This window comes from Enterococcus sp. LJL99, from assembly GCF_054871725.1.
Genome location: NZ_JBTXLT010000015.1, coordinates 1 through 57,671, shown reverse-complemented (window position 1 = coordinate 57,671; position 57,671 = coordinate 1). Strand labels below are relative to the sequence as shown.

Here is a 57,671-nt window from a genome sequence, read left to right as displayed (position 1 = left end):
GTTCATTTGAATGAATTAAAAAGATGAAACTATTTTTTAGAAAAAAGATTTTTCGCTTTTCTAAAAGATAGTTTTTTTAGTGAACGATTTAAGTTGAGTAAGGCAATCTATTTAGGTATTCGTGTAGGATGAATAAATCGTAAAGAGCAATAATGGATTATTTTGTAAAGTCTTGTTAAAATGTTTTTTGAAGCATTGTATTGGCTTTAGAAAAGAGGGTTGAAAAAAATGAATAGTATTTTTAATTATCTATTTTACGGAGCCTATATCTCAATGATTGTCTTATTTGGTTCGTTGAATGGCCATCAATTAACGGATAAGGTGAAAAAAAGTTTTCATATTTTTGGATTAACTGTTTTGCTTGTTATTTCTTTGGACATTACAAGTTTGATTTTAGGTTCAAATCTTGTAGTTATTCGCAATATTTTATTATATGTTGAAATCATTTATATGTTTATTATCTTATTGCAATTACGAAAGGCTAACTTGAATAAAATAAGTGTTTGTAGTTATATTTTTACATTGATTTGTTTAAGTACGTATTGCATTTATTCTTTATCTCAGAATTTCTTGCATTTTTAAAGGTAAGAAAAAACATCTTGTAATCAGTCGGGAATTGCTATTTTTGGGGAAATGGGGAAGGAACGTATATGAAAAAAAGTAGCTGGATTTTAGATAGTTTTATTTCAATTAGTGGTTTTTTAGGTAGCTTTTTCGCTTTCTATACACCTATTCATGAAGCAGCTCATTTATCTGTTGATATCTTAAAAAATTCTCCGTTTCAGTCCTTCTTTTTCCCAGGGGTATATTTGTTTTTAGTGATTGGGGTAGGTAATCTTTTTTGTGTTTATCTACTGAAAAAAGAAAATACGGGAATCGGTTTTTATCTGCAGGCTCTTTTAGGAATTTTCTTATTGTTGTGGTTGATTGTACAAGGTTTATTTTTAAGAGGGATAGCTATACCCCATATTATTTACGCTGTTTTAGCTATGGGACAAATTCTATTTGCGATTCGAACAATAAAAAAAGAGCACTATTTTTTTCCTTTTTCCGCTAAACAAAATTGATTTCGAGTGAAAAAATTCCTTCGAATTATAACACTAGCAAGGTGTTTTATAAATTTGAAGGAATTTTCCCATTTATAAAGCGACTACTTTAGTTTTTTTGTCATAAGAATTGCTCGTTCTTCAAATGCAAAACTTTCGTAAAATTTTTTTGCTTGTTGATTTTCTTTTACAACGGTTAAATCAATATAATCGATCGATTTTGCTTGGATTAGGTTGATTGCTTCATTCATTAATTGTTTACCAATAGAATGGTTTCTGTATTCTATATCAACAAATAATCGATTGATTTTAGCCATATGCTCAAAAAATGCTATTTCAATAAAGCCAAGTAAATTTTTTTCTTTATAAGCAGTCAAAACAAGAATAGTGTTTTTTTCAATTCCATTTTTTATCTGTTCAATGGTTTCGTCAATGTCAATCACTGGATAAAATGTAGAAAATTGTTCATTTAATAAATTGTGGAAATTTGCTAGTTCTTCAATCATTGGTTTGAGATTATTAACATCAGATGTTTGTAGTGGCTGAATCAAAATATTCATTTTACTAGCTCCTTAAAGTAAGAATCGCTATGAATTTAGCGAAAAAATCAAATTTGCATTAACCATTCTTCAAATAAAAATTGAACTTGACTAGGTACATCGATAGGTAGATTATGTCCTGCATTCTCTGCAATAACTGTTTTAATGGTAGGAAAGTGACTGAATAAGTTTTTTTGATCTTGATAACCGACCATAGAATCATGCTTTCCTAATAATACAACACCGCTTAATTGATTAGATAAGCTAGTTAATTTATTTTCAAAGGAAAAAGCATAATTTGTTGTTTGTAAGTTATGCCAAAAAGAATGATTAAATTTCATTAAACCTGGTAAAATCATTTGTTGATACATCCGCCAAGTCGTTGGATTGATAATAGTATTCATGGAAAGAAACTCATCAAAAAAAGTTTGATTTTCATGAGGGACAAACTGTTCCTCAATGATGGAGTGAGCTATTTCTTTATTTCTGTTTTTGGTTTTCGCAATAGTGACTGGACAAGTTAAAAAAATTTTAGTAATTTTATTTTTTAAAAGATAAGCTAAACCTAGAGAAAGATAAGCACCATAAGAATGGCCAACAAGTGCAACTGCGTCATTTTTTGAATCTAACTCAATAAATTGCTTGATACAATTTACAACAGTATCTGATGAATTAAGAGATTGATCTGCTGGAGAATCCCCCATTCCTGGAAGATCAATATAAACGCGCCTGATTTCATGATTGGAATCAAAGAAAGGTTCATAAATAGTAACCATACTTTGATGGTCTAAGCCTAATCCATGAAGAAAATAAATTGTTTTTCCTTTACCATAGACATGATAGAAAATAGTAGTATCATTAATTGTTAGATTCATAGGAACTCCTTTACTAAACGCAAAATATTTTGAATGGGTAATTTCTAGCTAGAGTAGGTCGGAAATTCATAATAGCGTTTATTTTTACGATATATTCCAATATCTTTATTTCAAATCAAACTGTTTGATAATTATTTCTGCCGTACTTTCTGAAGATAAATCAGTCGTATCGATTTTTAATGTATGAATGTTGGGAAAACGTTTCTGAAGTTCACCTTCGTTGCTTGTTAAGCGATAATTATCATTACTAGTTCGTAATTCCTGTTCTGAAAAAACGACATTTCGTTTGGATGGTTTAGCTGCAAGTCGATCCTCATGAATATTTCTTTTCAGTCGTTCAGCTAAATCGGCAACTAGCTCAATAAAATAAACAGGTTCGTTCGCTTGTAAAAAAATATCGCTGATTTCGTTTAAAAAAGTAATATCATCTGGTTGATCAAAGCCAATTAGAACCGTAAAAATAATGGAAGACGTCGTATTATTTCCTTTATTTTTGACAAAAGCAGTAAAAAGATTTTTTCTCGTCTGGTCAGATAAATCAAACGTAAGTGAGTTATAACCGAGGAAGTTCGCGTATAAATCAATCGTTTGATGATTAAATAACAGTTTTCCGTCAATTTTTTTCTCTAATTCTTTTCCCACAGTCATTTTTCCCACAGCTTGAGCACCAATCAAGACAATCAAGGCCATTAAATTCCCCCCTTTTTATATTGTAACCATTTTGGTAAAGCTTTATTCTAAGTTACTCATTAATTGTAATTATATCAGTGAATGTTTAACGTGACAAAAAGAATTTATGCTTTATTAGTTTGTATGTTCAGATTTTTTAAGACATACAAAATTGAACATGATAAACTTAAGATAGTCAATAAAAGGACAAGGATGCTTTGTTATATAAGGGAAAGTAATTTGGATATTTTCTGATTAAAAAATAGATAGAAGGAAGTGTTTGTTTATGAGTAATCATCAATTGGCTTTAGTTGTTGCGTTAATACTATTGGCATATCCCGTTTTTTCTATTCCTAAACTGATCCATTCCAAAAGGGATACTGGGAGATTTTTTTCAAGTTCTAAAACGTTTATTCCTAAATATCAAGGAAATGGTAATAATTTTAATATGAGAAATGGAATCAGTTTTATTATTATTTTATTGGTTGGACTATTCGTGTTGTCTCTTTATTTTCATGATTAGTGAGTATTTAAGAAAAAAATACAGGAGGGAAAATAGCGATGAGTAGTTACATGCTAAATCAATATCGGCGCTTATTGGCGATTGCTGATGCGGGGCGTTATTATGGAAGAGATCAATTTGATCAAGAACGATATACCGAAATTCGTTCGATTGCATTGGAATTACTAAATGAGTTAAGTTCAGAACCACTTGAAAAGATAGTGGATATTGTGAATTCAAATGAAGGATACCCCACACCGAAAGTTGATGTTAGAGCGTTTATCAAGCAAGAGGGGAAAATACTATTAGTTGAAGATATCGTTAGCAAAGAATGGTCTTTACCAGGAGGCTATGCAGAAATAGGTATTTCACCAAAAGAAAATGTCATAAAAGAAGTGTTGGAAGAAACGGGCTTGGAAGTTATTGTAGATGAACTAAAAGCGGTATTTGATACCAATCTAAGGCAAGATATCCCGCAATTATTTCAGTATTATAAACTAGTTTTTAGCTGCACTATCATAGGTGGTCAGTTTGTAGAAAATAGTGAGACGTCAAATATGGCATTTTTTGAACTGGATCAGTTGCCTAAATTATCTGAAAAAAGAACTTCAAAGGAGCAATTGATACTATTGGAAAATAGTAAAAAGCCATTTTTTGAATAATTTCTAAACATAATAAAGAAAGGAGTGGTCAAAATACAAGAATTGAATGAAAAACAAAAAGGAAAAGTTTCAAAAAAAGTTGTGGTACTTTATGGTATTATATTTTACGGAATTTGGAGTGTTTTTGAATTATCGCTAAAGCCAATGATTGATTCCCAGTTGATAAAAACTGGGATGATTAAAAATCTAGTTTGGACAGTTCCAGCTCTTTATTTGATTTATCATTTTTCTTCGGAGTTGTTTATCCCGTTTAAAGAGATGTTTACTCGAAAAGTAAATTGGTTAAAATGGTTGCCGCTTTTTTTAGGATTTACAGTTTACTTACTCGCTGGATGCTATTTTAATAATGGGGGAATCGTTTTATCTCCTAGTTTCAATAGTGATTTATTCATTATTTTTTTATTTGTCGGTTTAACAGAAGAGCTTGTTTTTAGAGGTTGGTTGTTGAATGCTACAATAGATAATAAAAATAAATGGCTCGCTATCTTGATAAATGCTGTGTTATTTTTACTAGTTCATTTTCCGATTTGGATACACGAAGGGGTATTAGTTGAAAATATTTTAAATTTAGATTTTGTGGCAGTTCCAGTTTTGAGTATTATTTTTAGTCTTTCATTTATTAAAAGCAGAAGTATTTTTGTGCCGATTACTTTGCATATGTATTGGGATTTGTTGATGTTTTTATTTTGGTAAGAATCGCTTAATGAATATGAGGTGAAGAAATGTATAAAGAGATACTCACGCAGCAATTTTGTATAGATTTTAATTGCACTGAAGCCGATTTAGAAAAGAACTATTTCGGAACAGCTACTACGAATCAACGAGCTAGATATTGGGCGCGAAATAAAGCGGATATTGTTTGTTACAATAATTTGATTTACGTCCGAACCGAGGAAGAAGCGTTGACGAAAGAGCTGGAAACACATTTTAAAGAGTGTAAAGGAGAGTGGTTTTTAGAAACTAAAAATATAAAGTTGTTGAATCAAATACTGCAAAAATTCGGGTTAGAAATTGTTCGTTTCGCAGCATTTTTAATCCCGAAAGAAGAAATTCAAATGCAAAAAAACCAAGCGTTGAATTTTGTTTTGATTAATCAGGCTGAAATTATTACGTTTAAAAACGACGAAAGAATTCAAGAAGCCTTTTGTTATTCTGAAAATGATCCAGATCAATTTGGTTTAGCCTACTATGATCAAGAGGAACTGATTGCACTATGTGGTGCAAATAAAAATGGCGAGTATACATGGGAAATAGGGGTAGAAGTTTTTGTTCAAATTCATAGAAATAAAGGGCTTGCTACGAAATTAGTACGAGATGCGACACAAGTAATTCAGCAAGAATCGCTTGATATTTTACCCGTTTATGGAACGGCATTTTCTCATACTCGTTCAATAAATGTTGCAATCAATGCTGGGTTTAAGTATGGATGGACAGAAGTGATTATAGGAGCAGTAGAGGGGGAATAGCTAAAAAAGCGGATATAAATTGAAATTTTAAATAAAAACAGGTAAGGGAGAGAAAAATATGCCATTTATTCATGTAGAATTAATTGAAGGACGCAGTGAGGAACAATTAACTAAAATGGTGAAGGAGATTACGGAAGTTGTCGCTGTGAATACAGGTGCAGCTAAAGAAAATATTCATGTAATCGTTAATGAAATGAAAAAAGATCGTTATGCAAAAGGTGGTTCTTGGCAATAATTTTTTATTGCAAGGAGATATTTTGAAAGTTTTAAAACTTGATAATGTTTTTTTTATGATGATTTAAATAAAAATGTCTGAATATAAAAAGAAAGACTTGCTTTTTTTTAGCGAAAGTGTTTAAATGAAAACATAATTGATTGATAAGAAAGACACCTGAACTTGTAGGCAGTTGTTTAGAGAAGGAAATCTTGGCTGAAAATTTCCTGAACGAGCGCAAGGAATGACCACTTTTGAAACCTTTGTTGAAACAAAGGCGGTCGCACCGTTAAAACGTATGAGGAACATTAGGCTTTTTTGGTAATGTTTAAAAATAGGTGGAACCACGAATTTTTCGTCCTAGTATCTAGAGATAGATGCTAGGCTTTTTTTATTTATCAAACAATTAATCGAATAAAAGTCGAGTGAGCAACCACCCTACTCACGTGAGCCCTTGACCGATAGTCGACTAGTATAAATTTAGGAGGAATACAACTATGACAATCAAGATTACTTTTCCAGATGGCGCAGTCAAAGAATTCGAGTCTGGATCATCAACAGCGGACATTGCTAAAAGTATTAGTAACAGCTTAGCTAAAAAAGCGCTAGCTGGAAAATTTAATGGTGAATTAATTGATTTAGTGGCACCAATTGAAGAGGATGGTTCAATTGAAATTGTAACGCCAGATCATGAAGATGCCTTACAAATTTTACGTCATTCTAGTGCACATTTAATGGCGAATGCTTTACGCCGCCTTTTTCCCAAAATTCATTTTGGTGTAGGTCCAGCGATTGATTCAGGTTTTTATTATGATACTGATAATGGAGAAAATGCGGTAACTGCAGAAGATTTACCAGCGATTGAAGCTGAAATGATGAAAATCGTCAAAGAAAATAATCCTATCGTCCGTAAAGTAGTGACAAAAGAAGAAGCATTGGCATTATTTGCTGATGATCCATACAAGGTAGAATTGATTACAGATTTACCGGATGAAGAAACAATCACTGTTTATGATCAAGGTGATTTTGTCGATTTATGTCGTGGAGTACATGTCCCTTCAACTGGACGAATTCAAATATTTAAATTATTATCTGTTGCTGGAGCATATTGGCGTGGAAATTCAGACAACCAAATGATGCAACGTATTTATGGAACAGCCTTTTTTGACAAAAAAGATTTGAAAGAATTTATCCGATTACGAGAAGAAGCGAAAGAACGTGACCATCGTAAATTAGGAAAAGAATTAGAATTATTTATGTTGAATCCAGAAGTAGGTTCTGGTTTACCGTTTTGGTTACCAAAAGGGGCAACAATTCGTCGTACAATTGAACGCTATATTACCGATAAAGAAATCAGTTTAGGCTATCAACACGTTTATACGCCAATCATGGCAAATGTTGAATTTTATAAACGTTCTGGTCACTGGGATCATTACCATGAAGATATGTTCCCACCGATGGATATGGGCGATGGCGAAATGCTTGTTTTACGTCCGATGAACTGTCCGCATCATATGATGGTTTACAAAAATGATATTCACAGCTATCGTGAACTGCCAATTCGAATTGCTGAGTTAGGTATGATGCATCGCTATGAAAAATCTGGGGCTTTATCAGGGTTACAACGTGTTCGTGAAATGACGTTAAATGATGGACATACATTTGTTCGTCCAGATCAAATCAAAGATGAATTTTTACGTACGCTTCAATTGATGGTAGAGGTTTACGCTGATTTTAATATAACTGATTATCGTTTCCGTTTAAGCTTAAGAGATCCGAACAATAAAGAAAAATATTTTGATGATGATGAAATGTGGGAACGTTCGCAATCAATGATTAGAGAAGCGGCGGATGAAGCAGGAATTAATTATTATGAAGCAGAAGGTGAAGCAGCCTTTTATGGACCTAAGTTAGATGTCCAAGTGAAAACAGCTTTAGGGATGGAAGAAACATTGTCTACGATTCAAATTGATGCATTATTACCTGAACGTTTTGATTTAACTTATGTGGGTGAGGATGGTGAAAATACTCATCGTCCATTGGTAATCCATCGCGGAATCGTCTCTACAATGGAACGTTTTGTTGCATATCTAACAGAAGTTTACAAAGGAGCTTTCCCGACTTGGTTAGCACCGATTCAAGCATCTATTATTCCTGTTTCTGTTGAAGCTCATAGTGACTATGCTTATGAAATCAAAAAACGATTACAAGAAAATGGGTTACGAATCGAAGTGGATGATCGTAATGAGAAGATGGGTTATAAGATTCGTGCTTCTCAAACGCAAAAAATCCCGTATCAAATCGTTGTTGGAGATAAAGAAATGGAAGATGCAACTGTTAATATTCGTCGTTACGGTAGTAAAGAAACAGAAGTCATTGACTTAAATATCTTTATTGATAGTATGGTGGCAGAAATTAAAAACTATAGTCGTTAACCAATAAAAAAAGAAATTCGTAAAAAATCAACTGCTGATTTTTGCGGATTTCTTTTTATGATGGATCAACCAAAAAGTGAAAATGATTATTATTTGTTGCTGACTAATTTTGCTAAGATTCATAAAAAAAAGTAAATATTTTCTTAGTGTTGCATTTCTTACTATTTTTTTTACCATTTTTTCGTTACAATGAATGAGCAAGACTTTTCAAAGTGAGAGGACTAGAATAAAATGAAATTTTTAGATAAATTAAAAAAAGAAAATGTTGAATCGACAGCACAAACGAACAAAAAATCCCACATCCCATTTCGGTTGAATCTGCTATTTTTTGTTATTTTCGGTTTATTTGTAACCTTGATTGTCCGATTAGGGTACTTACAAATCGCAGAAGGGCAACAATTTGGTGAGCGTGCTGATGAAAATTCTAAATTAGAAATCAAAAGTGGGGCTCCTCGTGGAGAAATCTATGATGCTAGTGGAAAAGTTTTAGTAGGAAACAAATCGAATTTAGCAATCACTTATACGCGAGGAAAAGAAGTGAGTTCTAAAGATATTTTTACGATTGCTAATACAGTGAATGAGTTGGTTCAAGTACCAGCAGATGAATTGACTGAACGTGATAAAAAAGACTATTGGTTAGCCGATCCAGATCATTTAGCTGAGGCTCAAAAACGTTTGAAAGACAAAGATAAAAAAGATGAAAAAGGCAATGAGATTACGAATCAGGGAACTCTTTATTCAATAACTGTTGATAAAGTAACTCCAGAAGAAATCAATTTCGATGATCATACGATGCAAGCAGCAACGATTTTTAAACGGATGAATGCTGTTTCTGAATTAAATACTGCATTTATTAAAAGTACTGATGTGACCGAAGATGAAGTTGCTGTAATTGGTGAGCATGCTTCAGAAATCCCAGGAGTTTCAACGGGAATGGATTGGTCAAGAGAATATCCTAGTAATGATTCTCTATTAAGTATTTTAGGAACGGTTTCTACTGAAAAAGCTGGTTTACCCGCAGAGTCTGCTGAAGAATACCTTAAAAAAGGCTACGCGCCAAATGATCGTGTAGGAACTAGTTACCTTGAGGCTCAATATGAATCTGATCTTCAAGGGAAAAAGGCAACTTCTGAAGTCGAGTTAGATACCGATGGCAAAGTAGTTTCACAAAAAGTGATTTCTGAAGGTGAAAAAGGCGATAATCTTAAATTAACGATTGATCTTGAGTTTCAAAATAAAGTAGAACAAATTATGCAAGAACAGTACCAACAATTACTTAGTTCTGGTAAGGCTACTTATTCAGATGGAGCGTATGCAGTTGCTATGAATCCTAAAAATGGTGATATTTTGGCATTAGTTGGATTGAGAAGAGATGTTGCGACAAATCAAGTGACTTCATCACCGTTAAACGCGATTACTGATAATATTGTTCCAGGATCAATTGTTAAAGGGGCAACAATTACTGCTGGTTATGAAACAGGTGTGATTAGTGGGAACGATGTATTGGTTGATGAACCAATCTATCTGGCAGGAAGTAATGTAAAATCTTCGTATTTTAATCCAAGTAGTCAACTGAGAATTTCAACTGAACAAGCTTTGGAATACTCTTCTAACGCATATATGATGAAATTAGTATTTAAGATGATGAATGTAGATTATTCTTATAATATGATGTTTCCTTATCAAACAGGTGATTCCACCGTTTTTGATGAATTGAGACATTCATTTGGAGAGTATGGATTAGGGGTTCCAACAGGAATCGATTTACCTAATAATGAGCAAGCTGCAGGTTATGTGAATAATAATTTCGATGGTAGTCAGAAAGGTGTTTTAATCCCGTCAGGAGCTAATTTACTTGATTTATCTTATGGACAGTATGATAACTATACTCCGTTACAAATGGCTCAATATGCAGCTACTGTAGCAAATAACGGAACAAGAGTAGCGCCTAGACTTGTCCAAGGGATTTATGGTAATGATGACAGCGGTAATTTAGGAGAATTGAAAAAAGCAATTGAACCTAAAGAAATGAATAAAGTCGGCATTTCAGATGAACAAATGAAAATCATTCAAGATGGATTCTATAATGTTGTTCATGGTACCAGTGGTTATACAACAGGTCGAATGATGAATAGTTCAAAAATAGATATAGCTGCAAAAACCGGAACTGCTGAAACTAGCTATGTCGATCCCGAGACTAAAAAAGAATATAGTACGCTAAATAGTAACGTCGTTGCTTATGCTCCGTTTGATGATCCAGAAATCGCAGTTAGTGTTGTATTACCTCATATTGATAATGATGTAAGTGTTAAAACAAATCAAACAATGGTCTTAGCAATCATGGAAGCTTATTATGATATGAAGCATCCTCAATAGAAAACGTAAAGTAGTTTTCCTTTACAAATTTGCCTCAAGGGGTAGAAATTTTTAATTAAACATGGTATGATATCTGAGGCTAAGGAATATCTTAGAAAAGTGAATCAAGTATAGGAGGGAAACAAATGCGCGTAAACATTACTTTAGAGTGTACGTCTTGTAAAGAACGTAACTACTTAACAAGCAAAAATAAACGTAACAATCCTGATCGTTTAGAAAAGCAAAAATATTGCCCACGTGAAAGAAAAGTTACTTTACACCGTGAAACTAAATAATTAATTTATTTGTGAGCTAGAACCCTTGTACAGTAAGGATTCTAGCTTTTTTATTTTGTTTAGAGATAATTTAGAAAGTAGATTGGAATTAGAAGGAATGAATAGTAAAAAAAGTCAAGATAAAGAGAAAAATAGTCGTTAAAATCTTTAAATAGTAAATGAAAGACAATGTTTTGAAGTTAAAAAATTATTTTCAATCTAAGTATAGATAGAAAAAAATTCAAAAAACATAGCCTTCAGATTTTTTAATAGTTAAAAAGGAAAAGTTGATTTGATTTTTTTATAGTTCTTAAATGTATGAATAATTAAATTATTAGTCTTAAAAGATGAATAAATCATATTTATAATAGCTTTATCAGAATGTAAAACAAGTAAATTAAAAAAAAATAACATTTTTTTAATAACGTTTAGTAATAGTATTGAACTAACTTAATTTGACTATTGTATCTAATTTATATTAAGTAATGACTAACTATTCTTTCTATGTTAAAGTTTTACTTGGAGGAGTAATAAAATGAAAAAATTGACGATGGTAGCAATCATTGTTTTGGTTGCATTATTTTCTGTAGGTTGTTATGGAGAGGGAATCGATAGTTCATCAAAAAATAACAAAGAGGAAAAAAAGAGTCTGACTTTTGATCCAAATAGTAATTTAACCAGTCGATATGCTAGAGGCAAAATTTTGAGTGGTAAGTCTAAGAAAAGCAAAAAGAAGAAAAAGGTGATTGAACTTTCTTATCAAGGAGAGAAGGATCCCTTTATGTCATTTTCGACTTTTGTTTTGGGAGGACCAACCAATGAATATATTGGTTTTATTGAAACCATTTATTATAGAGAGGGAATTAGAATTAAGGATATTTATTATGATAGTGATGCGGTAAAGACGGATAAAGTCGGCATTTTTTTCACTAATCTAACTTTTACTTCTACCGATGGCGACCAGTACCTCTATAAGCATGTTCCATATATGGTTTTAAACGATAAACCAACCCTGTTTTTTAGTGGCATTGTGTTCAATGAAGAAGCAAAAATGATTACTGGAAGTATCAACATACCCGAAAAAAATAAAACATATTATATTGAATTATTTTATCTGGATGAAGAAGAAGAGTACTACTATCAAGAAGTAAAAGTAAAAAATAATGGGAATTTCGAGATAAAGATGAGTCGTGAAGGAAATGAAGAAAATATGTATCTCAGAGTGAATGACGGCTATGGGAATTATGGAGATGCTTGTAGTGTCGCTCAAAAGGAGTCATTTAAATATGAAAGCCTTGAAACTATCGACAAAAGTGTTGCAGAGACTGAAAGTGTAAAGGAGGTTATTTCTAAAAAGTTTTTATTTTTACTCGGACTACTTTTTGTCGCGGGCAGTTTTATTTTAGCAATATTAACTAAAATGATGATGAAGAAGCCAAAGACAGATGAGCGTAAAAAGTAGTAACTAACTGAATAAAAAACTGTTTTAGCTAGGGAGTATCTGAAAGCGATTGAGGAATTACGAAACTATTCGCCGTTATCGTTTTAAGATACTCCTTAACTACTTGCAAAAATAAAATAGGTTTTATTTATAAATAGTCTAAATAGGAGTAAATCACGAGGAATGTGTTTGCTATTTGGACTGTTTTTTTATAAACTACTAGGAGAAGAATGAATCATCAAAATTGAAAAAAACATGGTCAAAGGTATCTAACTCAATTATAAATAGTTCAAAAATTTCGTAATAGATTTTGTTTGATGTTGTAGTATTTGTTCTCATTGAATTTGTAGCTTGTTTAAAACTAATTACTGAGAGAATAAGTTAAGCTCTTCATCACTCTTTTGGGAGGTTGAAATGGAAAAAAGTAGTGTACGTAAAGAGGGGTTAAAGCGATTAAAAAAACTTCAACAAATGACGATTTTAAAACAACAAAAAGAAAATGAAATTAGTCAAGCGTTGTTTAATGATGTCTGGTGGCAGGAAAGTAACGTGATAGGCTTAACTAAATCGATGGATTTTGAGTTTGACACTTCGATTATTTTAAAAAAAGGCTGGTCACAAGGGAAAAAAATGGTGATGCCTAGAGTTATCAAGGGAAGACAAATGAGTTTTCATCAAATCTTACCAGAAACTATTTTTGAAAAAAGCTCTTTTGGTGTAGAAGAACCAATGGATGCTCAATTGGTGGCATTGGAGGAAATCGATTTATTAGTTGTACCTGGAGTTGTTTTTAAGCAACAAGGGTTTCGAGTTGGTTTTGGCGGCGGGTATTATGATCGTTTGTTAGCAAATTTTCAAGGCTATTCTTGTAGTCTTGTTTTTAAAGAACAAATACAAGAGGAATGGCAAGTCGATTCTTTTGATTTAGCCGTAAAAAAATTATTTATTCGATAGGAGAATGTCATGGATTATCAAACACAGATGAAGCTTAAAAGAATTCTAAAAAAACCATTTATTACTTATGCTTTATTAGGAATTACAACAATTGTATTTTTAGGGATGGAATTTACTGGCGGATCAGAAAATTTTAATGTACTAATCAAATGGGGAGCGATGTATCGATCTGCAATCGTCAATCAGCATGAATACTGGCGCTTCTTTACGCCTATGTTTTTACATATTGGTTGGATGCACTTTTTAGTTAATATGGTGACTTTATATTATGTCGGTTCACAAGTTGAAGCGATATATGGACATTGGCGCTATTTAGTGATTTACTTACTGAGTGGAATAGCAGGAAATATTCTTAGTTTTACTTTTGGTTCCGCAGGTAGTATTTCCGCTGGAGCAAGTACTTCGTTATTTGGATTGTTCGGAGCTTTTGTTATTTTGGGCAGACATTTTAAAAACAACCCAGCAATTTCTTTTGTAGTACAACGTTACGCAACGTTTATTGGAATCAATTTACTTTTTAATCTATTTAGTAGTTCAGTCGATATTATGGGGCATATAGGTGGCTTGCTAGGAGGCGTCTTAGTGGCTTCGTTCTTAGCTGTCCCAAATCGCTCAGAAGAATTTAATATTCATGAAAGAATTGTTACGGGGATCTTTTTTGTTTTTCTTGTTGTAATTTGCTTAATCTTGGGTTTTAAAAAATATGGTTTACTTGTATAATAAGGAAGTGTTTTAATTTGGAAAGCCTATACGATGTTCAACAGTTATTTAAACAATTTGGTATTTATATTTATGTTGGGGCGAGGATCTATGATATTGAATTAATGATGATTGAACTTAAGAACATTTATGATGGTCATTTAATTGATAAAGAGACCTACCTTTGTGCGCGGATGATACTACAAAGAGAACATCGATTGGAAGAAAATAGAGAAGCTGGGAAAGGAACCAAGTAAATGGATAAAAAAATTATCGGTATTGATTTAGGTGGTACAACTATCAAGTTTGCAATTTTAACATTAGCTGGTGAAGTTCAACAAAAATGGAGTATTGAAACTAATATACTAGATGAAGGAAGTCATATTGTTCCTGATATTATTGAATCAATCACTCATCGTTTAGCTCTTTATGGAATGTCTAAAGAGGACTTCATTGGGATTGGTATGGGGACACCTGGTAGTGTGGATCGAGAAAATGGAACCGTTATAGGAGCGTATAATCTAAATTGGACGAAAAAGCAATTAGTTAAAGATCAAATTGAAAAGGCAACAGGAATTCCTTTTACTTTAGATAATGATGCGAATGTTGCCGCTTTAGGAGAACGTTGGAAAGGCGCGGGAGAAAACAATCCTGATGTCATTTTTATTACTCTTGGGACTGGTGTCGGCGGTGGAATTATCGCTGAAGGAAACTTATTGCATGGCGTAAGTGGTTGTGCCGGTGAAATTGGACATATTACGGTAGATCCTGGTGGTTTTGAATGTACTTGTGGGAAAAAAGGGTGCTTGGAGACTGTTTCAAGTGCAACGGGTGTTGTTCGAGTAGCACGCCAGTTGTCTGAAGAGTATGCAGGTGAGTCTGAACTAAAACAAGCAATTGATGATGGTCAAGATGTTTCGAGTAAAGATGTATTTGATTTTGCTCAAGCTGAAGATCCATTTGCATTGCGAGTTGTTGACCGTGTTTGTTACTTTTTAGGTTTGGCAGCAGGGAACCTTGGAAATACATTGAACCCATCAAGCATTGTTATTGGTGGCGGTGTTTCGGCAGCCGGTGAATTTTTACGAATCAGAGTTCAGAATTATTTTGAGGAATTCACGTTCCCACAAGTGCGTGAAAGTACCTCAATTAAATTAGCTCAATTAGGAAATGAAGCGGGTGTTATCGGCGCGGCTTCTCTAGCACTACAATTTGAAGATCAATAAGAAGGGAATTTAACGATGATTTTTTGGATTATTAACGCTATTTTAATAGCCATTATTGCTGGTTTTGGAATAAACGAGTTATATTTACGAATTATGGCAAGAAGGGCAGCTACAACCTTATCTGAGGACGAATTTAAAGAAGGAATGCGGAAAGCACAAGTCATTGATGTCCGCGAAAAAGATACTTTTGATGCAGGGCATATTTTAGGTGCGCGAAATATGCCTTATCCAACGCTTAAAACAATGATTGCTTCAATTAGAAAAGATCAGCCAGTTTATCTTTACGATCAGAAAAAAGCGTTGAGTATTCGTGCGGCAAATCTGTTACGTAAAAATGGCTTTAAGAACCTTTATATTTTAAAAGGTGGCTATGAAGGTTGGACAGGTAAAACGAAGAAAAAAAATGCTTAATTTATAACTGTTTTTATGCAATAATAAAAAAGTAACTCTGAAAGAGGTTGGGACAATTGTCTCAGCCTCTGATTGATTTCTGATGAAGAATTAGTCATTAAGTCACGTATTTTGCTATTTTTTAAGGTCAAAATAGGTCATAAATCTGGACAAATTTCTTGATTACGGTATTATTAATATAGAAGCATAAGGAGGTCAATACTATGAATTATTTAGAAGAAAATGAAGAAATTGAAACACCAAGTCAACCAAACTTGTTTATGAAAAAATTATTTGAAGAACGTACAATTTTGATTTATGGTGAAATCAATCAAGACTTGGCAAGAGAAGTAACCTCACAATTATTGTTACTAGCCGCTATGGGCGACGAACCAATCAAAATTTTTATCAATAGCCAAGGAGGGCACGTTGAGGCCGGCGATACGATTCATGATATGATTCAATTTGTTAAGCCCGAAGTGATTGTTATCGGAACTGGTTGGGTAGCAAGTGCTGGAATCACGATTTATTTAGCTGCTGAGGCAGAAAACAGATATAGCTTACCAAATACACGCTATATGATTCATCAACCTGCTGGTGGAGTCAGAGGTCAAGGAACTGAAATTCAAATCGAAGCAAAAGAAATCGTAAGAATGCGTGAACGTGTGAATCGTTTGATTGCCGAAGCAACAGGTCAAACATACGAGAAAATCTCTCAAGATACAGACCGTAACTTCTGGATGTCTGCGAGTGAAGCAAAAGACTATGGAATGGTCGCAAACATCATTCAAACAAGCGATGAAATCAAAAAATAGGATAAAGATAAAAGAACAAGTTTAGGTCTTTTAGCTGAGGCAAAACGATGATTTAGTTTTGCTTCAGCTTTTTTACTATGCGACAATTCTAAATTGTTCTTGTCAGTATTAGCTGAATCAGTGTAGAATAAAGAAGATAAACAAAAGAAAGTAGGAACGAATGTGAAACCAAATTTAGGGTATTATGTACAAAAAATCAATGATATTGTGAAAGAAACAGAAGAAGTTGGCGAAAAAATGAATGTGTATTATGAAGAAATTCGTACAGCCATTAACGAAGATAAAACCAATGAGTTAGCACCAGAAAGAATTGCTGAAATCCGTACGATTTTTGAAGAAGGAACAAAAGAATATACAATATTATTAGAAAAAGCTTCTCAATTACGTCCACCAGCTCGAGTGATGGGGATTCATAAAAAATTCGAACGTTCTTATATTGAGTATTTAAATGGTTGTATCGAAATGGTTACCTCATTAGATGCTGAAAAAGGCGTAGATGTCGCTTTATTTGATGCTTCAGAAGAAAAACAAGATAAAGCAACGGATGATATTTCATTTGCAATTACAAGAATGAGTAATCTTTTGTTAAAAAAATAGAAAAAAGACAATAAAAAAAGTAAAAAATAGAATTAATTAATTAAAATATCATAATTTTTTTAATAGACAATTTCAATAAAATAAGGTAATATTAACTCATACCAACAACAACCTTTTTATTTTTCATTTTACTCTTATAGAGTAATACTCCTTTTCCGTCGACTCTCTCAGTCGGCGGTTTTTTGTCATATAAGTATTTTATTATTCGAAAATTCTGCTGAGAATTATCTAAGCCTATTGGGTATAAAAAGTTTAGAATTAAAAATATTTACTACAGATAAAAATAAATTAATTTTTGGATATTTTCGGGATTTTTCTGAATCTTATCATTTTTTTAGTTGATTTTCAAGCTATATCTATTTCGGATTGTTTTTACTGATTAGTACAGCCTCTAGTAAAAGTAATGGTAGGTATTAATCTGAGGGGAAGACGTTAACTCATTCCTTCTGAGAACCAAGTAGGAACTAGGAACAATACAACATCGAATTACTGCCTTCTTCGTGATTTATCGTAATAAAAACCACTTTCCAAGAAAGCAGCATTTGTTCTCACGATTATTTAGAAGAAAATAGAAAAACATCCCTCTATGATTTGTATCTAGGCTGTGTCTGGAATAGTGGGGAATCTTCTTGTAATTATAGTGGCATCCATCGTTAAAAAGTCCCGTTTATGAATGACATAAACGAGACTTTTTTTGATTTCTACCAAAATTTTTGCTTTTTTCAATCTATTTAACTGTATAAAAACTAATTTTCTACATTTCTTACATAATCATCAAAATATTGAATTAAATCAGTTTTGATTTTTTGATATTCTTCTTCTGTGTACTCTCGTTCATCAATTTTACCGTTAAAAAAAGGGATTTTTAATTCTTCTCGCAGTCGATCTAGCACTTCACGTTGATTCATCATTTGCACCTCTTTATAGTTTATCTACTTAATTATAGAACATTAATTAAATTCGTCAACTATTCCTTAAAAGGATAAGATTATTTAGTGAGCACATTTTATTAATATTCGATTTTTTCTAGTTATCTATTTTTTGTGAATAATTAATTGATTGTTTAAAATGAAAAAACATTGACAAATAAATGAGAATGTTTTAATATTATTTCCAATATAATAAACTCGTTGAAGAGAAGAGTACATTAGCTGATGTTTAAATAAGATATAGTTAGAGAGCCTTTGGTTGGTGAAAAAAGGTAATGGAAGCTAGTAGAAGATGGTCTTGGAGAGGAAAAATCATTTATGATTTTAACAGCCGCTACTGTTATCAAAGCAACCAATTCTGAACGAATAGAGAGTTGGAGAGAAGATGAGAAGGAATTCTCGAAAAAAGGTGGTACCGCGATTTTCGCCCTTTATTGACGTATAGATTTATACGTTAATAAGGTTTTTTTTTATTACTCAAACTAAAAGAGAAATGAGAGTAGAGAGTAGGCAACGTAATTTGGATAGATTTTGGTGTCATGGCTCAAGGCAATTAATTTTAGACGAAAGAGGGAGAAAAAATTATGACAGAAAAAGAGTATCAATTTGAGACGATTCAAGTACATGGCGGGCATACGCCTGATGGAGATACGAATTCTAGAGCGGTTCCAATCTACCAAACAACTTCGTATACCTTTGACGATACCCAAGATGCAGCCGATAAATTTTCATTGTCAAAAGCAGGGAATATTTATACTCGAATTACGAATCCTACGACCGCTGTTTTAGAAGAACGATTAAATGAATTAGAAGGCGGTGTTGGTGCCGTTGCGGTTGCTTCTGGTTCAGCTGCGATTACCTATGCGATTCAAAATATCGCTAGTGCAGGAGATCATATTGTTTCGGCGGCTAGCTTATATGGAGGAACCTTCAATTTATTTACGCATACCTTGCCTGAATTTGGAATCACAACGACGTTTGTTGATTCAGAAAATTTAGCGAATTTCGAAGCAGCGATTCAAGAAAATACGAAAGCGATATTTGTGGAAACCATTGGCAATCCGTTGACGAATGTAGCTGATTTAGAAGCATTATCAGAAATTGCCCATAAAAACGGACTACCATTAATTGTTGATAATACCTTTGCGACAGCTTATTTGAATCGACCGTTTGACTTTGGCGCTGACATTGTTGTTTATTCGGCAACAAAATTTATCGGTGGTCATGGTGTGGCTTTAGGTGGTGTCATTATTGATTCAGGTAAATTTGATTGGACGAATGGAAAATTCCCTAAATTAGTTAATCCAGATCCAAGCTATCATGGTTTATCTTATACAAAAGATGTAGGCGCAGCGGCTTTTATTACCCGCATTAGAGTATCGTTGTTAAGAGATACGGGAGCTGCGATTTCCCCTTTCAACAGCTTTTTATTGATTTTAGGATTAGAAACCTTATCGTTACGTTTAGAACGTCATGTAGAAAATGCTTTAAAAGTAGCTGAATTCTTAGCAAAACATCCAAAAGTTGAATGGGTCAGTTATCCAGGATTACCTACGGATCGTTATTATGAACTTGGACAAAAATATTTACCGAAAGGTGCAGGTTCGGTCTTTACTTTTGGTGTTAAAGGCGGTGCTGCTGCTGGTAAAGAATTGATTAATAATGTGAAACTTTTTTCTCTTTTAGCCAATGTCGGTGATGCGAAATCATTGATTATTCATCCAGCCTCTACGACGCATGCGCAATTGAACGAAGCAGAATTACTTGCAACAGGAACATCGCCAGAGTTGATTCGTTTATCCATCGGTTTGGAAAACATTTCTGATATTATTGAAGATTTGGATCAAGCACTAGCTATGATTTAATAGAAGAGTCAACGAGCAAGTGACTGATGAACAATTGATTCCTTGCTCGTTGCTTTTATAGACTATCTAAAGCAGATTATCTAGTTATTGTATCCTAATTGAATAACTGATTTTAAGATTCTTCAATTAGACAAAAAAATAAAATAAAACTGTTGACTTTCAAAAGATATTTCGGTATCTTTAATACTATAGTTTGAATTATTTAAAAATTCTGACAATAAAGGATGTTGATGACAATGAAAAATCAAAATTACAATACTACATTCTTATTATTATTACTGTAGGGACTCAGCTGGCTGATATTCAGTTTATGAGGAGTCCTGTTTTCGCATTGCATGAACGGGATCATACAACATCCCGCATCGTGGGATGTTTTTTTTATTAATAAAAATAGCAAGTTAAACCTGAAAATGAAGCATCAAAAAGGAAAAGAGAGGATGAAAAAAATGCAAAACGTACAATTTTTTGACACTACCCTAAGAGACGGCGAACAAACGCCTGGTGTTAATTTCAATACAAATGAAAAAATTCAAATCGCGAAACAACTAGAAAAATGGGGAATTGATACAATCGAAGCTGGCTTTCCAATTGCCTCTGTAGGTGATTTCGAGGCAGTTCAAGCGATTGCGCGTACGGCTAAAAAAATGACTGTAGCGGGTCTAGCTCGTTGTCAAAAACAAGATATCGATCGTGCCTATGAAGCATTGAAAGAGGCGGTTCATCCACAAATTCATGTGTTCTTAGCAACAAGTCCTGTTCATATGGAATTTAAACTAAAAATGACACCTGATGAAGTGCTTGCTTCTATTAAAGAACATGTGAGTTATGCGCGTTCAAAATTTGAAAAAGTTCAATTTTCACCTGAAGATGCGAGCCGTACAGAAAAAGACTTTTTACTAAAAGCTGTTCAAACAGCGATTGATGCTGGTGCAACAATCATCAATGTGCCTGATACAGTAGGCTATTCAAATCCGACTGAATATGGCGCGTTGTTCAAATTCTTGATTGAAAATATCCAAAGCGAGCAAGAAATTATTTTCTCTTCTCATTGTCATGATGATTTGGGAATGGCAACAGCGAATGCGTTAGCAGCGATTGAAAATGGCGCTAGAAGAGTTGAAGGAACGGTTAATGGAATCGGTGAACGGGCTGGAAATACGGCACTTGAAGAAGTGGCTTTGGCGCTTTACATTAGAAAAGACTTTTATCAATTGGAAAGTAACATTGTTTTAAATGAAACGAAACGTACGAGTGATCTAGTCAGTCGTCTATCAGGTGTGGCAGTTCCTCGGAACAAAGCAATTATTGGTGAAAATGCTTTTGCTCATGAATCTGGCATACATCAAGATGGTGTGTTGAAGAATCCTGATACTTATGAAATCATTACACCTTCATTAGTCGGTGTCAGCACTAATTCTTTACCGCTAGGCAAACTTTCTGGTCGCCACGCATTTGCGACAAGAATGGAAAGTCTAGGCTATCAATTGGATGAAGAAGAGCTAAAAACAGCATTCAAACAATTTAAAGCTTTGGCTGATAAGAAAAAACAAGTGACAGAAGACGATTTGATTGCCTTGATGGTCGGTCAAAAACAAGCGACGGAAGAAAATTATACATTGGATCGGGTACAGCTACAATACGTTTCAGATGGCAGTCAAGGAGCGATTGTCTCAATTAAGCATGAAGAACAAACGATAACTGAATCTGCGATTGGTTCTGGAAGTATCCAAGCTATCTACAATTCAATCGATAAACTATTAAAACAAAAACCACTATTAAAAGATTACTATATTAAAGCCATTACCGCTGGAGAAGATGCGCAAGCAGAAGTTCACGTAACGGTTCAAGATGAAACGAGCAAACACCAGTTTAACGGCATTGGGATTGATTTTGACGTGTTACAAGCGTCAGCTAAAGCATATATGAGTGCAAGTGAACAATTTAAAAAGGAAGTGGAGAAGTAAAATGAGTAAAATAATCGTTGCATTACCTGGAGACGGCATTGGATCAGAAATCATGAAAAGCGGACTAGATGTTCTAGCTGAAATCATGCTGCAAGATAATTTAGAAATGGATATTGAAACTTATCCATTTGGTGGAGCCGGAATTGATGAAAAAGGAGATCCGCTTCCCGAAGAAACCTTGACTGCTTGTAAAGAAGCAGATGCGATTTTATTAGGCGCAATTGGTGGTCCTAAATGGGATCAAGCCCCTAAACGACCAGAACAAGGACTGCTTGGGCTACGTAAAGCATTAGGTTTGTTTGCCAATATTCGTCCAATTACTGTGCCAGATGCAATTGTTCATTTGTCACCATTAAAAGAGGAAAATGTTCGCGGAGTTGATTTTGTCGTTGTTCGTGAATTAACAGGTGGGATTTACTTTGGCGAAAAACAATTAGGAGAAAATGAAGCCTCTGATTTGTGTTCTTATACGAAACCTGAAATTCAACGAATTATTCGTAAAGCCTTTGAAATCGCCCGTACAAGAAATAAAAAAGTGACGTCTGTTGATAAAGCAAATGTTCTTTCGACTAGTAAATTATGGCGCCAAACAGCGGAAGAAGTTGCACAAGAATTTCCAGATTGTACTTTAGAACATCAATTGGTCGATTCAGCGGCAATGGTCATGATTCAACGCCCAAAACAATTTGACGTGGTTGTGACAGAAAACTTATTTGGGGATATTTTAAGTGATGAAGCGTCTGTGATTCCTGGTTCATTGGGAATGATGCCAAGTGCTAGTCACAGTGAAACAGGACCATCATTGTATGAACCAATCCACGGTTCGGCACCAGATATTGCCAATCAAAATATTGCTAATCCAATGTCAATGATTTTATCAGTAGCAATGATGTTGAGACAATCATTTGGTTTAGAAAATTCGGCGAAAAAAATTGAAACAGCTTGTGATACTGTGATGAACCAAGGGATTTTAACAGGAGACTTGGGCGGAACGGCAACTACAACGGAGTTTACCGAAGCTGTAATCAATGAATTAAAAGCGTAATTACAACACATAGCAAAATAAAAGAAGAATAACTAGCTTTAACAGATTCATATAGCTGTAAAAATAAAAAATGGATGTGAAATTATGGGAAAGACTCTATTTGATAAACTTTGGGAAAAACATGTGGTTTCTGGAAACGAAGGCGAACCACAATTACTTTATGTAAATCTTCATTTAATCCATGAAGTAACTTCACCGCAAGCATTTGAAGGACTCAGAGAAGCTGGCAGAAAAGTAAGACGACCAGATCGCACCTTTGCAACGATGGATCACAATGTTCCAACAAAAGATATTTTCAATATTACGGATTTAGTAGCGAAAAAACAAATCGATGCCTTGAAACAAAACTGTGAAGAATTTGGTGTCACTTTGTGTGATAACGGAAGTGATCGTCAAGGAATCGTTCATATGGTCGGACCAGAAACAGGATTGACACAACCAGGAAAAGTGATTGTTTGTGGAGATTCTCATACCGCAACGCATGGCGCATTTGGGGCATTGGCTTTTGGGATTGGAACAAGTGAAGTAGAACATGTTTTTGCGACACAATGCTTGTGGCAAAGAAAGCCAAAATCAATGGGTGTTAAAATCTCTGGAAAACTAGCAAAAGGTGTGTATGCCAAAGATATCATTTTAGCATTGATCGCAAAATATGGCGTTGATTTTGGTGTAGGATATGCAGTAGAATTTTATGGCGAAACAATTGAAGGCTTGTCGATGGAAGAACGTATGACGATTTGTAATATGGCGATTGAAGGTGGCGCGAAAATGGGTATGATCGCACCAGATGAAAAAACGTTTGAGTATGTTCGTGGCAGAGAATACGCGCCAGAAGATATGGAAACAGCTATTGCCGACTGGAAAAAATTACCAAGTGATGCGGATGCGGCTTATGAAGCGAATTTAGAATTAAACGCAGATGAATTAGTGCCATTTATTACTTGGGGTACAAATCCAGAAATGGGGATTCCAGTGACTGGAACATTCCCAGAAATCAAAGATATGAACGATGAACGTGCGTATAAATATATGGATCTAAAACCAGGTCAACGTCCATCAGATATTGAAATCGGGTATGTATTTATCGGTTCTTGTACCAACGGTCGTTTGTCTGATCTAGAAGAAGCGGCACGAATCGTTAAAGGTAAAAAAGTTAAAGAAGGAATTACTGCAATCGTGGTTCCTGGATCAAGACCTGTTCGTAAAGCAGCTGAAAAAATTGGCTTAGATAAAATCTTTACTGAAGCAGGCTTTGAATGGCGTGAGCCAGGTTGCTCCATGTGTCTAGGGATGAATCCAGACCAAGTGCCAGCAGGTGTACATTGTGCGTCTACATCTAATCGTAACTTTGAAGGACGTCAAGGAAAAGGGGCTAGAACCCATCTTTGTAGTCCAGCGATGGCAGCGACAGCCGCAATTGAAGGAACATTTATTGATATTAGAGAGGGGTTCAGTGCATAATGGAGGCTTTTACACAACATAACGGAACAACCGTTCCATTGATGAATGATAATATTGATACCGATCAAATCATTCCAAAATCATTTCTAAAACGAATCGAAAAAACAGGTTTTGGCGAATTTCTATTTGACGAATGGCGCTACTTACCAGATAGAAGTCCTAATCCAGAATTTACATTGAATGAACCTCAATATCAAGGAGCTACCATTTTGATTTCAGGCGATAATTTTGGTTCAGGATCTTCTAGAGAACATGCCGCATGGGCATTGACTGACTATGGATTTAAAGCAATTATTGCAGGAAGTTTTAGTGATATTTTCTATATGAATGCAACGAAAAACGGCTTGTTGCCGATTGTCTTGCAGCCAGAAGAATTAGAAGCTTTAGCTGCCTTACCTGCTAAGCAAATAATCACAATCGACTTACCAGCTCAAGCAGTGATTACACCAGAAGCAACTTATAACTTTGAAATCGACAGTACGTGGAAACACAAACTGGTTAATGGTTTAGATGACATTGCAATTAGCTTAAGTCATGAAGACGAAATTGAAGCTTATGAAGCAAAAATTCCAGCTTACTGGCAATAAATAAACATTAATTAAATGAATGAAGAACGTTGCGAAGAAACTTTTTTCGCGCAGCGTTCTTTTTTATCCACAAAAGGAGTGAACTTATGGAATGGAATGCGCAAACCTATACAAATGAACATGATTTTGTTTTTAAATATGGCGAAAGTTTGTTGGAATCAATCCCGCAAAACCCAATGAAAATTTTAGATATTGGCTGTGGTACAGGTGAATTAACGAATCAACTCGCTCTACTTGGGCACCAAGTCACTGGAATTGATCAATCAGCGAATATGATTGAACAAGCGAAACATGCTTTTCCAGCGGTTAAATTTTTTACAAAAGATATTTTAACGATCGATTCATTTGATGAAAAATACGATGTTGTCTTTTCAAATGCGGCCTTTCATTGGATTTTAAATCATGAACGATTAGTCGAGAATATTAGTAAACTTTTACGTCCAAATGGGTTGCTAGTTTGTGAATTTGGTGCTGAAGGAAATATCAAAAGCATTGAAGAGGCTTATCGAAAAGAAATGAGGAATCTAGGAATTGAACCGAAACAAAAATTTTGCTTCCCTTCAAAAGAAACTTTCCAACAGTTGCTTGAAAACAATCAATTTAAAGTAGAACAGATCATTGATTTTGATCGCCCAACCACACTAAACAAGGGACAAGCTGGGTTGAGAATTTGGTTGGAGCAATTTTATGCAGGTGAATTAGCTGAGCTTGCAGAAGAACAACGAGCAATGGTTCTTGAGAATATGGAACAAACGTTGAAACCTATTTTATGGCAAGAAGATTGTTGGGTGGCGGATTATCGGAGATTACGAGTAAAAGCCACTCGTGTCTAATTTCTTTTAAAACTTAAAATTCCAACAACAAAAAAATATTTAATTGAAATAATGCAAAAAAATTCACATTTTTTTCACAATAATTTATAATAAAATTCAAATAAGAATTTAAGGAGAGTTATTATGGGGAAGAATTTTTTTAGGAATGTAGGATTAGTTTTTACAATTTTTTTGACGTTTGTCAGTGTATCTATCATAAAAGCAGATGCAGCTCCTTCAAACGCAACGGTGACGACACAATATGTTTTATTGTCCGATTTATCACCAGAAGAACAAGAAGTGATTGTCAAAAAGGAACCAAGCTTTCCTATTTTGCACGACAAGGAGAATGTTAAATTAGTTTATACAGCCGTGTCTCCTGACCCGCAGCCGGGCGAGCCAAGTAAACCAGAACCCACATCTCCAACGAAACCAGACTTACAACCGACAAAGCAAGCAGTAAAACCAAGCAATAAAGTAACCAAATCAACGACCAATTTACCAAAAGCTGGAGATACCACCACAAATTCAACAGTTTTAATCGTAGGGAGTGCAGTTGTACTTTTATCTATTGCCCTAATGATTTGGAAAAGAAAGCATGTGAAAACACTGTTGGTCTTAATTATTTTTGCTGGAGGCAGTGGTGCAGTAGTAATTGCTGAAGCTGCTGAAAACGTGTTACCGAAAACAACCACACAACTTTTACCGATTGGAGATGCAACATACGCTGTAGACACAGCTGTGACAGGATTTGACTATGTAGGATACGTCCATACGTATTCAGATGATGCGCCTGTCCAAGAAGATGCAACAATCACGGTAAATTATCAAAATACCGAAGGAACGGCGCTAATTGAGTCTACGATTTTAACAGGAAAAGTAGGTCAAAATTATGCTGTAGAGCCAAAAACAATTGAAGGATTTATTTTTAAAGAAATGACTGGAAATGCAACAGGTATATTTACAGCACAAAAACAAGTGATTACGTTTATTTATGAAAAAGTACCAGTTCAAGGAAAAGTGACAGTTAAATATCTAGATACGCAAGGTAACTCAGTTGCGCCAGATGACATAATAAACGGTGTAGAAGGTCAAAATTATTTTGTTGAACCTAAGACAATTGAGGGATTTGATTACAAAGGTGTATTGGAACCTATAAAAGGCGTTTTTACTATAGAGGATCAAACCATTACCTATCTATACGAACCTAAGCCTGTAGAATTAGGAACGATTACATTAAAACAATCTGGTGTGGTTCCTAATTTCAATGGAAATGTTTACTTTAAAGTAACGTACTATGATCTTAATAATAATATAATGGGAACAGACACGGTCTTTAATCAAGTAGTGATTAGTGATGATACAAAGGAAGTAGCTGTTGGGAGCCCCTACAAAGTATACTCTAGAGTAACGTATGATGCTTATTTAACAGAAAGTGATGAAAGATATCAGTGGTTGGATTACAAGTTAGAAGCCATTAATCCTTTACAAACGGAAGGAATTATGACAGGACCAACTTTACAAATCGATTATTTATTTACTATTCCTAGCTTTGGTTAATAGTTGAAGATTTATGATAAGAAGTTCTAATAAGAATAATCAGTAAAATAGCTTGACTATTCTATTCTTTCGAAAAAACATTTGCGTTGTGACAAACAAGAGTTAGGTCTGTTTGTCACAGCGTTTTTCGTGTGGATAATAGTAGAAATGTTTAGTTAATGAAAAATTCATTCTATTTTAGTTGCATTTTATAAATAAATGCATCTAACTTTTCGCTTCAAAAGAATAAATGAGAAAACTGATAATTAAAAGAAGTCTTTATAAAAAACATAAAAACAAAAATAATACATATTTAAATTAAAAAATATTCAAAAAAACTTCACATTTATTTAATAATCATTTATAATGAAATCAAAATAAATAGTAAGGAGAAAGATTATGAAAAAGAGTTTTATTAGAAGTGCATTGTTGCTAGTTTCTATTTTGTTTGGATTTGTAAGCGTTTTCTCCGCAAGGGTTGATGCTGCTCCGTCAAATTCTACTGTGACGACTCATTATGTGCTAGTTTCTGATTTATCCGCTGAGGAACAACAAGGACTTGTCAAAGAAGCACCAAACCTTTCTATTTTACACGATAAGGAAGATATCAAATTAGTTTACAATGATATTCCCGATAATCCTGATCCTAAACCAACGCCACCCTCAACACCAACTACGCCGACAAAACTAGCTACAAACACAGTGAATAAGACTGTTCATACTGGTTCTAATTTGCCGAAAGCTGGTGAGTCTAAAAATTATGTGACAGTTGGATTATTGGGAGCTTTCCTGATCCTTTTAGCTGTTAGCTTATTAATTTGGAAAAGAAAACAGTTTAAAACAATGTTGGCTTTACTTATTCTTGCTGGTGGTACTGGACTTGCGGTTGTTGCGGAAGCTTCTGACAAAGCATTACCTAAATCAACGACTCAGTTATTACCAATTGGACAATCAACTTATACTGTTGAAACTGATTTACCAGGGTTTGAATATGTTGGCTATGTCCACACGTATTCAGATGATGGGCCAGTTCAGGAAGAAGGAACAGTCACTGTAAATTATCAAACGATTGATGGTGTATCACTTGATGAACCTGTGATTTTAAACGGTTTAGTAGGTGATAATTATGTTGCAGAGCAAAAAGCAATTGAAGGATATGTATTTAAAGAAGTGATAGGAAATGTATCTGGAACATTTACTGAAGGAAACCAAGTGGTAACATTTATCTATGAAAAAGAAATAGAAGATGGAAGTTTGACGATTAAATATCAAGATATGACAGGCAATCCACTTGCAGAAGATGAATTATTGACTGGAAAAGTAGGAGAAGGATATCTAGTTGAACCTAAAACAATTGACGGGTATATATTTAAGGAAGTGATAGGAAGCGTATCTGGAACATTTACGAAAGAAGATCAAGTCGTAATATTTGTTTATGAAAAAGAAGTAGCAGAGGGTCGATTGATTATTAAATATCAAGATTTAGTAGGCAATCCAATTATGGAAGACGATATATTGACTGGAAAAGTAGGAGAAGAATACCTGGTTGAGCCTAAAGCAATCGATGGCTATTTCTTCTTTGGCACTTCGGATAATACATCTGGGATATTTGCGTTAGAGGATCAAGTCATTACGCTCGTCTATAGTTTTGGTCCTCCTCAATTTGGATTGATCATCTTAAGACAAACAGGAGTTATTGAGATACCCGATCCTAATATTTATTATAAGGTAACATATTATGATCTTAACGGAAATGTAATAGATTGGGCACCTAGTAAGATTGAGGAAACAACGACCATTTATGATTATGTTACAGGCGCTTTTATCGGTGGTCCCTATACTGTTTATGCAACAGTGACGTATGAAGCATATTCTAAATTAGATGAACAAAGAGTTGAATGGTTAGATTACAAATTAGAAGCGAATAATCCATCTCTAACAAAAGGTGTATTAACCATGACAGGTTTGGAAATCACTTATACTTTTACTGGACCCAATTTTGATTAAGTCATTTTAAAAGACATTAAGATTTAGAATAAACAAATAAGAAATAACGTTGTGATAAAAAATTTAGGTCAATGCAAGTGAAATCTACTCGTATACTATCGATTGATGATAGAAGGGTGAGACGAGCAATCCTTAATTTTATCGCAACGTTTTTTATGAGGTTTACGATTAAAACTTTTGTTTAGAAAATGAATGACAAGAATTTTTTCACAACTGCTGTTCATGATTTTCGTATCATTAATTAGTCTGATTTGTTATTTTATTTTTAGGTAAATAGAAGGACAAAATAGATAATTGTGATAAACTAGTGATAAGAACAAATGAAAAAGTAGCAACAATGACGGGAGTGTTTAGAGAATGAAAAAGAATGTTTGGGGAATTTCGATTGGGGTAGTCGTTATGATTGTTGTGGGTATTGGGATTGTATTCTTTCAGAAACAAGCAAAAATTACTGCTGCTCAAAATGATGTCACAGCAATTGAAAAGGCAACCACGAAAGATGGGAAACTGTACAAAGAAGTGGCCTCACTGTATGATGATCAACACGATTTCTTAGCCAAAGAAGTCAAAGCAACAACGATTAAAGAAACAACAGAAAAAATACAAAAACAACAAGAAGAAGTCGAAAAGTTAAAAAACGATTTTGGAACAAAACTAACAACTAAAAAAGCAGAAGAGAATCTCAAGAAACTGGAACAAGATGCGACAAAAGCAAATAAAAAATTAGCCATCCAAACCAAAACCAATGAATTATTCAGCTCAAAGGAAGTTGCCATCGATGGAGATAATGTGAAAGATCAGCTACCAATCACGATTGATTTAACACAAAAAAAGATCACCGCTGTTACTGACACGGTTAAAGAAGAGAAAGAACTAAAAGGAAAATGGCAAGAAAGCATTGATTCCATCCTAAAAAATGCGACAGAGCAAGTGACTGAAGTCGAAAAAATTCAAAAATTATTCAGTGAATCTTTTGATGGAAATGTACCAAAAGAAACGGTTCAACAAACTGAATATAATACATTAAATAAAGAAGTCGAAAAAGTAAAAAACGCAGAATTAAAAGCTGGTTATACGGCAAAGTTACTTTTAATGAAAGCGATGATTGATACCAATGACAAACTCAATGAATTAAATCAACAACAACAAGCCGCAGAACAAGCGGTCAATGATGCATTAGCAAAAGCGCAAGCAGATGTGGATAAAGCGGCTCAACAAGCAAAAGGAGACGATAGCCTTTTATTGGGGTATTCAGATGATCAAATTGAATTTGCCCGAGTGTGGTTGACAGTGATTGGAACGAAAAATTCAGCACTTTATATAGACAGACTTCCAGCGGGATCACCTATCAATATATATGACAAAGGAAGCGTGGGCTATCCTGTAGATGTGATAGTTCTTTCAGGACCAGCAACTGCAGATGGATCTGTTGTCTATAGCAGTAATCATAATGGGACAATTACTGTTTATCCAGTACCAGGACACTGGCAACTGCCTATAGAAGTTGTTAAAGATCCAGAAAAAATTCGAGAATTAACACAAAAAGTGATTGATGATGCTCGAGTAGTAAGTGTGGACGTGTGTAATCCGCGAGATGTGGTGGATGTGATTCGGGTGGAGAAGAATTAGGTGGAAATATAATATATGTAGTTTTTATTATGTATATGTAATATAATTATATATATTACATAAAATGAGTTTTATCTATATTTAAAAAAAGTTACATATGACTAAAGTATTATTAATTAATTGAAAAGTTATGGATTTTTTAGGAAATTATGTTTCGATAGATTATTTTTATATGGAGGGTTTTATGTCAGAAAAAAGTAACGAAAAAAATCTAGTTAGTTATTTAGATGAAGTAGACACTGTAATAAAGGAATTAAAAAAACAGATTTTATCTTTTTCAAAAAGTGAATGTGTTTTAGCGTATAGGGGTGAACCTATGAATTATGGAGAAACTTCTTTAATGCCGTCACTTTTTAGAGAAAAATATACTAGAGATGATGAGCTGAATTTATTGGATTTGCTTTGTGATTACGAGATAGTTGATAAAGGAAGTTTAAAAAATATTGAAAAAGCTATTGATTCTCAACATTATATTTCCATAAGTAGATTACTTGATATATCTTTTAGTATTTTACCTGCACTTTACTTTGCTTGTAGCAAAGATTTAGATGAGAATGGAAAAATCTATATTTTTGCATTTCCAGAATATTTTTCCCCACAATCTAACTATATAGAAAATTTTTATTCATCATTACTTGATAAAAATCCAACTACTACTCCATTTTTAGGAGATTTTAAGGTTATTACTCATGGTTATAATAATGAACGAATGAAAATACAAAGTGGAGGATTTATTTTATTTCCGGGACATAAATACCGAAAAATTCCAGACTGTTATTATAGAGTTATTACTATCGATAAATCTCATAAATCGGCTATTTTAGAAGAATTGAGCTCACTGTTCAATATTTCTGAAGCAAGTATATATCCTGAAAAAGATAAGAGAGCTGATTTTATTAAGGGAAAAGTGAAAAGTACAAAAATAAATAAAAGATATGATTCTAAAATAACTGTAGATTCTGAGGTAGAAGCATATTTTGATCGATTAGTATTTGAGCTATATGTAAGAAATAACGATAAAGATGAAAATGCTACTAAATCAGTAATTAGAATATTTAGAAAAGAAATAGAAGACCTAATTTATTATATTGATAACAGCAATTCGAACAATGAAAATAAGAATAGATTAAAAAAAATGTGTAAAGATTTTTTTGACTTTTATACCGCTCAAATTAAATAAGGAGGATGAAAAATGAAATCAAATAATAATTTTTATATCTTAAAAGGTTTAATCGCATTTCTAGAAGAAACTAGTGATTTAAAAATTTCCGATCCATTACCGATTGACGGGAGAGAAGGATATTATAAACTTGAAGGTACGACTAAAAATACAGGTGAAGATGAATATTATATAATATATGATTGCAGTAATTCAAATGAACTTTTTGACTATTCAGAATTATGTGAAGTAAAGAAAGATGATGAAAATTTTACTTCTATTATTGTTATTTTTAAGAATTGGGATCACGAACGCGATTTATTTCTTAAAACTAAAAAAAGATTATCTAGAGAAGAACAAAAAAAATTAAAAGAGGTTTATGACCAAAAAGTTTCATATTATATTGAAATAGATGAAGAAATGAGTATTTCTGTGGATGATAATGGAATAAACTTTTTGGAATACAGCGACTGTAGTAGAACCAGTAACGATAAAGAAAATGATTTAAAAGGATTTATATATAATGTTTCAATGAAAGAACTAAAAAGAGTTTTTAATGTAACTGGAAGTAACTTGTTTAATAAAAATGTTAGGTATGGTTTAAATAGAGATAGAACTGGATTGAAGATAAAAGAAAAATTTAAAAATTATATAAAAGTGAAATTTTTAATAAATTATAAAAATGATGATAAAATATATAGTAATTTATCAAAACTTTTGGAAATGGATTTAGAGACATCTGGTTATAATCGGCCTGAACAATTTTGGTTTTATCATAATGGAATAACTATATTTTCATACGATTATCAACCGATTGACAGAACTGGAGATACTGTAAAGATAAATCCGAAGAAAATAAGCGTTATTAATGGTGCTCAAACCTTAACACAATTTTTTACAGGTATGGAAGAGTTGGATTTGGAAATAGATTTAATGGTAGAAAATATTGAAAATATGGAATCTGAACAGTTAAAGGTACTTAGGCAGAATCTAAAAAAGCTGATTGAAGAAGCTTCAAAAGATATTATTGTGAAAACGATTTTTATAGTTGGAAAAGAAAAGAATGTGAAAGATATAACAAGTGGTTTAAATACACAAATTCCTATTTTAGAAGAGGATCAATTAGCTGATAACGAAATTGTCACAAAAATAAATATATATTTGAAAAGTAGCCAATTAAAAATTTTGAAAGAAGGAGAGAATCCAGGTTTGTATAGTGGAATCAAAATTTTAGATTTTGCGAAACTATATCTAGTTACACAAATGAAACCAGGAGAAAGTAAAAATTTTCAAAAAAGAAAATTAGAGGATGTTATTAAGATAGTGGAAGAAGAGCTAAGTAATCCTGAATCAAAACAAGATTTATTAAATAAATTAAATCAAGCACTAGTTGTTGATACTTGGTGGAAAAACAGACCAAGAGAAGGTAAAGATAAACATATAGAATTAGATAGTTATGGAAAGAATTATTTTCAAAGCTTTGTATTAAATGAGATAAAAGAATCTGATAATAGTTTAGATGACGATTACTTAACACAGTTATATAATAAATTTATATACATTTTTAATCAAGAAGATTTGAAAGTTGGTGATTTTAAAACAGATTCTTTATTTTCTGAGTACTTAAGTGAGAATTTTTTATCTCAAAAGAAGTCATTAGTCAATAACATAGATAATATAGATACTAAAAAATTAATTGAATATATAAATAATGAAAAAGAAAATATGTATAGTATTAGCAATACAATAGCTAATTATTTGAAAAGTAAAGAAATAGATATTACCTACTTTAGAGTTATTGCTATCAAAAATCACAAAGTTAAAGAGTCTTATCCCTTTCCTAATTCAACCTTCAATGAGCTCTTTCAGTGGGAAGACTATCCTAGGGATGATAAGTATAAAAAATTTGAAGAATCAAAATTTTTACAAGAAATAAATAAAGAGTACCCTATTTTTGTTTTGTCTTGGAAAGAAGATACACAAGAGGTTTCTGATTTAAAAATAGTTAAAAAATTTAGTTTTGAAAAATATAAAGATGATGCTTTTAAAGTTTACAATAACACAGTTGAAGCTTTTAAGTTAGGAGATGAAACAAAATTCCCCAAATTAAGTGATGAGTTAAAATTTCATATAAGACCTAAAGCAGCGAATTCTGAAGACACTTTTGAATTTTCTAATGGTGATTTGTTAACGAAACGAACATTTTGGGCTAATGCCAAAACTGTAGAAGAATTACTGAGAGACAAAGGTTGTGCATGTTTTTTTGATCAATAGTATAAAAGAGGAACGATAATCAAGATTTTTTAGATTATTATTCCTCTTCTTATTTAATGAAATGAATAAAAAGTAAAAATTATAGAAATAACTGTTTAGATTTATGAGGGTATTTAGTAATTATGTGATAATGAATCTATTCAAACAAATACATTTTACTAATTTTTTTATTTTGATAGAGATATCAATATATATCAATTATTTTTTGTAATTCATCTCCAATTCGTTTGACTATTTCAGTTACTAAAGCATTTCCCATAAAGAATAATCTCATTCTATCTGAAACTTCAACGATAGATCCATCTTTCAATTTTTTATATTTTGTCCAATCAGTTGGAAAGTCTTGTAACCTTTCAGCTTCAATTGGCGTTAAAAGTCTATATTTTCCATTAATTTTTAATAAATGGGTAGAACGGTTTACAGAACCTTCAGAAGTCAACATCGTTCTACCAGGGAGAGATAAATCATCATAAGGTGACATACCTCCTTCAGAATAAAAATAACTATGACCGTCTTCACTTTTCCGTTCTATTTTTTTAGGACCACGAAGATATTTAAATTTTTCCAACTTTTTATCATCATTCAAATAGTATTTTTCGGGAATTTCATTTTCTGGTTGTAAAACTTCACCAAGTGTTTTCGGTTGTTCATTCATTGTTGGTTCTGTATCAATAGTGAAATATCTACCATGACGCATTACTCCTGTGTTCCAAACAACTCCAGAAAAATCATCTGAAACTTGTACAATATCGTTAGGAAGTTCATAAGAAGCATGGCGGTTTTTAACTGCTACTTGTTTTATTGGAAATTGTCTAGCAAATAAACCTTCTTTAAAAATGTAATTGTCATACATATGTTCATCAAACAAAAACTCAGTATTTATATTTTCAAATTTTTTATCTATTGATTTTGCAAATTTCGTATCATTCCGATAAACAAAGAAAAATACTCTTCTTCTTCTTTGACTTCGTCCATAATCAGCAGCGTTTATAACACGCCATTCAACTGAATATCCTAAGTCGTTGAAGGAGGCAAGCATAACAGCAAAATCTCGACCACGTTGTTTTGAAGGGGATTTCAATAGGCGATCAACATTTTCTAAAATAAGGTATTTTGGACGGATATGATTTGTTGCTCTGATTATTTGCCAAAACAACACGCCCTTTTTCCCTTCGATACCCATTTCTTTTTTCTTACTTCGTGCAACAGAATAATCTTGACAAGGAAATCCACCAACTATTATATCAGCATCCATATTTTCAAAGGTTTGATTTGATATTTCTTCTATATTTTCATTTATATTATCACTTTCAGGAAAATGATAGTCATAAACCTCAAAAGCATCTTGGCTTTTACGAGATGGCTCCCATTGATTACTCCAAAGGGTTTTGAATAGGTTAGGATTTGAGTTTTCCAATCCTACGCGAAATCCACCGACACCGGCAAATAATTCTAAAACTTTCAATTCTTTTCCCACTAGGCGAACATCCTTTCGACAAACTAAATATTATTATACACTAAATCAAAAAAAAGATGAAGATCTTTTTGAATATATTAGATTAAATTATTGACTTAAAAATTTGAAGTAGTAATATCTAAAATATTTGTTAACGATTTTTCTTTTTCTGATATAATAATATATGCATATAGTTTTATTATCAATTATTTTTGAGGTGAATTTATGGAACATTCTGAACATGTTTTTACAAAAAAACAGCTTATTGAAATTTTAAACAAAGTTATTGATAAAACTCTAGGTGAAGTAGATTCTAATAATGTATTTGATAGAACTATTCTGAATCCTAAAATTACTGGAATAGCAGGAGATGTAATTGAACAATCGGTGTTAGGTTATCCAGCAGATACTAAACAAAGTCCTGATTTATATGTTGACGGTGAGGATATAGAATTAAAGACCACTGGAATCAGAAAACCAAAAAAAGATAATGGTAACGATTTTGAAGCGAAAGAACCAATGTCCATTACAGCAGTATCTCCAGAAAAGATTGTTAATGAAACATTTAAAGATTCTAATTTTTGGCATAAATTAGAAAAAATGCTTCTGATTTATTATCATTATGATTCAGAAGTTACAGTAAAAGCTTCGGAGTATGCTAATTTCTATATAAAAGGTTATCATTTTCATGAGTTTGATATGGAAGATCAGGAGAAATTGGAAAATGATTGGGAGATAGTTCGCAATTTTATAGCTGAACTTCAATCAGAGTATGAGAATCCAGCAGACCAATATAGTCGGATTTCTTCTGAATTAAGACCTAAATTAATGTTGATAGATACGGCTCCTAAATGGCCTAATAGACCTAGATTTAGATTGAAGAGAGCAACCGTCTCTACGATAGTACAAAAATATTTTGGTAAGAAATTTGAAAAGTTAGATCAATCGTTCTCTAGTTTTTATGAAATTGATAAAAAATTAAATGAATTTACCGAAAAATATAAAGGTATGACAATCAAAGAATTGATAAATCAATTGAACATTCCAGTAAAACTAAATGAAAAAGGTGATGTAAGCAAATCTATCACAGAGCAAATAGTCACGAAAATGTTTGGAGCTAAGTCTAAGAAAATCAGTAAAATAGAAGATTTTAGTGAAGTAGGATTAGTAGCTAAAACTTTAACTCAAACGTTAACAAAGATGAGAACTGAAGATACTAAACTTTTTAAAGTCAATTTTGACGAATGGATGGATGAAAATGTAGAGTTTGAAAATTCTACTGTTTTTAGTCAATTTAGCGAACGTCAATTTTTATTCATTATTTTTGAAGAGCAAAGAAAAAATGATTTACTTCTAAATAATAAATTTTTAGGTTTTAAAAGATTTTTATTCAGTGAAGATTTTATTGAAAATGAAGTCAAAAGAACTTGGAACGAGGTTCGTTATTTAATTACTGAAAATAAACTTATAGAAACTAATTGTTGTGATAAAAATGGAGTACCGATTTATAACAAAAATGGAGTTATGAAAACGGCTATCAATTTTCCAAAGTCACAAGATTATAAAGTTTTTTTTAGAGGTACTGGTAGAGACTCAAGTGACAAACCAATTGAAATAAATGGTATTCAAATGTACAGACAGGATGTCTGGATAAAAGGTTGTTTATTAATTGATATGTTGAAAGAGTCAGAATTTATTTAAAAGAAAACTGTTTAAAGGAATTGCCATTAGATTGTAGAAAAAAGGAGCGAATAGATTATAACTCCTTTTTTCTATCAATTTATTTATTCTAACTTTACTAAACTAGACTGGGCAATTAACAAAACCAAAACGATACAAAAGATGTTCCAAATCCTGTTGTGTTTATACCGTTTCAGCGACAAAATAAAACAAAAAAACGTTATCTCAGATTTAACCAATAAAAAGCAACCAACAATCAAAAAGAACAGAAGACGCCACATCTTCACTATTCAATCGATTCACACACTTTTTATCATTCAAAACCATCAATACCGTTAACAATTACGTTCACCAAATACGCTATTTTTTCTTCAAATCACCCCAATATTTCCAGAAAAGCAAGAACAGCTAGAAATTCAATTGAAAATTAGGTACAATAAAGAAACGAACGCTTCGGCGGTCGTAAAGGGCAACTTGTATGGATTGGGTTATGGATGTCTATACAAGGCTTCATTGTTTGGTTGCCGCCAAAGAATGAAGTGCCTTTTTGTTTTATGCTATTTTTTAACGTTCTAGTATTCAATCCCCCTTTGTATAAAATTAACAGGATAGAAAAAACGGCATTGAGCGAATGCCCAATACCGTCGACAATAGACTAGCTTTACATACGACAACTAAACTATACACAAAGAAAAGATTTTCTGGAAATTTTTTTAAACTTTGGGTACAATAAAAGAAGCTAGTATTTGCTAGCGCTATTGGCAACTTGTTTGGACAGTTATGTTGTCTTAACAAGGCTTCGATCGTAAGGTTGCCGCCGAACGATTGAAGTGCCAATTTTTTTATTTATTTGTCTGATGCCACGACAATAAAAGAAGCCTTTTATCACGTCGCACGAATTTCTATCCTATAAATTTATTATACAAAAAGATGACTCTTATCGCAATATGAATGACTATTTGTTTTAATTAAATAACAGGAAATTCCCTCTCTTATATATAAGAAAAAATAACAAAAGATTTTTCTTCTTATCAAAAGTTTTAGAAGTATGAAAAGGAATATTTTAAAATCATAAGTGAAGTAAAAGGATACATAAAAAAGATTTTTAAAATTAAATTATAACGAAAAAACATTTTTTTAATTTGTTAATATTTTTTAAAAAATATCTTCTTATAGATTTAACTAAACTTTATGTTAAAATAAATGTATAGGAGGTGTTGAAAATGAAAAAACTATCAAATGAAAAAGCATCAAAAATTGTTGGTGGAGTGGTTTATGAAGGGGCAGGCTATGGTGTAGGTAGATATTATTATTATTGTTATCATAGTTGTTCAAGAGGTAGAAGACAACATAATGTTCAAGGGAATGTTGTGACACATCTTTGTACTGCAGCTCCATAGGTAAAAGAATAAAGGTTTTTCTTTTTAGAAAAACCTTTATATTTTTGTTTGGAGGTTTTAAAATGAAACACTTTTTTTCGTACTTATCTTTTGAATATAAAGTGATTAGAAGCAATAAAAATAGTTTCAATTTGCTGCTATTTTTCTTTATTCTTGCCCTCTTTTTTTTATTAACGATGAATTTAGAGAATAAGTATTTAAATCAGTTGGATGATATTTACCGCTTCACTGAAAAGGATTATGAAAACAATTTACAATCCTATCAGTTAAATACTGAAGATGGATTTTCTGAAAAAGAAATGGAGGAAATGAAACAACGTTTTGAAGAGAACAATAGAGATTTTTTAGAGGTATATCAATCTCTGCAAGACCAAACATATCTTGAGTTTTATAGTTTTCAAGAAAAACATTTAACGACTTTCAATTTTCAGGAATACATTCAAATCGCTAAAGATGAGTCGTTTAACAACTCAGAAGCATTGTTTGCTTCTTATGTAAAAGGGCAAACGCAATTTTTTAGTTACTTAAAAAAAAATAAATTGCCACTTGTAAGTTCTAAAGCAAGTATATCCAATTGGTTTTTCCAAATAGCGGTTTTAAAATATTTAGCAACACCATTTGGATTAATGATTCTAATCATTCTTATTGGATTAATTCATTTAAGAAAATATGAGAATAAGAATATTGCTTTTTTAACAACTTTACCAATTGAGCGCTGGAAACTATTGTGGGCAGATACTGTATTTTATAGCATTAATCTGGCGTTATTTTTAGTTAGTCTTTTTTTTATTTGCTACATATTAGGATTTATTTTCGGACAAAAACTTCCCTTTGATTATCCAGTGATTACAAGGATAGAAGGAAATATCGTATTGATGCCTGTCTATAAAATTCTTATACAATTATATTGTTGTACCTTTTTAGTAGGGACTTTAATCTATCAATTATGTTATGGAGTTGTGTTGCTAATCAAAAAAAGTATCTTTGCTATTTTTGGAACGGTATTTATTATTTTTTTAATGAGTTTTTTCTTTCAACACACAACTATAATAAGTGAAAGTTTCTCGGCATATAATCCATTTAGTTATACGTATCCTTTTAATCTTTTTATTGGTCATAATTTTGAAAACAGTACTACACTCCAATCGAATTATAGTTGGATATTGATTGATAATGTAGACTATTATGCAGGAGTGACTTTTAACGCTTTTAATAGAGAGATTAATTTTATTAATGGTATATTTTCCTTGTCTTTGGCAATAGTCATAATTTTTTTAGTAAATTTTTTTTTAATAAACAAAAAGAGAAGGTAAGTAAAAATGATTCTTGAAATTAAACATTTAACTAAACGTTTCGGTGATAAAAAAATTCTTGATTCACTGTCCCTGACTATTGAAAACCCGCGTTTGATTGCTCTTATTGCACCCAATGGTTCTGGTAAAACGACGTTAATGAATATTATTTGCAAATTAGAAACGATGGATCAAGGAAAAATATTGATTGAGGGGAAGGAAGGATACGGACAGGAAATTTTTAATACTATTTCCTATATGCAAGACAATTCCGTATTATATCAAGAATTAACTGGTTGGGATCATATTCATTTAGTTCAACAAACGTATAGCTTGAAAACAAAAAAAATGATGCGCACATTAGACTATTTAGATATGGTTTCTTATCTTCCAAAAAAAGTGAAAACATATTCTTTAGGGATGAAGCAACACTTACTTTTTGCTTTAGCGATTATTTCAAATCCTAAACTATTAATTTTAGACGAACCAATCAATGGTTTAGATCCAATCAGTGTAGCGAAAGTTAGAAAAATTTTGTTGAGATTACATGGGCAAGGAACAACAGTTATTTTATCGTCTCATAATTTAGATCAAATTGAAGCGTTGACAAATGATATTTTATTTTTGAAACAAGGAAAAATCATAACAGGTGAAAAAATTCATAGAAAGTTTTGTAAAGAATACCGACTTGTCGTAGATAATCAAGCAAACTTTGTACCAGTCATCAAAAAGTTTGGTTTGGAGTATAAAGTTATTAATAGAAATTTAGTGACAGTAAAGCTGCCTTATAAAAAAGAAAACTCTTTTTTTGAATCTTGTTTAACTAAAGGTAAAGTGTATGATTGTCAATCTAGTTCAGCTTCATTAAATCAGATTTATTATAGCTTATTTGGAGGGAGTGACGATAGTTGAATTACTTACTTACTTTCGAATTGAAAAAATTTTTAATAAACGCTAAAAATGTGTTTTTGTTATTTATTCCTTTTCTATTTTTACTATATAGTGTATATCAATTGAATAGTAATCATAATCAAGCAGTAAAGGATTTAGAAAATGAATACTATGAACAGTATCATACTTTGTTTTCAAAACAACAATTAATCTATGGTGCATTAACTGAACACAGATCACAAGATGATTTTTTTGATGCAGAAAAAAAGCTAACTGATAGTGAACTAACACAACTTTTAAACAATTTCGAAACGAGTATCAAGAATTTAAATGATTACTCACTTACATTTAGTGAAAAAAATTGGGAGGCTTCTTTGCAGTCACAAAATAGATACGTCAAAAGTTTGCTAGATATTTTAAAGACTGGAATGATTTTGGAAAATACTTACACAGAAGAACAAGTTCAGCGAGTAGTAACGGAGAACGAATTTTTTTTGACAAATAAAATAAAACCAGACACAGCACTTTATGGATACTCTGGTTTTGGCTTAACTTTAAATACGATGAAATGGACGATGTCAATTTATGGGGTAGTATTTTTAAGCATACTCTTTTTTGATCTCTACTGGCAAGAATATGAAAAAAAAACGATTCGATTTTTGCATTCATTACCAATTAATAAAGAAGAAATTAGAAAAAAAAAGTATCAACTTTCTTGGTTAATTGTAATGAATTATATAGTGTTTTTACTATTAATCTCTTGGCTAATTGGTAGTTTATTTTGGGGAGATACGGGAACTTTTTCATATCCCGTTAGTTTACTGATGAATGATAAGATTGAAATTTTACAGCTATGGAAAACAATAGTGATTGCAATTGTTCTCTATGCTTCATTTAGCGGGGTTATTCTTACTATTATTAAATATAGCTCACTTTATGGGAATACATTAGAGAATACGCTATTGTCCACTTTATCAATAGTAACTGTTCCTTGCTTGATTACAAATGTTTTTAAAACAGATTCTGTTGTAAATTACTTTAATCCATTTAATAATAACCAGTTAATAGATAGCATGATAGTAGCTTTTAATAATGGAAATTTCTTTTTATATGTATTGATAAGTTTTATTATTCTTTCAATTATGAATATAGGTAGTTATTTACTTAAAGGAGTGATTAAATGAAATATTCGCACACAATGCAAAATTTGCAAAGTGATTGTGGAGTAGCAGCGCTTCAAACTGTTTTAGAACAATTAAGTATAGTAAAAAAAATGTCAACTAGTATTGATTTTTCTATTGAACTCAATAAAAATGGTTTATCAGCTAAAGAAATGATTGATATTTTAAAAGATTTTGGAATAGAATCAAATGCATATGAACTTGAAAATCTTTCTGAGATAAAAACGCAAAATTATCCATTGATTTTATTAACAAACAGTGGAGGACTTTCTCATTATATTGTAGTCCATTATTATGATACAAGAAAAGATGAATATATAGTATCTGACCCATCAAAACCAACATTAACTAAAATCTCGCATAAGGATCTTTCTAAAACATCATTAAATATAATAGTTTTAGTAGATACCATTTCAAAAAGTAATCAACGTAACATACAAATGAAAAAAAGTTTGGATCATTATTATTATAAATTTCTCAGTAGTGTTCCGAAAATGGCTAAGATAGAGTTAGGTACTTTAATATGTATAACTTATATATTACCATTGCTTTTTTTTGAGTTGCTACAGAGAATGTTGCATAATAATTTTACATTTATAAATTCAAAAAATATAATCGTATATTTGATTTTTTATATCTGTTTTTTTGTCAGTAGTTATTATTCAGGAATTCGTTATTCTCAATTAAAATTACGTTTGGAAAATAGAATCCAAAAGCAAACAGTTGATGAGTTTTATTATTCTAGTATGAATAAGTTAGAAACAAAAGAAAATGCCAACAACGCGATTGGTTATCTATCTACCTTAATTGGAAGTGCTTCAGGAATCAGTAGTAAATTTTTTTTGAAAGTTGATATTTTAATGACCGTACTAATGGTGGTTTATTTATTTAATCTTCATTTTACATTTCCTTTTATATATTTGTGTGTTTCACTTATGTATTATATTTATGTAAAATCATCATTAAAAGATATTACTAATTTTCAAAAAAACTTAATTTGGACGTCTAATGATTTATTTGCAGACTTTGAAAAAAATATTTTAGGGATTTATGATATTAAAGTTTTTCAAAAAGAGAAAGAAGCTAAAAAAGAGCTAGATAAAAAAATGGAAAATTTTTTCGAAGCAAAATTTTTGGAACAAATTTTACAAAATAGATTATCTATCCTATCAAGTTTATCGACTTTTGCTATTGTTGTTTCTGTTATTGGAGTTACTTATATTTCTTTTAAATATTTTGATACACCGTTATACCCGTTAACATCAGGGATGTATGTTTTTTTTGTAATCATTAACTCTATGGAACGAATAGCAAAAGATTATATTGAGTATCGATTGAGTGCAGCTTCCTTAGATTATGTTAATGCAATTAAGAATTTTTCAAATAATGAAGAAACAAACATATCAAAAGTGACTAAAGAAGTTTCTTTAGTTGATAATGACGAAGAAAATGGAATATTTATTGATAATTTAAGCTTTTTTTATGAAGAAAAACAACCAATATTGAGAAACTTAACTGTAGATTTTCATCAAGGAAATATATATGTAATAAACGGAAGAAATGGTATTGGAAAAACTACTCTATTAAAAATTTTACTGGGGCTTCTTGAACCAAAGAAAGGCGAAATTAGAATTGGAAACAATAGACTCTCTACCCTTTCTAATACAAATATTTTAGATTATATTTCGCACTACTCTACAGATGAATTCTTGTTTTTTAACTCTGTCAGTAACAATATTTCGATGAATGTATTTTGTGAAGATAACCAAATACAAGAATACTATTCAATATTTGGTAATCATCTTGAGATGAATGATATTATTTTTGATTATGGAAATAATATTTCTCAAGGACAGAGGCAAAAAATTTTACTTGATCGTTGTTTCTTTAGAAAAAATGCTAGTATTTTTTTGTTGGATGAACCTAGTGGAAATCTGGATTATACTTCTAAAAGATATTTAGTTAATAAATTATTGAAACTTAAGGAGGAAGGTAAGATAGTTATCGTAATAACTCACGATCCATCAATTAATGAAGTAGCAGACAAAATTTTTATTTTAGACAATGGAAAGTTGGTATGCAATGAAAAAGAATAAAATTGTTATTGCGTATTTAACAACTTTGGTTTGTTTAGTTTGTTTTATTTCTATTATTTTAATTGGTAATCACGAAGATGATGAAAACCATGAAATTGATGTCGAAGACTATAAAAAAATGACGACTGAAATGAAAAATATTACAGTTGATGAATTTGAAACGAAAATAAAGGGAAAAGAAACATTTGCACTATTTATTGGTTCTGAGGGATGTGGAAATTGTAAAGAGGTACTACCAATATTTTTAAAAACTTCTGAGTCACTAAAACTTGAAGGATTCGTGTATTATATGGATATTTCAAGTAAAGTAAATAAACCAATAATTGATCTATATGGAGTTAATGGTACACCAACGATTCTTTTTGTAAAGGTAGGAAAAATCAAAAATCGGTTAGAAGGAAGTTTGGGAGATCATGAAAAAGAAAATAAACGATTGCGTATAGAATTAGAAAAAAATTTTAAAAAATAGATGATGAGAGGAATCACTAAAATGAAGATAGGTAAAAAAAGAGAACTAATATATTTTTTTTCGCTAATCATAGTTTTAGTATTTATTTGTACTTTTTTTTATATTCAAAAAAACGAATATAGTAAGATAAATAAACTATTAATCGAGGATAAAACATCAAGTTATCCTGAAATTTATGATCACCTTAATAGTGTTAGTGCTCAAAATTTTCCAACTTCTATAAACTTAGAACATTTTGTTGTCTATGTTGGAAGACCATCTTGTGGAGACTGTAATTTGTTTGAGCCGAAACTTATTGATTTAATTCAAAAATTCAACATTCAATCTGAAATTACTTATTTAAATGTTGAATGTATCAAAAAAGATGAAGAGAGATGGAAAAGATTTAAAAATCAATACAGTATAGAATACACTCCAACGATTGCTCTATTTTCAAAAGGAGAATTAATATCTAAGATAGAATGGACACCTCAGAAAGGGATATCTATCGGGAGAGTGCAAGAATGGTTGTCAAATAACAAAATAATATAAAAAAATTGTGTAAGTGAACCAATTTCATAATTCGCTAAAAAAGTAATCACTCGTTCAATGTTAAAAATGACTATTTTTTATAAACTTTAGGCGACTAATTTTTTCTCTATGTTTTTTATTCAATCGTTGATTTGCAATTATAAGTTAACTGAATAAGCAGTTATTCTGCGACAGTTTGCTTGGCTTTTCAATAAGTTATATCATTCAATTAATACCTTCTTTTTAAGTAGTAATTGACATCTGCTTTGCATAAATTTTTGTTCAACTCTTGATATCACGCGTAGGATGAGAGTAGTTTCGTACATTAATTGCTTGTTTTATTTTCATTACTTTTTAAGCGTCTGACAAGAGTACAAACACTAACTTTATAGTTAATTTCAATAGGAGAACCTATTTGTCTTTCTTTCTGAAATAACGTCAAAATCAATTGGGGAAAAAAGTTCGGCATAGCGATTAATTAGGGCAATGAAGTTGAGCTAATTAATCAATGTCAAGTAATGTTGGTCGTTGCATAATTGAAACAGGGAATCCCACCATTTTAGTCAACTACTGATATAACAGAAGAGGAGGTTCCCTGTTTTTGTGTTTTCTCAAACCTTTAGTACCAAGGCATAGAATTATGAAATTAATGTTATTTATAGTCTATCTACGCCCCACCATTCTGGTAATAATTCTTCTAAAGTTATAATCTCACGTTTTTCATAATCTACCATAAATTTTGTTTTTGAATTTTCGCTATTTAGTTGCATCAAAAATTTTCGACAAGCTCCACAAGGCATACCTCATAGCCTAAAGTTCCTCCATGAGTTACTATTATCAAATTTTTTTACATTCTTTTCTTGAAATATCATTCATTTTAAAAATATTTGTAAATAAAGGACTTAAAAAAACTTTGTTAGAAATACGCATAACTAAATTTCAAACTAAGTTACCGTGGATTATTTTATCAGTAGTCTTACCAGTTACAGTAATTTTATTGACATTATTATTTGTTCCTGGAAAATTTTCTTATAATTCCTATTCGATTGATAAAGTTTTTCAAATAATTATGTATGGATTATTTTCTATGGGATTATCCGCAGGAATTGTTGAGGAATTTATATTTAGAGGATTAATCATGTCTACAGTTTCTGACAATTACAGTAAGCTTATAGGGATATTAATACCTTCAATACTATTTGGATTACTACATCTTTTAAATGGTCAGTTAAGTATATCAAGCTTTGTAATGCTTCTATTAGGTGGTAGTTTAGTGGGAATATTATTCTCTCTATTAACATATATTAACCAAACGGTATGGGCTAGTATTGTTACCCATAGTCTGTGGAATTTTTTTATCATAGGAGGTCTTATCAATTTCGGATGTTCTAACGATTCAAATTCATTAACAAATTATATTTTCAGCAAGAAAAATTTATTTTTGACAGGTGGAGATTTTTGGCATAGAAGTATCTGGTATTGCCATAATATGCTATTTGATTATCATTGTATTTTTGCTGTATAAACAAAGCAAGATAGACGAAATAGAGTAATACGCAATTTTAGTAGAATTCAACTTAGAATAATGCTCAAGAATATGTTCAATTTTACTATATAGCAAACTTGGGAAAATTAAAACAAGATAAAAACGCCTATGATTTGTAGGTGTTTTTCTTTATATAAAAAATTAACGTATTAGAAAGAAAATTGTCTCTTCATTTATGTAAAAAATGAGTAGACCATAAGGTGCTTCATTTCGAAAGGCGATAATTCGTTTGATTTTTGTTTCTTTACTTAGTTGATACATATTAAATGTTGCAACATGCTCTTCACAGAGATGGAAAACTCCTGCAGTTGCTTCAAAACAGTAGCCTGTAAATATTTGCCCATCCTCAGCTCCTAAAGCAGATACTACATGTTGCGGGTTATTCTTTATGGTAACTTATGAGTTAACTAAAATCTTTTTACGAAGAATCAAACATCTTGATCTAAAAATTTCCAAGGGCTCAGTTTATTTTGTCTTGATAAAATAAACTGCCATTCGTCAATAGACATATTAGATCCAAGACTACCTTTTACTGCCGGACCCGTAGTAAAAGAAATTGTAAAAATTAAAACATTATCTTTATCAAGATCACTAAATAGCGAAGTTCCTGGCTCCCTATTTGTCATTTCTCGTTGGTAAACATCATTATCAAAACGAATTTCATGTAGTTTCGAGTCACTCCACATAGAGTTAAAAGAGCTTAGTACTTTTTCAGCCCCTTTTTCTAATTCTTCTTTTGAAAATTCTGTTGAAGAATCCAGGACAATGCTAATCTCACTTTTTTTGTTAGTTGGATTAATTTTTTGGTAAAGATAGATACATAGAATCGTTAAAGCTATTAAGGTAAGAGCAATGAATTTTTTATTTTTCATAATTAACCTTTCGTATATGATTTTTTTTAAGCAATTGTAGCATAATTCAACTTAGAATAATGCTCAAGAATAGGTCTAATTTTATTGTATAGTAAACTTGGGAAAATTGAAACAAGAGAAGAGGTTGGGACAAACAGCCATGGCTGTTTGTCTCACCCACTTATTTTTCTTAAAAATGAAGAGTTTTGGTAATAGAAGAGAGAATGACACAAGTTTTTCTATAATGCTGAAGTAAGTGTAGTTTACGAATATAAATCACAAAAAAATTTCCATTTTTTATTAATTTTAATTCTATTCTATAGTTGGTTTAATTAAAATTATTTACTTTTTAAGTGTAATACACTTTTTTATGAATGTTTTTATAATTTTAATAGCGAATTTTATTGACTTTTATACAATAAACTTATAAATTAAAAGGATAAGGAGTGTTTTTTTGAAAAAGGAGAGGGATTATCATGAAGAAAAAATTTAAATCGATTACTACGGCACTTGTTATATGCACAGTGTTTGTCACCCCGTTAATAAGTCCTATAGTTTATGCAGAAACCGAACTAAATGATGCTGAAATTAGTGAAACAGAATCAACTAGTGACAATGTTGAACCAACTGAAATTGAATCTATTACTGACACTGAAGGTACTGAATTAGATTATTCTACTAATAGAACTGAAATTGAGTCTACTTCTGATAATGAAATGAATGAAGTTGAATCTACTAAGGATGCCATTCATAATACGGCACAACGGCAAAGTATACAACCTTTTTTGAGTTCATCGACTGTTTGCTCCACTGGAACTGTTGCAGATTATGTTAATCACTTATTATCAGATACTTCAATAAGTGTTTCAAATATAACTTTTACTGGTTCTCCAAAAGCAGCTAGTTTTTTTTCAAATGGTATGGGTACATTAGGGATTGATTCAGGAATCATTTTATCCACTGGCGATACTCAAACAGCTAACTCTCACTTAGGTCAACCTGGAGACAGTGATCTTTCTGCTTTAACTGGTGCAAATACTTACGATGCGGTATCGATAGAGTTTGATTTTGTCCCACAATACTCGAATTTGACATTTAATTATGTATTTGGCTCAAGCGAGTATCCAGATTATGTAGGTTCTGTGTATAATGATAGTTTCGCTTTTTTTGTTAATGGTTCTAATGAAGCAATAATTCCAGGTACGACTGATTTTGTTTCTATAAACAATGTAAATTCAACATCCAATAGTTCTTATTTTATTTCGAATACTGATAATCACTTAGGTGATTTACCAGGAACATCTTTTGGTGGTATAACAACAGTTTTACCGATAAATGCGACCGTTATTCCTAAGCAAACAAATCATATAAAAATAGTAATTGCCGATACGAGTGATTCCATTCTTGATTCTTTTGTTGCTATTGGTTCAAATAGCTTCAAATCAACAGGTAAAGTTAATGTATCTTATCAAGATGAAGAGGGCAATAGTATAGAGTCTGATTTGATTATTGATGGGAATACTGGTGATTCTTATTCTGTAGAACCAAAAGAAATTCCAGGGTATGATTTCCTTTATTGGGATGGTACGCCTGCTGGAACGATAGAAGAATCAACTATATTTATTAAAGCAATTTACAAAAAGAAAATCAGCTATCCTGTAAATTTTGTTAGTAATGGTGGATCTGAAGTAGACTCCCAAACAGTCAATATTAATGGAACAGCTGATATTCCAACTGATCCTATAAGAGACGGATATACATTTGACGGGTGGTATATAGATCAAGAAATGACTACTCTTTATGACTTTGCTACGCCAGTTACACAAGCCACTACGCTTTATGCGAAATGGATACCAAAAACTAATTACTACCCAGTTAATTTTGTAGGAAATGGTGGTTCCGATACAGCAAGTCAAACAGTTGAAGAAAATAAAACAGCAAGCAAACCTGAAGATCCAACAAGAGATGGGTTCACATTTGAAGGATGGTATATTGATCAAGGACTAACCACTCTTTATGATTTTGCTACACCAGTTACAGAAGTTACTACGCTTTATGCAAAGTGGAGCAAACGAACAGAAAAACCTAAACCAGAGACAAATAATACCTCTAATAATAAAGGTTCTTCAATTGTTAAGAATACTACAGTAAGTAGCAATAAACAAAAGAGCCTTCCAAGAACAGGTATGTTAGAAAATAATTTATTTTCATTATTTGGAAATATCGTACTATTATTGAGTCTTTTACTGATGTATAAAAAGAACACTAAATACGATTTGTAATTTGAATTAGAGTGAACATTTTTTTACGTTTTTAAACGAGCAAAAAAAAGAGAGTGGGACAATAGTCTCGCTCTCTTTATATTTTTTGAAATCTATATACAAAAACCATGTAATTAATGAAAGTATAAAATGTATACCTTGTTGCGGACATATAATGTTTAAAAGAGAAGATTGCGATAAAGTGGATATTAGCAGTTGTTCTAATGGTATTGATTGGTCACTATACCATATAGAAGACCATGTTAAAACAATAACTGAGGCAAAAGTTATAGCGTTAATAGACAAAAAACATACGCAAAAGAGCTCTTTAAATTTTCTGAATTTGTATTTTGACAGTGTATATTTTCTTTAGAACCTTCTTCTATGATAAAAAATACGTACTTTTTTTGATAATAGATTGGTATACTTTAAATGTAATAAAAAAAGTGTTTTTCCCAAAGGATTAGTGAAATATGAGAAGGAGAGCATTTTATTAATAGAAAATAGAGGTCTTTTATAATCGAAAAACTACCTTTTGTATATAAGTGATTATAGTGTAAGAGTATGTTTTAGAAATGTAGTTAGGTGCTGTATAGAGGTAAAAGGCATAGAATTAAAAAAAGGATGTTAAAAGATGGAAATAATTACCTATGATAAAAAATACGAAAAATCTATTTTTTATTCAAAAGAAGACTATTTACCAATATTTTGGAGATATTTGGTTGTTGAAAAAATAAAAAAGAATCTATCATATAAAATGATTGATAATAATCTAAATTATTATATCTTGATTGAAGTAGATAACTTAAAGCGGAATTTTTACTTTGATAATGTGAAAAATGAAAAATACCAACAAATTCTTTTAGATTATTGGAACTATTTTGTTGATTACTTACAAGAACATACGAATGAACTTTTGATTAAGGGAACGTTTAGGTATTTTGATGAATATGAGAACAATCTGTTAGATGAATACTCGTATAAACAAATGCCAAATGAGACATATGAAAATTTTTTACACTCTTCTATAGAAAAAATAATTTTAGATAAATTTAACCAAAGGGAATTCCTGGATTTGGATGATGAGGATATAGATTTAACTCAAAAAATGATTGGACATGTATCTTCTGACAGTTTAGATTTTTATTCAAATGATCAGATTAAAATTCATTACTTATATAAACTTAAATCGACAGATATTAATTTTTATTCCTTTATATTGATAATCCTTTTGCTTTCTATTTCATGGAATTTAGGTGATTTTATCTTGAATCGACAAAAAGTTACTAGTGGTACATTCATTGAATTTTTTATTAACTGCTTACTATTTTTAGTAGAGCTTATTTTTGTATTGTGGCTTTTTGTATTTTTAAAAGATTTGTTTGTAGCTATTTATTATCATTTTAAGATAAAGATTATGAAATAGCAGCTATTCTAATCTATTAATATAAAATTGAATGTAAAAAAAGGAATAGTAATTAAAAGTTAGTTGTATTTTTAGTTGTCATTCTTTTCATCTTGGTTTTTAGTAATTTGTTGGATCTTAGTCTAAAAACCTGATTAAGAAAGCATAAACTTACTCATAAAGTCATCTATAGAAAGGGGAAGATTATTTTGAATCGTAATAAAATAGGTAGTGTTTGTTGGGCTGTACTCGCTGTTTTGATTCCATTTGGCATTTTACGTATGATAACGAAGGCAAGCTATCATGATTTTGCTGGAAAAGGAACCTTTATTTATGTATTAATTGCTAGTTTATATATTTTAATCACTATTTGTTTAGCATTCACTTATTCGAAAAAATTCTTTTATTATATACTTTTGTTGGGTGGGCTTACTGTGAGTTATCCAGTGTTGCTAATCGTTGTACTTAATAATTTTGCTATAAAATAAACAAGATGAGCGTTAGTTAAAATTGAAATAGAACATCATTTGCATTACTAAAAATACGGAAAAAGGAACGGGAAAAAATGGGAGAACTTATGTCGTTACCAAATATAGGCAAAGAGATGGTGCGTAAACTGAAAAGTGTCGGAATTACAACGACTGAGGAACTAAAAGAAATTGGCAGTAAAAATGCTTTTTTTAAACTGAAAATGAACTATTCTAATAGTTGTTTAGTCCATCTTTATTGTTTGCAAGGAGCTATTGATTTGGTTGATTATACTGCATTAACACCAGAAATGAAAGAAGAGTTGAAACAGTTTTCTGATAGTCTAAAGGAGTTAGAATAGGTGGCGGATAGTTTGTAAGGAGAGGTTTAAAAAGGTTAATTGATTGGAGGTGGACAAAATAAGGAAGTTTGTAAGAATGATTTATTTTGTTTTATTGGTTAGTTTAACTATTTTTATCGTAACAGCCTGTTCAGAAAATGAAGAAACGAAGGAATCTAATAGTGAAGATACAGTAGAAAAATTTTCAGAGTTTGATATGAAAAACACGGATACCAAATAAAATAAGGAGTTTGTGATTCAAGAAGACACAACGAATCAATCGATTGAATTAGTGTTTGAAGGAATGAATTTATTAATAAAGAATAAAACCGATGAAACGATTAGTCTAATAGAATCTTCAACAGAGTTTTTCACAAAGGTAAACAATGAATGGCAGCCTTATGACACTATACGTTCTGCATTAGCAGTACAGAGCTATATTCCTAGTAAATCAGAAGTATCATATGATTTTAGTAGAAAGATTTTAGAAATTGATTCAAAAGAAATTAAGTTTGTCATCTATTACCAAATCGGTTATGAAGATTTTACCCAGTATAAAAAAGAGATTGTTTATGTTGCAAAAGATACCTAGTATTTAGTACCTACTCATGCTTTAGGTCTTCTGGAGAGGAAGCAGGAGTAGGTGTTTGTCTATTTTAAAACAAGAGGATATGTTGATTAGATAGAACGATGAAAGAGAGAAGTTAATATGCCAAAACATCATTTTAAGATTGTTCCCTACACAAAAAATTTAACCTATAAAGAGGTTTCGATAGATAAAAAAATTTCAATAGATGATCATTTTATTTTATATATTTTTGATTCTTTGGAATGGGTCCCAAGTAGATGGATTAGAATTAGTAATAAGAAAAAAGGCTTAGATTATTATGGTATTACATTTTTTGTAGCTAAAGAAATCGATAGTTTTAAAGCTATCTTGATGAGTTGGTATGCATTGGTTCAAAATGCGCCAGATAAATTTAAGTTAGCAAGATCGTTGTTTCCAGAGGACTGGTTTTATAAAGAGCAAATACTTGGCGAATTAGAAAATGTAATTGCTTTATGTGAGCAAGCCAATAAGGAGAAAAAAGTTTTAGTTCATTTTGGGATTTAGTATTAATGGTTATTTAAATCGTTGAAATAGAATGACGACTTTTATTTATGCAACTGTAGTTTATAAAAATTGATAAAACAACTAGTAAACAGTATGATTTAAGAAAGGAATTAAAAAGCAAGCTGTCGATTTTTTGATGAATAGAAGTAAAGAAATGAAAGGAATTATACTATGGATAAAAACGAGCAAATATTAGAAACCTTAGATAGTCCGACGATTAAATTAGGCGAAATTCGAAAGTTAGCGAAAGAAATAAAAAAAGATCATACCTTAGCGATGGAATTATGGCATACAGGAAAATATAAGCCAAGACAATTAGCTATTCTTATTATGGATAAAAATTTAATTGATCAGAAATTGATAGATGCTCTAGATGAGGATATTCAGATACATAGTTATGAAGAAAAGCTACAATTAGCAGATTGGTTGATGGCTAACCAATTAATGAAAGGGAAAAAGACAGTCACTTTAATTGATTCTTGGCAAATGAGTGAGTCATCTATTCAAAGACATATTTTTTGGTATTATCAAGCTCGTTTAAGATGGACAGGACAAGAATCTCCTGAAAATACTGAAGAATTATTAACTTTTATAGAACAGCATCTGGAATTGGAAGCACCTGAAGTTCAGTGGACAATGAATTTCCTAGTAGCACAAATTGGTATTTATCAAGAACAATATCGTGCTAGGTGTGTTCAATTAGGTGAAAGAGTAGGGCTATATAAAGATGAGAAAGTAGCTAAAAATTGTACGCCCAATTATTTGCCAGAGTTCATTCGTATACAAGTAGCAAAGCTAAAATAAAAAAAGACTAGCACTACAAATGATTCAGTTTATTTCTAAAAGCTTCAATTCTGAGCGTTTTAGTCCATAGAAATACTTGCAATCGAAGCGTAACTGTTGTTTTTAAACTAGGCGTTTCTTCAGTAAGAAAATGTTTTTATTTTGACCTTATTTACGCTACAAAAAGGATATGGTAAATTAGTTAACTTATTATTTAATAATAGGTATAATAACAGTATATACACAAAAAAGGATAGAGGGGTAAAAAATGGAAAGAAAAAAACGTAAGCAAACATCAAAAAAACCAATCATTTTTGCGATTACAGGCGCTTTGATTGTTCTAGCAGGAATGGGTGGTTATTTTGTCTATAGTCGTTGGCAAACAGATCAACAGTTAAAAGAAGCAAAAACAGCAGCAGACACGTTTTTGACTCATCTATCTAAACAGGAATTTGACCAGTTGCCACAGGTCATCGATGAAACTTCTATAAAGAATAGTGGCTATGATGAGGATAAATTGGTAGAAAAGTACCAAGCAGTTTTTGCAGGAATTGAAGCAGAAGGAATCAAAAGTAAAGATGTTTCGGTAAAGGAAGACGAAAAAGGTGTATATACATTGACCTATAGTCTTGAAATGACGACTTCTTTAGGGAAATTAGAGAATCTTACTTATAAAACAACGATAAAAAAAGACCAAGATGATTTTAAACTAGAATGGGCTCCTAATTTGATTTTTCCTGAAATGACTGGTCAAGACAAAATTTCTATATCTGTGGATACAGCAACCAGAGGAGAAATTTTGGATCGAAATGGGGAAGGGCTTGCGGTCAATCAAGCATTTGATCAAGTCGGACTGGTTCCTGGCAAGTTAGGTGAAGGTCAAACAAAAACAGATAATATCAAAGCGTTTAGTGATCAGTTTGGTGTTTCTGTTGAAGAAATTGAGCAATTATTAAGTCAAGGTTGGGTTACCGACGATTCATTTGTTCCAGTTAAAGTTTCTTTTGATCCTGTGACCACTTTACCACAAGGCGCTGCAACGCAAGATAAGGTGGTACGCTATTATCCACTCAAAGAAACTGCTGCTCAATTGATTGGATATGTCGGAAAAGTGACTGCGGAAGATATTGAAAAAGATGCAAGTTTAAGTAGTTCTGGAGTCGTTGGAAAAACTGGTTTGGAACAGGCCTATGATAAAAAACTACGTGGTCAAGATGGCGGAAGCATTGCTATCACAGACGAAAATGATGTGAAAAAAGCGGAGATTCAAACGGTAGAGAAAAAAGATGGTGAAAATGTACAATTGACGATTGATAAAAATGTACAAGCGCAAGCCTATGGTATTTTTAGCGAACGACCTGGAAGTGCGGTTATTATGAATCCTCAAAAAGGTGATTTATTAGCAACAGCAAGTTCTCCTTCTTTTGATCCTAATAAAATGGCAAACGGAATCTCTCAAACAGAATATGATGCTTATAATAAAAATGAAAACCTACCATTTACAGCTCGTTTTGCCACTCGCTATGCACCAGGTTCTACTTTTAAAACGATTACTGGGGCTATCGGGATTGATGCTGGTACATTGAAGCCAGATGAAGAGTTGACAATCAATGGCTTGAAATGGCAAAAAGATGCTTCGTGGGGCGATTATTTTGTAACTCGAGTTAAAGAAGCTAGTCCTGTGAATTTACGGACAGCGTTGGTTAATTCAGATAATATTTATTTTGCAGAACAAACATTACGAATGGGGGAAGAGACGTTCAGAAAAGGATTGGATAAATTTATTTTTGGTGAAAAATTAGATTTATCAATTCCAATGGATCCTGCCCAAATTTCAAATGAAGACAGCTTTAACTCAGAGATTTTACTAGCAGATACAGGCTATGGGCAAGGTCAATTATTGATTTCACCAATCCAACAAGCAGCGATGTATTCTGTTTTCCAAAACGAGGGTAAGCTTGTTTATCCTAAGTTAGAAATCAATCAAGAGACTAAGACAAAAGAGAACGTGATTGGTGCTGATGCTGCAAATACAATCGTTACTGATTTACTTGGCAGCGTTGATGATGAAGCAGGTTATGTTCATAATATGTATAATCCTGATTTTTCATTAGCAGCTAAAACGGGAACAGCTGAAATCAAGGATAAGCAAGATACCGTTGGGAAAGAAAATAGTTTCCTTTTAGCAATGGATCGTAGTAATAATCAATTTATGGCGATGATTATGGTTGAGGATTCTAGAAAAAATGATACAGCGACGAATATTAGTAAACCGCTGATTGATTATTTGGAAGCATCTGTTAAATAAATTATTAACTTGATTTTTTTCAGAGTAAAAATAGTTGTTTTGATTAAAAAGTTTCATTAATCATTAAGTAAGTCAGGATAGAAAAAAGGGATTGAATTGGTCAAATTCAATCCCTTTTTTGATTATAAAACTTGTTGGCTATAATAAATTAATGAGAGTGGAACAATAGCCTCGTCATTTTTTTAAATTCTTTCTTATTGCGATAAATCACGAAGAACATAGTGATTCAATGATGTATTATACTACTTGGTTCTCGTAACTAATCACTTTTGCCTTAATCTCAATTTGAAAACAACCATTATTACGATAAAGTAATAAGAGTGTATTAATATAAGGTGTGTAAAGTTGAGGGGAAATTTATGGGATTAAATACAATGATTTTAGTGGGGATATTAGTTGTTGAAATTGTAGCTGTCTTAGTAGTAATGATTAAACTGTATTTAAGTTGTGGATCTTTTTATATTATATTTGAAAAATTTAGAAAGAAACCTTTTCGAGCGTTTAAGTATTTAACAACATGTTTCTTTGTATTTTATGGAGCAAAGATAGTTTTGACACTAAATGAAGTAATTTTAGTTTGAAGAGTATAAAGTAGAGGAACTTTTAGAGGAATTTTCAGCTAATTTTTAGTTTGCTTATTGTAAAATGAGATTGGACAAAAAGTGTTTAACTCCAAGAAATAAAATAGAAATGTGGGGGAAACAAAAGTAAAAACCACTTTTTTAATGCTTTAAAAACGAATAAACGGTGGAAGTAGAAGCAACCTCCTTTCTATTTTGTTATTTTTTTAACTTAGATTGTATAAAACAGTTATTGATATTAGATTAATTACGATGTACAATTTTAGTGTAGGTGTAATATTTAATTATTTTTTATCTAATGGAGTATAGGGGGAGGATTTTAATGAAAAAATGGAATAAGTTTATTTGTTTGGGACTATTAGCAACAACGATTTTTTATACGACTAGTCCAGTAGTTACTTTTGCTATTAATGAAGGACAGTCCGATGAAACACAATCAACCGGACTTTCTAGTAGCAGTGATTTACAAACAACGACGTCGTTATTTACAGAGGAAACAGAGTCATTTTCATCAAGTAGTGACACTGAAACTAGTTCGACAGAGGAAACAAAAGAAAGTTCTCAGGAAATTGATAGCAGTTATCCAGTAGCGGATGCTTCAGCTTATC

At 31.8% G+C, this 57,671-nt stretch carries 55 protein-coding genes, 1 pseudogene and 1 other annotated feature; of the genes and pseudogenes, 49 read left to right on the top strand and 7 right to left on the bottom strand.

What is annotated here, in order from left to right; genetic code table 11:
• Positions 1–228 precede the first annotated feature (228 nt).
• A complete protein-coding gene (locus ACYSNW_RS16540) occupies positions 229–582 on the top strand; it encodes a hypothetical protein (RefSeq protein ID WP_461746369.1) in 354 nt (117 codons plus the stop codon).
• A 68-nt stretch (positions 583–650) separates the two neighbouring features.
• Positions 651–1,067: a hypothetical protein gene (locus ACYSNW_RS16535; protein ID WP_461746367.1), complete on the top strand. Its 417-nt coding sequence runs from the start codon at positions 651–653 to the stop codon at positions 1,065–1,067.
• A gap of 83 nt (positions 1,068–1,150) precedes the next feature.
• Here ACYSNW_RS16535 and ACYSNW_RS16530 read toward each other — a convergent pair whose 3' ends face one another.
• From ACYSNW_RS16530 to ACYSNW_RS16520, 3 genes are all read right to left on the bottom strand, one after another.
• Entirely contained in the window at positions 1,151–1,606 is a 456-nt protein-coding gene (locus ACYSNW_RS16530; RefSeq protein ID WP_461746365.1) for a GNAT family N-acetyltransferase, read from the bottom strand.
• A gap of 47 nt (positions 1,607–1,653) precedes the next feature.
• Positions 1,654–2,460: an alpha/beta fold hydrolase gene (locus ACYSNW_RS16525; RefSeq protein ID WP_461746363.1), complete on the bottom strand. Its 807-nt coding sequence runs from the start codon at positions 2,458–2,460 to the stop codon at positions 1,654–1,656.
• Between the two features lie 105 nt (positions 2,461–2,565).
• Positions 2,566–3,150: a DEAD/DEAH box helicase family protein gene (locus ACYSNW_RS16520; protein WP_461746361.1), complete on the bottom strand. Its 585-nt coding sequence runs from the start codon at positions 3,148–3,150 to the stop codon at positions 2,566–2,568.
• 265 nt (positions 3,151–3,415) lie between these two features.
• Here ACYSNW_RS16520 and ACYSNW_RS16515 point away from each other — a divergent pair, with 265 nt between their 5' ends.
• The 16 genes from ACYSNW_RS16515 to ACYSNW_RS16440 all read left to right on the top strand — a co-directional run bounded on the left by ACYSNW_RS16515 (position 3,416) and on the right by ACYSNW_RS16440 (position 17,160).
• Positions 3,416–3,652 (top strand): hypothetical protein, encoded by a 237-nt coding sequence (locus tag ACYSNW_RS16515; protein ID WP_461746359.1) that lies wholly within the window; start codon positions 3,416–3,418, stop codon positions 3,650–3,652.
• Between the two features lie 38 nt (positions 3,653–3,690).
• The gene (locus ACYSNW_RS16510; protein WP_461746357.1) at positions 3,691–4,293 is read left to right on the top strand and encodes an NUDIX hydrolase N-terminal domain-containing protein; all 603 of its coding nucleotides are present in this window, start codon (positions 3,691–3,693) and stop codon (positions 4,291–4,293) included.
• A 24-nt stretch (positions 4,294–4,317) separates the two neighbouring features.
• Complete coding sequence (locus ACYSNW_RS16505; RefSeq protein WP_461746356.1) at positions 4,318–4,986, top strand: lysostaphin resistance A-like protein; 669 nt, start codon at positions 4,318–4,320, stop codon at positions 4,984–4,986.
• Positions 4,987–5,015: 29 nt separating this feature from the next.
• Positions 5,016–5,759, top strand: a complete 744-nt coding sequence (locus tag ACYSNW_RS16500) for a GNAT family N-acetyltransferase (protein ID WP_461746354.1) — start codon at positions 5,016–5,018, stop codon at positions 5,757–5,759.
• Between the two features lie 58 nt (positions 5,760–5,817).
• On the top strand, positions 5,818–5,994 hold the full coding sequence (locus ACYSNW_RS16495) for a 2-hydroxymuconate tautomerase (RefSeq protein WP_461746352.1): 177 nt from the start codon (positions 5,818–5,820) through the stop codon (positions 5,992–5,994).
• Between the two features lie 476 nt (positions 5,995–6,470).
• Positions 6,471–8,408, top strand: coding sequence for a threonine--tRNA ligase (gene thrS / locus ACYSNW_RS16490; protein ID WP_461746350.1), 1,938 nt, complete (start codon positions 6,471–6,473; stop codon positions 8,406–8,408).
• Positions 8,409–8,639: 231 nt separating this feature from the next.
• Positions 8,640–10,784: a peptidoglycan D,D-transpeptidase FtsI family protein gene (locus tag ACYSNW_RS16485; RefSeq protein ID WP_461746348.1), complete on the top strand. Its 2,145-nt coding sequence runs from the start codon at positions 8,640–8,642 to the stop codon at positions 10,782–10,784.
• 125 nt (positions 10,785–10,909) lie between these two features.
• Positions 10,910–11,059, top strand: coding sequence for a 50S ribosomal protein L33 (gene rpmG, locus ACYSNW_RS16480; protein ID WP_002296119.1), 150 nt, complete (start codon positions 10,910–10,912; stop codon positions 11,057–11,059).
• 514 nt (positions 11,060–11,573) lie between these two features.
• On the top strand, positions 11,574–12,500 hold the full coding sequence (locus ACYSNW_RS16475; RefSeq protein WP_461746346.1) for a hypothetical protein: 927 nt from the start codon (positions 11,574–11,576) through the stop codon (positions 12,498–12,500).
• A 393-nt stretch (positions 12,501–12,893) separates the two neighbouring features.
• Complete coding sequence (locus ACYSNW_RS16470; protein ID WP_461746344.1) at positions 12,894–13,433, top strand: 5-formyltetrahydrofolate cyclo-ligase; 540 nt, start codon at positions 12,894–12,896, stop codon at positions 13,431–13,433.
• Between the two features lie 9 nt (positions 13,434–13,442).
• Positions 13,443–14,153, top strand: a complete 711-nt coding sequence (locus tag ACYSNW_RS16465; protein WP_461746343.1) for a rhomboid family intramembrane serine protease — start codon at positions 13,443–13,445, stop codon at positions 14,151–14,153.
• A gap of 17 nt (positions 14,154–14,170) precedes the next feature.
• The gene (locus tag ACYSNW_RS16460; RefSeq protein WP_461746342.1) at positions 14,171–14,389 is read left to right on the top strand and encodes a YqgQ family protein; all 219 of its coding nucleotides are present in this window, start codon (positions 14,171–14,173) and stop codon (positions 14,387–14,389) included.
• Complete coding sequence (locus ACYSNW_RS16455; protein WP_461746340.1) at positions 14,390–15,358, top strand: ROK family glucokinase; 969 nt, start codon at positions 14,390–14,392, stop codon at positions 15,356–15,358.
• Positions 15,359–15,373: 15 nt separating this feature from the next.
• Positions 15,374–15,769, top strand: coding sequence for a rhodanese-like domain-containing protein (locus ACYSNW_RS16450; protein WP_461746338.1), 396 nt, complete (start codon positions 15,374–15,376; stop codon positions 15,767–15,769).
• 203 nt (positions 15,770–15,972) lie between these two features.
• Positions 15,973–16,563, top strand: a complete 591-nt coding sequence (locus ACYSNW_RS16445) for an ATP-dependent Clp protease proteolytic subunit (protein WP_461746337.1) — start codon at positions 15,973–15,975, stop codon at positions 16,561–16,563.
• A 162-nt stretch (positions 16,564–16,725) separates the two neighbouring features.
• The gene (locus ACYSNW_RS16440; protein ID WP_461746335.1) at positions 16,726–17,160 is read left to right on the top strand and encodes a hypothetical protein; all 435 of its coding nucleotides are present in this window, start codon (positions 16,726–16,728) and stop codon (positions 17,158–17,160) included.
• A gap of 746 nt (positions 17,161–17,906) precedes the next feature.
• Here ACYSNW_RS16440 and ACYSNW_RS16435 read toward each other — a convergent pair.
• The gene (locus tag ACYSNW_RS16435) at positions 17,907–18,071 is read right to left on the bottom strand and encodes a hypothetical protein (protein WP_461746380.1); all 165 of its coding nucleotides are present in this window, start codon (positions 18,069–18,071) and stop codon (positions 17,907–17,909) included.
• Between the two features lie 210 nt (positions 18,072–18,281).
• Positions 18,282–18,524: a binding site (T-box leader), on the top strand.
• Between the two features lie 149 nt (positions 18,525–18,673).
• Here ACYSNW_RS16435 and ACYSNW_RS16430 point away from each other — a divergent pair.
• The 11 genes from ACYSNW_RS16430 (at position 18,674) to ACYSNW_RS16380 (ending at position 34,431) form a co-directional block, all read left to right on the top strand.
• Positions 18,674–19,954, top strand: a complete 1,281-nt coding sequence (locus tag ACYSNW_RS16430; RefSeq protein ID WP_461746334.1) for an O-acetylhomoserine aminocarboxypropyltransferase/cysteine synthase family protein — start codon at positions 18,674–18,676, stop codon at positions 19,952–19,954.
• A gap of 446 nt (positions 19,955–20,400) precedes the next feature.
• Positions 20,401–21,918: a 2-isopropylmalate synthase gene (locus ACYSNW_RS16425; RefSeq protein WP_461746332.1), complete on the top strand. Its 1,518-nt coding sequence runs from the start codon at positions 20,401–20,403 to the stop codon at positions 21,916–21,918.
• Position 21,919: 1 nt separating this feature from the next.
• The gene (leuB, locus tag ACYSNW_RS16420) at positions 21,920–22,963 is read left to right on the top strand and encodes a 3-isopropylmalate dehydrogenase (protein WP_461746330.1); all 1,044 of its coding nucleotides are present in this window, start codon (positions 21,920–21,922) and stop codon (positions 22,961–22,963) included.
• An 84-nt stretch (positions 22,964–23,047) separates the two neighbouring features.
• A complete protein-coding gene (leuC, locus tag ACYSNW_RS16415; protein ID WP_461746328.1) occupies positions 23,048–24,424 on the top strand; it encodes a 3-isopropylmalate dehydratase large subunit in 1,377 nt (458 codons plus the stop codon).
• A complete protein-coding gene (gene leuD, locus ACYSNW_RS16410; protein WP_461746326.1) occupies positions 24,424–25,011 on the top strand; it encodes a 3-isopropylmalate dehydratase small subunit in 588 nt (195 codons plus the stop codon). Before leuC ends, leuD begins: the two co-directional genes overlap by 1 nt.
• A gap of 86 nt (positions 25,012–25,097) precedes the next feature.
• On the top strand, positions 25,098–25,844 hold the full coding sequence (locus ACYSNW_RS16405) for a class I SAM-dependent methyltransferase (RefSeq protein WP_461746324.1): 747 nt from the start codon (positions 25,098–25,100) through the stop codon (positions 25,842–25,844).
• Positions 25,845–25,967: 123 nt separating this feature from the next.
• The gene (locus tag ACYSNW_RS16400) at positions 25,968–27,383 is read left to right on the top strand and encodes a MucBP domain-containing protein (protein WP_461746322.1); all 1,416 of its coding nucleotides are present in this window, start codon (positions 25,968–25,970) and stop codon (positions 27,381–27,383) included.
• 378 nt (positions 27,384–27,761) lie between these two features.
• Positions 27,762–29,369, top strand: coding sequence for a MucBP domain-containing protein (locus tag ACYSNW_RS16395; RefSeq protein WP_461746320.1), 1,608 nt, complete (start codon positions 27,762–27,764; stop codon positions 29,367–29,369).
• A 357-nt stretch (positions 29,370–29,726) separates the two neighbouring features.
• A complete protein-coding gene (locus ACYSNW_RS16390) occupies positions 29,727–30,998 on the top strand; it encodes a hypothetical protein (RefSeq protein WP_461746318.1) in 1,272 nt (423 codons plus the stop codon).
• Positions 30,999–31,182: 184 nt separating this feature from the next.
• Complete coding sequence (locus ACYSNW_RS16385) at positions 31,183–32,178, top strand: FRG domain-containing protein (RefSeq protein WP_461746316.1); 996 nt, start codon at positions 31,183–31,185, stop codon at positions 32,176–32,178.
• A 12-nt stretch (positions 32,179–32,190) separates the two neighbouring features.
• Positions 32,191–34,431 (top strand): hypothetical protein, encoded by a 2,241-nt coding sequence (locus ACYSNW_RS16380; protein ID WP_461746315.1) that lies wholly within the window; start codon positions 32,191–32,193, stop codon positions 34,429–34,431.
• A 184-nt stretch (positions 34,432–34,615) separates the two neighbouring features.
• Here the strand turns inward: ACYSNW_RS16380 and ACYSNW_RS16375 are convergent, their stop codons facing one another.
• Positions 34,616–35,896 (bottom strand): DNA cytosine methyltransferase, encoded by a 1,281-nt coding sequence (locus tag ACYSNW_RS16375; protein ID WP_461746379.1) that lies wholly within the window; start codon positions 35,894–35,896, stop codon positions 34,616–34,618.
• A gap of 216 nt (positions 35,897–36,112) precedes the next feature.
• Here ACYSNW_RS16375 and ACYSNW_RS16370 point away from each other — a divergent pair, with 216 nt between their 5' ends.
• The 9 genes from ACYSNW_RS16370 to ACYSNW_RS16330 all read left to right on the top strand — a co-directional run bounded on the left by ACYSNW_RS16370 (position 36,113) and on the right by ACYSNW_RS16330 (position 46,931).
• Positions 36,113–37,588 (top strand): MutH/Sau3AI family endonuclease, encoded by a 1,476-nt coding sequence (locus tag ACYSNW_RS16370; RefSeq protein ID WP_461746313.1) that lies wholly within the window; start codon positions 36,113–36,115, stop codon positions 37,586–37,588.
• 1,202 nt (positions 37,589–38,790) lie between these two features.
• Complete coding sequence (locus ACYSNW_RS16365) at positions 38,791–38,967, top strand: hypothetical protein (protein WP_461746312.1); 177 nt, start codon at positions 38,791–38,793, stop codon at positions 38,965–38,967.
• A gap of 206 nt (positions 38,968–39,173) precedes the next feature.
• Positions 39,174–40,280, top strand: a complete 1,107-nt coding sequence (locus ACYSNW_RS16360; RefSeq protein ID WP_461746310.1) for a hypothetical protein — start codon at positions 39,174–39,176, stop codon at positions 40,278–40,280.
• A gap of 6 nt (positions 40,281–40,286) precedes the next feature.
• Positions 40,287–41,171, top strand: coding sequence for an ABC transporter ATP-binding protein (locus ACYSNW_RS16355; protein ID WP_461746308.1), 885 nt, complete (start codon positions 40,287–40,289; stop codon positions 41,169–41,171).
• Entirely contained in the window at positions 41,168–42,334 is a 1,167-nt protein-coding gene (locus ACYSNW_RS16350; RefSeq protein ID WP_461746307.1) for a hypothetical protein, read from the top strand. The genes ACYSNW_RS16355 and ACYSNW_RS16350 overlap by 4 nt, the downstream gene beginning before the upstream one ends.
• The gene (locus tag ACYSNW_RS16345; protein ID WP_461746305.1) at positions 42,331–44,427 is read left to right on the top strand and encodes an ATP-binding cassette domain-containing protein; all 2,097 of its coding nucleotides are present in this window, start codon (positions 42,331–42,333) and stop codon (positions 44,425–44,427) included. The genes ACYSNW_RS16350 and ACYSNW_RS16345 overlap by 4 nt, the downstream gene beginning before the upstream one ends.
• On the top strand, positions 44,414–44,896 hold the full coding sequence (locus tag ACYSNW_RS16340; protein ID WP_461746303.1) for a thioredoxin family protein: 483 nt from the start codon (positions 44,414–44,416) through the stop codon (positions 44,894–44,896). The genes ACYSNW_RS16345 and ACYSNW_RS16340 overlap by 14 nt, the downstream gene beginning before the upstream one ends.
• Before the next feature lie 21 nt (positions 44,897–44,917).
• Entirely contained in the window at positions 44,918–45,427 is a 510-nt protein-coding gene (locus tag ACYSNW_RS16335; protein WP_461746301.1) for a DUF6568 family protein, read from the top strand.
• 892 nt (positions 45,428–46,319) lie between these two features.
• Positions 46,320–46,931 (top strand): lysostaphin resistance A-like protein, encoded by a 612-nt coding sequence (locus tag ACYSNW_RS16330; protein WP_461746299.1) that lies wholly within the window; start codon positions 46,320–46,322, stop codon positions 46,929–46,931.
• A 213-nt stretch (positions 46,932–47,144) separates the two neighbouring features.
• Here ACYSNW_RS16330 and ACYSNW_RS16325 read toward each other — a convergent pair.
• Both ACYSNW_RS16325 and ACYSNW_RS16320 read right to left on the bottom strand, forming a co-directional pair.
• Positions 47,145–47,342: pseudogene (locus tag ACYSNW_RS16325) on the bottom strand (cytidine/deoxycytidylate deaminase family protein); the annotation flags it as partial.
• A gap of 38 nt (positions 47,343–47,380) precedes the next feature.
• Positions 47,381–47,824 carry a DUF4829 domain-containing protein gene (locus tag ACYSNW_RS16320; protein WP_461746297.1) on the bottom strand — a complete coding sequence of 148 codons (444 nt, stop codon included), beginning with the start codon at positions 47,822–47,824 and terminating at the stop codon, positions 47,381–47,383.
• Positions 47,825–48,279: 455 nt separating this feature from the next.
• On the opposite strand from ACYSNW_RS16320, the gene ACYSNW_RS16315 reads away from it, so the two are divergent.
• The 11 genes from ACYSNW_RS16315 to ACYSNW_RS16265 all read left to right on the top strand — a co-directional run.
• Positions 48,280–50,085: a choice-of-anchor L domain-containing protein gene (locus tag ACYSNW_RS16315; RefSeq protein WP_461746296.1), complete on the top strand. Its 1,806-nt coding sequence runs from the start codon at positions 48,280–48,282 to the stop codon at positions 50,083–50,085.
• A 613-nt stretch (positions 50,086–50,698) separates the two neighbouring features.
• Positions 50,699–51,490, top strand: coding sequence for a hypothetical protein (locus ACYSNW_RS16310; protein WP_461746294.1), 792 nt, complete (start codon positions 50,699–50,701; stop codon positions 51,488–51,490).
• 188 nt (positions 51,491–51,678) lie between these two features.
• Positions 51,679–51,957, top strand: a complete 279-nt coding sequence (locus ACYSNW_RS16305; RefSeq protein WP_461746293.1) for a hypothetical protein — start codon at positions 51,679–51,681, stop codon at positions 51,955–51,957.
• Positions 51,958–52,034: 77 nt separating this feature from the next.
• On the top strand, positions 52,035–52,298 hold the full coding sequence (locus tag ACYSNW_RS16300; protein WP_461746291.1) for a TfoX/Sxy family protein: 264 nt from the start codon (positions 52,035–52,037) through the stop codon (positions 52,296–52,298).
• A 76-nt stretch (positions 52,299–52,374) separates the two neighbouring features.
• Positions 52,375–52,518 carry a hypothetical protein gene (locus tag ACYSNW_RS16295; protein WP_461746289.1) on the top strand — a complete coding sequence of 48 codons (144 nt, stop codon included), beginning with the start codon at positions 52,375–52,377 and terminating at the stop codon, positions 52,516–52,518.
• Between the two features lie 12 nt (positions 52,519–52,530).
• Positions 52,531–52,869: a hypothetical protein gene (locus tag ACYSNW_RS16290; RefSeq protein WP_461746287.1), complete on the top strand. Its 339-nt coding sequence runs from the start codon at positions 52,531–52,533 to the stop codon at positions 52,867–52,869.
• Positions 52,870–52,986: 117 nt separating this feature from the next.
• Complete coding sequence (locus tag ACYSNW_RS16285) at positions 52,987–53,391, top strand: hypothetical protein (RefSeq protein ID WP_461746285.1); 405 nt, start codon at positions 52,987–52,989, stop codon at positions 53,389–53,391.
• A 171-nt stretch (positions 53,392–53,562) separates the two neighbouring features.
• On the top strand, positions 53,563–54,195 hold the full coding sequence (locus tag ACYSNW_RS16280; RefSeq protein ID WP_461746283.1) for a DNA alkylation repair protein: 633 nt from the start codon (positions 53,563–53,565) through the stop codon (positions 54,193–54,195).
• A 247-nt stretch (positions 54,196–54,442) separates the two neighbouring features.
• Positions 54,443–56,482, top strand: a complete 2,040-nt coding sequence (gene pbp4, locus ACYSNW_RS16275; protein WP_461746281.1) for a penicillin-binding protein PBP4(5) — start codon at positions 54,443–54,445, stop codon at positions 56,480–56,482.
• A 359-nt stretch (positions 56,483–56,841) separates the two neighbouring features.
• Entirely contained in the window at positions 56,842–57,063 is a 222-nt protein-coding gene (locus tag ACYSNW_RS16270) for a hypothetical protein (RefSeq protein ID WP_461746279.1), read from the top strand.
• Between the two features lie 322 nt (positions 57,064–57,385).
• Positions 57,386–57,671, top strand: a 286-nt coding sequence (locus ACYSNW_RS16265; RefSeq protein WP_461746277.1) for a hypothetical protein, incomplete at its 3' end; no start/stop codon positions are given.

Excerpts from the sequence above, each read along its gene's own strand:
- rpmG (WP_002296119.1), top strand. The coding sequence starts at position 10,910 with ATGCGCGTAAACATTACTTTAGAGTGTACGTCTTGTAAAGAACGTAAC.
- ACYSNW_RS16430 (WP_461746334.1), top strand. The coding sequence starts at position 18,674 with ATGACAGAAAAAGAGTATCAATTTGAGACGATTCAAGTACATGGCGGG.
- ACYSNW_RS16385 (WP_461746316.1), top strand. The coding sequence starts at position 31,183 with ATGTCAGAAAAAAGTAACGAAAAAAATCTAGTTAGTTATTTAGATGAA.
- ACYSNW_RS16280 (WP_461746283.1), top strand. The coding sequence starts at position 53,563 with ATGGATAAAAACGAGCAAATATTAGAAACCTTAGATAGTCCGACGATT.
- ACYSNW_RS16535 (WP_461746367.1), top strand. The coding sequence starts at position 651 with ATGAAAAAAAGTAGCTGGATTTTAGATAGTTTTATTTCAATTAGTGGT.
- ACYSNW_RS16310 (WP_461746294.1), top strand. The coding sequence starts at position 50,699 with ATGGAAATAATTACCTATGATAAAAAATACGAAAAATCTATTTTTTAT.
- ACYSNW_RS16390 (WP_461746318.1), top strand. The coding sequence starts at position 29,727 with ATGAAAAAGAATGTTTGGGGAATTTCGATTGGGGTAGTCGTTATGATT.
- ACYSNW_RS16345 (WP_461746305.1), top strand. The coding sequence starts at position 42,331 with ATGAAATATTCGCACACAATGCAAAATTTGCAAAGTGATTGTGGAGTA.
- ACYSNW_RS16315 (WP_461746296.1), top strand. The coding sequence starts at position 48,280 with ATGAAGAAAAAATTTAAATCGATTACTACGGCACTTGTTATATGCACA.
- ACYSNW_RS16320 (WP_461746297.1), bottom strand. The coding sequence starts at position 47,824 with ATGAAAAATAAAAAATTCATTGCTCTTACCTTAATAGCTTTAACGATT.
- ACYSNW_RS16335 (WP_461746301.1), top strand. The coding sequence starts at position 44,918 with ATGAAGATAGGTAAAAAAAGAGAACTAATATATTTTTTTTCGCTAATC.
- ACYSNW_RS16500 (WP_461746354.1), top strand. The coding sequence starts at position 5,016 with ATGTATAAAGAGATACTCACGCAGCAATTTTGTATAGATTTTAATTGC.
- leuC (WP_461746328.1), top strand. The coding sequence starts at position 23,048 with ATGGGAAAGACTCTATTTGATAAACTTTGGGAAAAACATGTGGTTTCT.
- leuB (WP_461746330.1), top strand. The coding sequence starts at position 21,920 with ATGAGTAAAATAATCGTTGCATTACCTGGAGACGGCATTGGATCAGAA.
- ACYSNW_RS16395 (WP_461746320.1), top strand. The coding sequence starts at position 27,762 with ATGAAAAAGAGTTTTATTAGAAGTGCATTGTTGCTAGTTTCTATTTTG.
- ACYSNW_RS16400 (WP_461746322.1), top strand. The coding sequence starts at position 25,968 with ATGGGGAAGAATTTTTTTAGGAATGTAGGATTAGTTTTTACAATTTTT.
- thrS (WP_461746350.1), top strand. The coding sequence starts at position 6,471 with ATGACAATCAAGATTACTTTTCCAGATGGCGCAGTCAAAGAATTCGAG.
- ACYSNW_RS16365 (WP_461746312.1), top strand. The coding sequence starts at position 38,791 with ATGAAAAAACTATCAAATGAAAAAGCATCAAAAATTGTTGGTGGAGTG.
- ACYSNW_RS16475 (WP_461746346.1), top strand. The coding sequence starts at position 11,574 with ATGAAAAAATTGACGATGGTAGCAATCATTGTTTTGGTTGCATTATTT.
- ACYSNW_RS16495 (WP_461746352.1), top strand. The coding sequence starts at position 5,818 with ATGCCATTTATTCATGTAGAATTAATTGAAGGACGCAGTGAGGAACAA.
- ACYSNW_RS16285 (WP_461746285.1), top strand. The coding sequence starts at position 52,987 with ATGCCAAAACATCATTTTAAGATTGTTCCCTACACAAAAAATTTAACC.
- ACYSNW_RS16485 (WP_461746348.1), top strand. The coding sequence starts at position 8,640 with ATGAAATTTTTAGATAAATTAAAAAAAGAAAATGTTGAATCGACAGCA.
- ACYSNW_RS16540 (WP_461746369.1), top strand. The coding sequence starts at position 229 with ATGAATAGTATTTTTAATTATCTATTTTACGGAGCCTATATCTCAATG.
- ACYSNW_RS16465 (WP_461746343.1), top strand. The coding sequence starts at position 13,443 with ATGGATTATCAAACACAGATGAAGCTTAAAAGAATTCTAAAAAAACCA.
- ACYSNW_RS16370 (WP_461746313.1), top strand. The coding sequence starts at position 36,113 with ATGGAACATTCTGAACATGTTTTTACAAAAAAACAGCTTATTGAAATT.
- ACYSNW_RS16450 (WP_461746338.1), top strand. The coding sequence starts at position 15,374 with ATGATTTTTTGGATTATTAACGCTATTTTAATAGCCATTATTGCTGGT.
- ACYSNW_RS16445 (WP_461746337.1), top strand. The coding sequence starts at position 15,973 with ATGAATTATTTAGAAGAAAATGAAGAAATTGAAACACCAAGTCAACCA.
- pbp4 (WP_461746281.1), top strand. The coding sequence starts at position 54,443 with ATGGAAAGAAAAAAACGTAAGCAAACATCAAAAAAACCAATCATTTTT.
- leuD (WP_461746326.1), top strand. The coding sequence starts at position 24,424 with ATGGAGGCTTTTACACAACATAACGGAACAACCGTTCCATTGATGAAT.
- ACYSNW_RS16425 (WP_461746332.1), top strand. The coding sequence starts at position 20,401 with ATGCAAAACGTACAATTTTTTGACACTACCCTAAGAGACGGCGAACAA.
- ACYSNW_RS16405 (WP_461746324.1), top strand. The coding sequence starts at position 25,098 with ATGGAATGGAATGCGCAAACCTATACAAATGAACATGATTTTGTTTTT.
- ACYSNW_RS16295 (WP_461746289.1), top strand. The coding sequence starts at position 52,375 with ATGATTTATTTTGTTTTATTGGTTAGTTTAACTATTTTTATCGTAACA.
- ACYSNW_RS16470 (WP_461746344.1), top strand. The coding sequence starts at position 12,894 with ATGGAAAAAAGTAGTGTACGTAAAGAGGGGTTAAAGCGATTAAAAAAA.
- ACYSNW_RS16380 (WP_461746315.1), top strand. The coding sequence starts at position 32,191 with ATGAAATCAAATAATAATTTTTATATCTTAAAAGGTTTAATCGCATTT.
- ACYSNW_RS16270 (WP_461746279.1), top strand. The coding sequence starts at position 56,842 with ATGGGATTAAATACAATGATTTTAGTGGGGATATTAGTTGTTGAAATT.
- ACYSNW_RS16340 (WP_461746303.1), top strand. The coding sequence starts at position 44,414 with ATGAAAAAGAATAAAATTGTTATTGCGTATTTAACAACTTTGGTTTGT.
- ACYSNW_RS16530 (WP_461746365.1), bottom strand. The coding sequence starts at position 1,606 with ATGAATATTTTGATTCAGCCACTACAAACATCTGATGTTAATAATCTC.
- ACYSNW_RS16435 (WP_461746380.1), bottom strand. The coding sequence starts at position 18,071 with ATGATGAATCAACGTGAAGTGCTAGATCGACTGCGAGAAGAATTAAAA.
- ACYSNW_RS16355 (WP_461746308.1), top strand. The coding sequence starts at position 40,287 with ATGATTCTTGAAATTAAACATTTAACTAAACGTTTCGGTGATAAAAAA.
- ACYSNW_RS16515 (WP_461746359.1), top strand. The coding sequence starts at position 3,416 with ATGAGTAATCATCAATTGGCTTTAGTTGTTGCGTTAATACTATTGGCA.
- ACYSNW_RS16300 (WP_461746291.1), top strand. The coding sequence starts at position 52,035 with ATGGGAGAACTTATGTCGTTACCAAATATAGGCAAAGAGATGGTGCGT.
- ACYSNW_RS16520 (WP_461746361.1), bottom strand. The coding sequence starts at position 3,150 with ATGGCCTTGATTGTCTTGATTGGTGCTCAAGCTGTGGGAAAAATGACT.
- ACYSNW_RS16455 (WP_461746340.1), top strand. The coding sequence starts at position 14,390 with ATGGATAAAAAAATTATCGGTATTGATTTAGGTGGTACAACTATCAAG.
- ACYSNW_RS16525 (WP_461746363.1), bottom strand. The coding sequence starts at position 2,460 with ATGAATCTAACAATTAATGATACTACTATTTTCTATCATGTCTATGGT.
- ACYSNW_RS16510 (WP_461746357.1), top strand. The coding sequence starts at position 3,691 with ATGAGTAGTTACATGCTAAATCAATATCGGCGCTTATTGGCGATTGCT.